We start from the raw sequence: 57,671 nt of genomic DNA, 5'->3' as shown, positions 1-57,671 counted from the left end.
CATCCAGCCATGCAGCAGCATGAAATACAGCGGCGGATGCACATCATGGGCTGCATGTTCCCAGATCCCGGCCAGAGAGTACTGGCTCAGCAACAGGCTGGACCCTTCGTCACCCCAGATCGCCGCCGCCGTCAGGTCGTAAAAACGCACCAGCGCAGCCAATGCCAGGATCGGCAGCAGCCAGTGCTCCCGCGCCCACCGCAATAAGCGACGGGCCGCCGCCCATGAGCCCGGTGTCGCGTGCGGATCCTGAGTGTCACCCAGCGGTGTTTCTCTGCGCGCCTCCATTGCCTCCCCTTGTTTCAACCTGATGTGCCTCGACCTGATGAACTTCGACCAGTGAATATGCAATTTTCTCAAGCACTGTAGGACAGGCTCAGGCCCGTCGTCGATGCTGGCTTTACGACGGACGACGTCCGGCAATCATTCCGATCAGCGTCTACGCTTTGGCGTGGCGTGACCCAGCCACGGAGATGAACGGAGTCGGCTGATCACTGCGATCCGCCCGGATAACCGGGCCTGCGATGTGACATATCAGACACTAACCTGAGGGATGAGGAACTATGGAAGTCTTCATGGGCACTATCCAACCTTTCGCCTTTAACTTCGCCCCCAACGGCTGGGCCCTGTGCTACGGCCAGACGCTGGCGATCTCGCAATACCAAGCGCTGTTCTCACTGCTGGGCACCTACTATGGAGGTAATGGCACCACCAATTTCATGCTGCCCAACCTGCAGGGCCGCATGCCGATGGCCCAAGGCAACGGCCTGGGCCTGACCCCGCGCGTCATCGGCGAAGTTTCCGGGACCGAAAACGTCACCGCGACCATCAATAACCTGCCCAACCACACCCACGCCCTGTCCGGGCTCACGGCCACCACCACCCTGCAACTGGCCAGCCCGGCGAGCAACCCGGTCACCAACCCGACCGCGACCAACTCGTACATCGGTGCCTCGGGCGGCGGGCCAGGCTCGGCGAGCATCTACTCCGATCAGCAAGGTGCTGCGGCGGTACCGCTCAAGGGTGTCACGAGCACGGTGACGGGGGAAATCTCGTCCGCCGGCAATGGTTTGCCCATGACGGTGATGAACCCGTTCCTGGTGCTCAACTTCAGCATCGCCCTGAACGGATTGTTCCCTTCGCGTAACTGAGGGTCTGGCCGGGGGATGCACATCCCCCGGCCACTTTTGCTTGATGGAGGGATGCCATGCTGCAACAGGTCCAAAGCCAACACTTTCAGGCACTGCTGGGCAAGACCGGGACGCTGCGGCTGCCCGATGGCAGTGAATTGCCGATCCATATCGACACCCTTAAAGAAACGCCCCATTCACAGATGCCCAAAAGCGAGCGCATGCCGTTCAGCGTCGAGCTCAACAGCCTGCAACCCACTGACTTTGTCGATGGCTTGTGTGCGCTGGAGTTGCCGGAACTGGGTCAGGTGGAAAATATTTTCGTCTCGCGAGTACCGAACATGGGGCGGGATCCCGACGTGGGTTATTTCTACATCGCCTTCAACTGAAACTTTGTGGGGGCGGGCTTATGTGGTGAGCCCCTCACCACAGCTTTTTGTATTGCTCTTAACCCTGTGGGTACCACACCAACCGCTCCGCCGCCGGGTTGCGCTCTTCAACCTGAAACCCCAGCGCCAGGTAATGCTGGCGCGCATGGGGATTGTTGGCCCAGACCACCGTCGCCACCGGGCAACGGATTTGTTGTGCGGCTTTTTGCACGCCTTGCAGCACCGTCCGCCCGTAACCCCGGCCTCGGGCCTGGGGGATGAACGCCAGGTACAGCACGCGAATTTCATTGGGACCGAAGTCGGTGGTCAGCGCGCCGATGGCTGTGTCGAGTTTCTCGATCACGTAGTGCATGGCGTTGGGAAAGTTTTCCCCCAGTCCTTGTTCTTGCACGGTGAATTGCTGGGCAACCACCTGTTGAACCACTTCCTGCTCGCCGTCGATCCATTGCAGATCCGGCCGCGCCGCCTGGTAAAGGCTGTGAAGAAAAGGTCCATCGCTGGTCCGCGAAGGTCTGACCACCAGGCCGTCCGCCGCCACTGAATTGCTGTTCGCCATCGCTGTTCTCCCTAGAAACCGCTTTCCCTGACCCCCAGGGCTGCCATGCGCCGCCAGACAACGCCCAGCAACGATTCGCCGCTGCCCTGCAACACCACAATGCCGCGCAAAGGTTGCACCGGCGTCGGCGTCTCTTCGAGGACGCTCAACCGCGCGCCATACTGCGCCTGCACCGGCTCGGCGCGCTGATGCTCATCCCGGCGTACGGCAATCGGCCCGTGATGATCGGAAGTCAGCGCCTCTTGATCGACATAAGCCGCGCCGTTGGTATCGATTTCGCTTAATTGCACGGCGATCGCCGGGTGCATCGGGTCATCGGCGATGAACCGCCCGCGAGCACCCGTAGCAACACGCCACAGCTCGGCTTCAGCCAGATAACCGCGCAACCGCGCGCCGTCTTCGACCACCCGCGCCAAAGGATCTTTAGTCGAAAGCCAGCGACCGACCGTTAACTGCGGCAGCAGGTCGCGCACCTTGCCGGCGTGGGGCGCGCGCAATAGCAGTCGCTCACGCTGGGCGACCAGGCCGCGGTATTCAGCCACCGCTTCCGCCAGGCGCTGCTCGACGATTCCGGCGTCGGCCGCGGTTTCGCTACGACCGGCCTGACGACGCATCTGTAATTGCTGAATCTGGATCTCGCGACGGACGATGGCCTGGCGTGAGTCCAGGTCCGGTGATTCCAGCTCGATCAGCACCTCGCCCTGGGCGACAACCTGGCCGTCATGCACATTCACCGTTTTTACCCGCGCCGCCACCGGCGCGTGCAAGGCGCTGGTGTGTCCCGCCTCCAGCATCGTCGGCAACTCCACCGCGCTGCGCCACGGCAGCGCCAGCAGCAACAACAGCCCGAACAATGTCAGGCTGCTGAGCAGTACCCGAGGCGTATGCGCCTGTTCGCGACGACTCCACCATTGCCGCCACTCGCTCAGGATCGGCAGGAAGATGAACCACACCAGCTCCACCAGCATCAGGAAGATCCCCAACACCTTGAAGAACAGGTGATAGACCGCCAGAGCAATCCCGAAAAACAACGCCGCGCGCCATAGCCACGAGCCGTATCCCCAGATCAACAACCGCCGCTGCATCTTTGGCGCCCACGGCTCCGGCGCCGGGGCAGCGTAGCCGAACAGGAACTCGCGCAATCGCCAGCGACACAAGGCAAAGGCGCGCCCCTGAAGGTTGTCCACTTCCCAGAAGTCGCTGAGCAAGAAGTAGCCGTCGAAACGCATGAACGGGTTGAGGTTGATCACCAGCGTAGTGATCCAGGTCGCACTGGCGAGCATGAACGCCGCCGTGCGCCCGGGGCCATCGGGCAGCAGGGACCAGGCGAGCAGCGCGATACAGGCCAACACCAGTTCCGCCAGCACCCCGCCGGCGCCGATCAGCAATCGCGCACGTCTGTCGTTGACCCGCCAGGCGTCGCTGACGTCGGTGTAGAACATCGGCAGCAGCACCATGAACGCCACGCCCATGCTCTGCACCCGACAACCGGCGCGCTTGGCCATGAAGGCGTGGCCGAACTCGTGGCACAGCTTGGCGAAAAACAGCGCCACCGCGAACGCCAGCGCACCACCGAGGCTGAACAGGTGTGGAAAGGTGGCAATGAATCGCTGCCAGTCCCGCGACACCAGAAACACCCCGAGCCCCAGCGTCGCGGGCAATCCGTAGCGCAATGCGCGCGGGCCGAAACGCTCCAGCCACGGCCAGGCGCGATTGAGAAAAGCGTCCGGTCGCCACAGCGGAATCCGGAAAAACAGGTATTGATGCAGCAGGATTTTCCATAGGCTTTGGCGCTGAGCCGCGGCCTTCAGGCTGTAACTGGCACGCTGCGATGGGTCGAGGGCGCTGATCAGGTCGTGGCCGCGCAAAAATTCCAGCAATTGCTCAAGCGCCGCGCCGTCCAGCGGCAGCCCTGGCTCGCGGTTGGCGGCACGCAGCACCTGCTCGGGATCGCCCAGGGACCAATGACGCAGCAAGCGCATCGCCGCCGCGCCGAGTTTGAAATAACGCCCACGCACCGGGTCGGCCAGGGTCCAGCACGGTGACCCGTCGAGGGCCGGCGCCGCCGTCGACAATTGCAGGTCTGCCCGCAGGCTCGGCAGTCTCATCTAAAGGCCCACGCTCTGACGCAACCCGGCCAGCGGTCGACGCAACAGGTACAGCGCCAGCGGCGCACGGTCACCGAAGACTTTCGCGGTGCCACGCAGGCCAATGCGCGGCGGTGCGCCGTCGAATGTCGCATCCAGTCGATAAGCCAGTTGCCCGCCAGCTGTTGGCTGCGCTTCATAGGCCGAACGTTCGAGTCTGGCCTGGTGCCGCTGCAGTGGATCGCTGTCGAGAAACAGTGCGACCTGCGCCCCCGGTTCCAGGGCGATCGCATCGCCAACGGCCAATTCGATGCGCAACTCGGCCTGATTCGGGTCGGCGAGTTCCATCAAGCGCTCGCCGGTCTGCACCGGTTTACCGGTCCAGCGTTCGGCGTCGGCGAACACCGCGATGCCGTCTCGCTCGGCACGCACTTCGCTGCGCTTGAGCAGTTCACGGGCGTAATCCCGTTCGGCGCGTTTCTGCTCGACACGTGCGGCCAGCAGATCGATTTTCGAACTGGATTCGGCATCGGCGAAGGAGCGTTGGGAATTGGCCTTGAGTTCCGCTTCGGCAACGCCCAGAGCGCGCTCGGCCACATCAGCCTGAGCCTTGAGCGTGGTGCTTTCGAAGCGCAGCAGCAGGTCGCCGGTCTTCACCGTCTGATTGGGTTTGACCAGGAACTCGGCGATCACTCCGTCCAGTGGCGCGGCGACCACCCGGCCGCCCAACGGGACGACTTCAGCCGGTGCCAACACCGATTGGCGCACCGGAATCAGTAACCCGAACAACAACACGGCGACCAGTGCCACCTGACGCTTACGCGTCCAGCGCAGTCGCCAGGGTTTGCGCGGTTGCAGCGCCAGCCAGGCATGGCTGTAGGTGTCGCCCAGTTGCGACAACAGCACCTGCTCGGCAGGGTTCCATGGCACATCTCGCGCCAGCCACAGCCCGCCGAAGATCTCGCCCTGATGATCAATCAGTGGCAACCAGAACACCTGAGCGGCCGACAGACTTTGCCAATCGGCCTGAATCGATTCACTGAGCAGATCGGGCGCGATCACCCGCGCCTGTTTCAGCACCTCGAGCTTGAACAGCTGCGCGACCGCTTGCTCGACAAACGCCACGAACGGTGCATTCGGCTCCACCGCACTGACACCGGTCACCGCCTGCACCTTGCCGGCGATCAACAACGCGGCATGGCGAAAACCGAACAGCGCCTGGCCGTCATTGACCAGGCTGTAAGCCAGTTGCGAAGGATTACGAGCCGCGCGGGTCTGGCGTTCGAGGTCGAGAAACCTGGCGAACACCTGCTCGGCGCCGCCCGTTACCGGGGCGTTCACTTGAGCTCCGCGAAACGTGCCGTTCCGCTCATGCCGGCCAACAGACCGCTGGCGTTGGGCAGCGTCGCCACCAGCAGCAAGGTCTGGCTGCCTTCGTCGATCCGCGCGCCGAGGCGCTTGACCGTGGCATCCAGCGGCTGACCGGTTTCATCGGGGACAAAACTGAACGTCTGGCCGGGCTTGAGCTTGCCCATCCAGCGTGATGGCACCAACAGGTGAATTTCCAGGGTGCGATTATCGACCACATCCAGCAACGGCGCGCCGGCGGCAACGCTTTCGTAGCGCTTGACCTTGCGCTCGACGACCTGGCCATCGAACGGCGCGACCACGCTGCAGCGTTTGACCTGAACCTGATAAACCTGAGATTGCGCCTGGGTTTCGCTGACCTTGGCCTCGGCCCGCGCCACTTCAAAGCGCCCCACCGAATTCAGCGCCGCCAGTTGCCGGTTATGGGCCAGCTCTTCACCGGCGCCACGATTGGCGGCCTGAGCCGCGTTGAGCTGAGCCTGATAAGCCGAACAGTCAAACCGCGCCAGGGTGTCGCCCTTTTTGAACGACTCGCCCTCACTGAACGGCAACTCGACAATCCGCCCGGACAACTCGCTGGCGAGCACCGCCTGATCCCGGGCTCGCAGCACGCCACGGGCCTCACTGCTGGTTGACGTGTTACCGCCGACCGCGTTGCTTTCCAGCAACGGATCGTCTGGCGCAGGCGTTTGCGCCTGTACTACGCACGTTACAAAGGTTAATCCCGCAACCCAAACACGAAAACGCCGCATAACCGTAACTCCCTGACGGATGAGCGGAGTCTACGACAGCGGGGAGGCTCGTCAAGCGGATGGCCATCATTGGTTGGAGCGCGCGTTGGCGGATAGGTATTAATTTCCATACAAATCCTCCATATCAACGCTGCGCCATCTCCGCCACCGGATACACCGACTCCCATCCCCCACCCAACGCCTTGTACAACCCCACCATCGCCAACGACACCCCGGTCGAGCTTTCGACCCACTGCTGCTGGGTCGCCAGCAATTCGCCTTGCACGGTCAGGACGTTGACGAAATCCACCACCCCTTCGACGTATTGCTGTTGCGCGGTGCGCAGGGCGATCTGGTTCTGGCGCACGGCTTCGGCGAGGCTGTCGCGGCGCAATTGGCTGGCGTTGTAGGCGGTGAGTTGATTGTCGATTTCATGCCAGGCCCGCAGCACGGTTTGCTGGTAGGCCAGCGCGGCTTCCTGTTGTTGGGCTTCGCGCAGATGCAACACGCCCCGCAGCCGACCGCCGTCGAACAGCGGCAAGCTCAATTGCGGACCGATGCTGAACGAGCGCGAGCCCCAGGAACCGAAATCGCTCAGTTGCAGGGCTTGCGAACCGATGTTGCCCGACAGGGTGATTCGCGGATAGAAGTCACCCTTGGCCACGCCGATGCTGGCGGTCGCGGCATGCAGTCGGGCTTCAGCCTGGCGGATATCCGGGCGGCGCTCGGCCAATTGCGACGGCAAGCCGATGGCGACCTGTCGCGGGGTTTGCGGCACCGGGGCGTCTGTGGATAACTCGGCGGACAACGCTTGCGGCGGTTCGCCCATCAACAGGCTCAGCGCGTTGATCAGTTGCGACTGACGCTGCTCCAGCGCCGGTAAACGTGATTCGATGGCCGCGACTTGCGCGGCGGCTTCGGCGACGTCCAGATCCGTCGCCACACCGTCGGCCAGGCGCAGTTGCGAGAGTTTCAAACTATGCCGGGCGACGTCGAGATTCTGCTCGGTGACGGTCCGGGTGCTTTGCACACCGCGCAGTTGAATGTAGTCCTGAGCCGTTTCGGCGAGCACCGACAGCAGCACCCCACGGCGATCGTTTTCCGCCACCTCCAGGGTGGCATCGGCGGCTTCGGTTTCGCGGCGCACACGCCCCCAGAAATCCAGTTCCCAGGAGGCGGAAAAGCCAGCATCCCACAGGTTGTACGCCGAGTCGCCGTTATTGCCCGACGGATCGTTCAGGCCTTCACCACTGTTGCGTTTGCGCCCGTAGCTACCAGTGGCGGCAGTGTTGGGATAGCGCTCGGCGGTGATTACCTGGCGCGCGGCGCGGCTTTGTTGCAAACGGCTGCTGGCGAGTTTCAGGTCGAGGTTGTCGGTCAGGGCGCGTTGGTTCAGGGCCGAGAGTTTCGGATCGTGGAACACTTCCCACCAGCGTTCGTCCATCTCGTTGGGAACGGCCTGACTGGCGGCGGCTTTGGCCGGTTTCGACCATTGGGCGACTTGCTGTGCCTGAGGGCGCTGGAAGTCCGGGCCGACGGTGCAGGCGTTCAATGAAAACAGACTCAACACCAAAACTACTGAATGAATGCTGACCTTGTGGCGAGGGAGCTTGCTCCCGTTCGAGTGCGCAGCACTCGCAAATTTTGGGTCCGCTTCGCGGCCCAGCGGGAGCAAGCCCCCTCGCCACGGGGATGTGCGATTAGCGAAGTTCATCGTTGTGCGACCTCATGCTCATCGGCCGTAGCGCTGGCAGTATCAATACTCGCCTCCACCGACATCCCCACCCGCAATCGCTCAGCCAATGGCTGGCCTGGATCGAGGATGATTTTCACCGGAATCCGTTGCACAACCTTGGTGAAGTTGCCGGTGGCGTTGTCCGGTTTGACTGACGCGAAGGTCACGCCGGTGGCCGGTGCGATACTCTCGACGCGTCCCTGCAGGGCTTCGCCACCAAGGCTGTCGACATGCACCTGCACGTTCTGCCCCGGCTGTACGTCGATCAGTTGGGTTTCCTGAAAATTGGCAACCACATACGCCCGCTCCAACGGCACCACGGCCAGAATCTTGCTGCCCGGCGTGACATAGGCGCCGACCCGCACCGCGCGCTCGCCGACCATGCCGTCCTGGGGGGCAACGATGCGCGTATAGGACAGTTCATAACTGGCCATTTCCAGCGCCGCTTGTGCGCGTTTCAGTCCACCTTCTGCCGCATCGCGCTGGGCGGTCAGGATCTCCACTTGTTTGCGTTCCGCCGCCAGCACCGCTGTGGCATTGGCCAACCGAGCGGTGGCCTGATCGATGCGCGTGCGCGCCTGCTGGGCATTCTGCACGGTGCCGGCGCCCACCCCGGCGAGGTGGTTGTAGCGGTTCAGTTCATGCTCGGCGAAAGCCATCTCCGCCTTCGCCGAAACCACCGTAGCCTGGGCCTGAGCGATCACCGACGTCTGGCGTTCCAGGGTCGCCCGGGCGTTTTGCAGCTGCGCCCTGGCCACCAGGGTTTGCGCGTCGGCAGCCTCAGCGGCAGCGCGCAGGTCGCGGTCGTCGATCAACGCCAGCAGTTGCCCGGCCTTGACCTGTTGGTTGTCCTCCACCAGCACTTCCTTGATGAATCCCGCCACGCGCGGCGCCACCAGGGTGAAGTCCGCCGAGACGAAGGCATCGTTGGTGCTTTGCTGTGTACGCTTGCCGAACAAGCCCGGCGCCAGCAGGTAAATCAACACGCCGACCGCCATCGCTGCGGCAACGCCGACAGCGACTTTTTGCTTTGATTGAGTCGTCATAAAAACCTTCTGTTCCAGTGAAGCGTTCAAGTTGGCGCGCGCGGTGGATAAATCCGCGTCGGCAGCCAGAAAATCAGCAGGATCAGCGCCACCGCGACGCCGGCCATGCACAGATAAAGATCGGAAGAAGTCAGCACCACAGCCTGCTGATGCAGGCGGTGAGCGAGGTTCGCGCTGGCGCTATCAACCAGAGGCGAGTTACCGAGGTTGTCCACCAGCATGCTCGAGTGGAAATGCAGCCTTGCGGTGGTCAGCGCATCGATCACACCGGTGGCGATCACTGCCGCCAGGCCTTTGACCGTGTTGAACCAGGCCGAGGCGAACGGTCCTTCCATCGGGGTGATGCTGCCGGTGGAGAGCATCAATAGCGGCAGCACGGCCATGGGTTGACCGAAAATCTGCAGCCATTGCAGGACGTAGAAATCGTCACGAATCCACGCCGACGTCAGCTGCGAGCCGCCGATGCAAGACAGCGCCAGCATGCTCAGGCCGATCCCCAGCACCCAGCGGCAATCGACCCAACGCAGGTTGCACAGCGCCGCCACCAACGGCAGCGCGATCAACTGTGGCAACGCCGCCAACAGCATGATTGGCGCCGTCTGCAGCGGGCGATAGCCCTGGACCTGAGCCAGGTAACTGGAGGGAATGATCACCACCGCGAGCAACACCACCAGCACGCCGGCCAGAGTCAACAACGCGAACGACAGGTTGCGGATGCCGAGCATCTGCAACTTGAAGAACGGAATCGGTTGCGACCACTCGTTAATCAGGAACAGCACCAGCAGTAGCAGCCCGCCGCCGAGCAGTGCGCAGATCAGGCTCGACTCGAACCAGTCCAGCCGATTGCCTTGCAGGATGCCGATCACCAACATGCAAATCGCCGGAAACCCCAGTAGCAAGCCACGCCAGTTGAATGACTTGCAGCGTTCCAGGCGCAGCGGATCCTGGGGTAGACCGTAAGCCACCGCCGCCATGGCAATCAGGCACGGCACGACGATTTGCCAGAAGGTCCATTGCCAGCCGACGTACTCGGTCCACAACCCGGCCAGCGGCGTGCCGAGACCAGGGCCGAAGGTTGCCGTCAGGGCATAACCGGCCAAACCATAGAGCTTCACATTGGCCGGCAGGAACCGCAGCGCAACGGTCATCAGCATCGGCGGCAACGCACCACCGGCCAGGCCTTGCAGGGTGCGCATGACCAGCAAGCTTTCATAATTCGGGGCAAACGGGCACAGCACGCCCAACAGGGTGAAAACGCTGATGGCGCACAAGGTGAAGCGCCGCAACGAGAATGTCACCGAACACCAAGGAGCAAACGCCATGGCGGCCACCGAGGTCGCGGTGTAACTGGCGACCAGCCAGGTGCCTTCGTCGTAACCGATGGCCAACGCACCGCGAATGTCGGCGAGGGCGACCTTGGTCACCATCTCGTTCAAGCCCGACACCAGCACCGCCAGCAACACGCCCACCAGGCCGATGATGATTCGCGGGCCGAAGACCGGTGGTGCGACGGCGGTCGCTGGAGTAGTCGCAGCGAGAGACGCCGTGACCGTGAGGGAAGTCATGTACTGCACGCTCCGGAAGGGGGATACCGAAGCATTTTAGGAAGCGCGGGGGCTTACGAAAATTGACTTATTGGCAGCTTATAAGTGCACCACACGCAATGGTTAAAAGCTGCGATCCCTTGATCTTCAAACCGGCTGTGCCGCCAGCCAGGTCTCGTCGCAACAAGCCTTGAGTGTCTCGCGCATCCAGCGGTGCGCCGGGTCTTTGTCGAAGCGCGGGTGCCAGGCTTGGGTCAGCATGAGGGTAGGTAGCGGAATCGGCAGGGTAAACGAGCGCAGCTTCAAGCCCAGGCGCCGCACACTCAGCAATGCTTCTTTGGGCACCGGCAGAATCAGGTCGGAATCCGGCAAGGCGAACATCGCCGCATGAAAACTCGGCGCAATCACCGCCACCCGCCGCTCCAGCCCCAAGGCGTTGAGCGCCGTGTCGATCGGCCCACGGGCGATCCCGCGACGGGACATGCTGATATGGGAAAAGCCGGCGTAACGCTCGGCGGTGATCTCGTCGTCGAACAGCGGATGATCTTCGCGCACCAACCCGACAAAGTGGGTGGAGAACAGGTTTTGCACCTTCACTTCCGGCATCAGCGGTCGATTGTTGCTGACGCTCAGATCGATGCGTCCTTCGCGCAAGGCTTCATCGTCCCCGTCGCCCTCGGGGACAAAGCGCAGTTCGCAATGCGGAGCCTGGCGTTCCATCGTGTCGAACAGCTTGCCGCCATAGACGCCCACAAAGAAATCATTGGCGCGAATGCTGAACCGCCGGCGTAAGCTGCCCAGGTCCACGTCATCGGCAGAACGGAACAGCAAAGCGGCCTGTTCCACCAGGTCCCGCACTTGCTCGCGCAGCTCCAGCGCCTTGGGCGTCGGCACCAGGCCACGGCCGGCGCGTACCAGAATCGGATCGCCGATGGCCTCGCGAATCCGCGTCAGCGTCCGGCTCATCGCCGCCGGGCTGAGGTTCATCCGTCGCGCAGCGCCCACCACACTGCCCTCGTCGAGCAAGGCGTCGAGGGCGACCAACAGGTTCATGTCCGGGAGTTGCATGCTGAGCACTCATGGCTGATCTGGATTGATTCAGACGCAATGCTAGCAGATCAAAGGATCACCGCTGCATCCCCCAACGCTTCACCGTCACCCGCTCCAACGTATCAAACACCAGATTCTCCACCAGCAACCCAATCAGGATCACCACCGCCAACCCGGCAAACACCTTGTCGGTGTACAGCTCATTACGGTTCTGGAAGATGTACCACCCCAACCCACCCTTGCCGCTGGTGGCGCCAAATACCAGTTCAGCGGCAATCAGCGTGCGCCAGGCGAACGCCCAGCCGATTTTCAAACCGGCGAGGATCGACGGCAACGCGGCCGGGATCAGGATGAACAACACGAAACGCATGCCCTTGAGGCCGTAATTGCGCCCCGCCATGCGCAGGGTTTCCGAAACGCCAAGGAACCCGGCATAGGTGTTCAAGGCCAACGCCCAGAGCACCGAATGCACCAGTACAAAAATCAGACTGTTCTGCCCCAGCCCGAACCACAGCAGCGCCAGCGGCAGCAGTGCAATCGCCGGCAACGGGTTGAACATCGAGGTCAGCGTGCTCAGCAGATCGCGACCCAATTGCGTCGACACTGCCAGCGTGGTCAGGGCAAACGCCAGCACAATCCCGATCAGGTAGCCCTTCAACAACACCACCAGCGAAATCCACACCTTGCCCAACAGCTCACCGCTGAGCAGGCCGTCGTACAGCGCGCTGGCGGTTTGCAGAAAACCTGGCAACAGCAGATCGTTATTCTGGTAACGGGCAACGGCTTCCCAGAGCAGCGCGAGCACAATCAGGATCAGGCTTTTACGCAACCAGCCCTGTTGCCAGAGACGCTGACCGAGGGGTAACTCACGCTCCAGCGGGACGCTCGTCAGCGGCTGCAAAACGGTTTCGTACTCTTTACGCGCGGATGATAACGGGCTCATCGGGCACTCCTCTCAATGGCTCAATAAGCGATGCGAATATCGGCGAAGTCCAGCTCACGGGCGGTTTCCGGGGACTGGCCTTCATCGAACAACAGCCGATGAATCCGCCGCGCCGATTCCTGGAACGCCACACCGCCGAGGCTGTGCAAATCGTATTGATGGCTGTGGACTTCGGCTCGTACCCGCCCCGGATGAGGCGACAGCAGCAGAATCCGATTGCCCACCACCAACGCCTCTTCGATGGAGTGAGTAACGAACAGCAGCGTGAAACGCACCTCTTCCCAGAGCAGCAGCAACTCTTCCTGCATCTTGCGCCGGGTCAGCGCGTCGAGGGCGGCGAAGGGTTCATCCATCAACAGGATTTTCGGTTGCATCGCCAACGCCCGGGCAATCGCCACCCGAGCTTTCATGCCGCCAGACAAGGTATGCGGATAGGCATCGGCAAACGCCGCCAGACCAACCTTGTCCAGATAGTGCAGCGCCCGCTCTTCAGCCTCATTACACTTGAGGGTTTTGGAAGCAAGCAGCGGAAACATCACGTTCTGCTTGACGGTTTTCCACGGCGGCAGCTGATCGAACTCCTGGAACACCACGATCCGGTCCGGCCCCGGCGCATCGACCCGCTGGCCTTGCAGGCGAATCTCGCCCTCACAGGGCGGGATGAACCCGGCGACCGCCTTGAGCAACGTCGATTTGCCGCAACCGGACGGACCGAGCAACACAAAGCGGTCCGCCGGATCGACCTCGAAACTGACCTGATGGGTCGCTCGAACCACACGCGCAGGCGTGCGGTATTCCAGGCTGACCTGGTCGACCGACAGCAGTGCTTGCGCGGCCGCGATCGGATTGCTGGCCGTGTGGCCTTGCAAGGGGGCGTTCATGTCGGTCAGCTCCCTTGCAGCGGTTTGGCATCCTGGAAGAAGTAGTCCTTCCACGAATCCGGCTTGTTTTTGATCGCGCCGACGCGGTAGAGGAACTCGGCCAGCGGGTAAGTGTTTTTCGGCGTGACGGTAAATTCGAACTGCGGGTTGTCGATGATTTTCAGCAACGCCGCGCGATCGATTTTTGCCTTGGTGACGCGGATGTAAGTGTCGGCCGCCGCACCTTTATCGTTCTGAGCGAACTCGGCCGCTTCAGTCAGCGCCGCGATGAAGGCTTTATAGGTTTTCGGGTTTTCGTTGCGGAATTTCTCGGTGGCGAACAACACGGTCGGCGAGTTCGGGCCGAGCAGGTCATAGGTGTTCAGCACCACGTGCACGTTGGGGTTTTCCAGCGCCTGATCCTGGAATGGCGGGTTGGAGAAATGCCCGGTCAACTCGGTGCCGCCAGCGATCAGTGCCGCAGTGGCATCCGGGTGCGGAACGGCGATGGTGTACTTGTCGAGGCGATTGAATTCCTTGTCGCCCCATTGCTTGGCTGCTGCGTATTGCAGGAAGCGCGACTGCACCGACACCCCGACCGCCGGCACCGCAATGCGGTCCTTTTCGGTGAAGTCAGCGATGGTTTTGACCTTTGGATTATTACTCACCAGGTAGTAAGGGAAGTTGCCCAGGGAAGCCACGGCCTTGACGTTCTGTTTGCCGTGAGTGCGGTCCCAGATGGTCAGCAGCGGTCCGACGCCGGCACCGGCAATGTCGATGGAGCCGGAGAGCAACGCATCGTTGACCGCCGAGCCGCCGGAGAGCTGGGTCCAGTCGACCTTGATGTCGATGCCTTCCTGCTTGCCGTACTTCTCGATCAGGTTCTGATCGCGCACCACGTTGAGCAGCAGATAAACGATGCCGAATTGTTCGGCGATACGAATTTCACCCTCGGCGTGGGCCACGGTCGGCGCCACCAGGCTGCCGGCGAGCAGGCTGAAACCCAGGCCGATAGCGGCGGCCAACGGTGCAAATGGAAGACGTTTGGACATGAGGGTTCTCCGAAATCAGAAAGGCGCGTCGCCCTGGATGGTGGTGCGATACAACTTGCGGCGCAGATGGCTGGGGCATCCGGCGGCGAGGTGAATCAGCGAGCGGTTGTCCCAGAACACCAGGTCGTGGGCCTGCCATTGATGGCGGTAAATGTTTTGCGGCAACACGCTGTGGGCGTAGAGCTCGTCGAGCAATTGTTTGCTCTCGTCTTCCGGCAAACCGACGATGCGGGTGGTGAAGCCCTCGCTGACGAACAACGCCTTGCGACCGTTTTCCGGGTGGGTGCGGACGATCGGATGAACGACTTCGGCGACCTGAGCCAGTTGCTCTGGCGTCAGGGTCGGACGCCAGTTGCCCTCGAATTTGCTCTCGCTGTAACGCGCCGTGTAGGAGTGCGCGGCCGAACGACCTTCGACGGCTTTACGCAGCGCCTCGGGCAGGCTGTCCCAGGCTTTGTGCATGTCGGCAAACAGCGTGTCGCCGCCTTCGGAGGGCAGCTCCTGGGCATGCAGCATCGAGCCCAGGCTCGGCAGTTCTTTATAAGAGAGATCGGAGTGCCAGAACTTGCCGGCATCACCGAGGCCGATGGATTGGCCATTTTCGATGATGTTGGAAACGATGAGGATTTCCGGATGCCCGGCCAGCAGGAATTGCTTGAGTACATGGATCTGCAACACGCCGAAACGGCGGCTGAAGGCGATCTGCTGTTCGGGGGTTATGCTCTGGTCGCGGAACACCACCACGTGATGATCCAGGTGCGCACGATGGACGCGGGCGAAGTCCTGGTCATTGATTGGGCGGGACAAGTCCAGACCGATGATTTCGGCACCGACGGCGCCACTGAACGGGCGGACTTCGAAGGTTTGCGACGCGAGGGTGGCGGCGCTTGTTGGCTCAGGCTTTGGGGAAAAAGAGACAGCTGACATAAAAATCACTCCCACGCACGGCGCGCTCAAGGGCGCGCGTCGATCAGAAACTCACGGAGGTCCCGTGTTGGTTCGTGTCGTGCGGCGCGCCGATTGGTCGGCAGGTACGCAGGGAAGTGACTTTATAGGTATAAGAATTTAAATTTAAATACCGTTAGCGAATAACGATATGGCTTTATCTACCACCGATTGCTCCCACGCTCCTGCGTGGGAATACATCCCGTGACGCTCTGCGTCACAGTGGACGCGGAGCGTCCATGGCGGCATTCCCACGCAGAGCGTGGGAATGATCAATCAGCCTCACCCGAAAACTACCGCTCGTGCAACGCCTCGGCGCGAGCCCGGATAATCGGCTTGAGCAAATAACTGAGTATGGTCTTCTTGCCAGTAATGATATCCACCGACGCCACCATCCCAGGAATGATCAGCAACGGCTTCTCATCCGTCCCGAGGTGGCTGCGCTCGGTGCGCAGTTTGATGATGTAGTACGTGGTCTTCTTGTCTTCGTCGGTGATGGTGTCGGCACCGATCTGCTCCAGTTTGGCTTTCAGCCCGCCATAAATGGTGTAGTCGTAAGCCGTGAACTTCACGGTGGCGTCTTGCCCCGGATGCAGGAAGGCGATGTCTTGCGGGCGAATCTTGGCTTCCACCAGCAAGGTGTCGTCCAGCGGCACGATTTCCACCAGGTCGCTGCCCGGCTGGATCACGCCACCGATGGTGTTCACCAGCAACTTGTTGACGATACCGCGCACCGGCGATGTCACCAGCGTCCGGCTGACCCGGTCTTCCAGCGCCTTGCCGGTCGCCTGGGCCTTGTTCAGATCAGTGCGCGCTTCGTTGAGTTGAGTGAGGGCTTCGCTGCGGAATTTGCCGCGAGTCTCGTCGATCTTGCGCTGAACTTCCTTGATTGCCGATTCGGCGCGAGGGATCGCCAGGGTGGTGGCGTCCAGTTGACCGCGGGTTTCGACCTCGGCACGCTTGAGTCGCAATACCTCAACCGGGGATACCGCGCCCTGAGCCACCAACGGCTCGGACATGGCGATTTCCTGACGCTGCAAGGACAGACCGCTACGGTACTGGGCCTGTTTGGAGGTGAACTCGCGCAGCTCCTGCTGCTTCTGGATCAACTGCTCCTGCAAGCCACCGATCTCATCGTGCAGTTGCTGACGACGGCTGACGTATAACGATTCTTCGCTGGCAGCTTGGCCGGGCACGGCTTTGAGCACATCCGCGGGGAAATTCAACGGGCGGTCATCGACCTCGGCGCTCAAGCGCTCCACGCGCAACAGCATCGACAGCCGATCGGCCTCGGTTTCGCCAACGTTGGAGGCGAACCGTGTGTCGTCCAGACGTATCAGCGGCGCACCAGCCTCGACGATTTGCCCTTCCTTGACGAACAGTTCGGAAACGATGCCGCCCTCAAGGTTCTGGATTTTCTGGATCTTCGACGACGGAATCGCCTTGCCGTCGCCCTTGGTGACTTCATCGATCACCGCAAAATTGGCCCACAGCATCAGGAACACGAAGAAGCCGATGATCGCCCAGATCGTCAACCGCACCACGCGCGGGGCGTCCTCGATCAGCGCTTTGTTGACCTCGGGAAGGGGCTGGCCTTGCAGCGACGCAGAGCCTTTGAAGTAGCGGCGGATGGATTCTTTGACCCCGGACTTAAGCAACACTGATCTGCCCCTTTTTCAACGCTTCCATCACGGCGGCTTTCGGGCCATCGGCGAGAATCTGCCCGCGGTCGATCACCAGCAGGCGATCCACCAGCGACAACAGCGAAGCCCGGTGTGTCACTAGCACCACGGTCTTGTTTTCCACCACGGCAGCGAGGCGTTGTTTCAGGCGCTCTTCGCCAGTGTTGTCCATGGCGCTGGTGGGTTCGTCCAGCAACAGGATTGGCGGGTTGAGCAGCAGCGCTCGGGCCAGGGCGACGTTCTGGCGCTGACCGCCGGACAGGTTCTGCCCACGCTCACCGACTTGCAGCTCATAACCTTGCGGATGCAGGCGGGCGAACTCGTGGACGCCGGCCAGTTCCGCGGCTTGCAGCACCAGTTCGTCTTCGACATAGCGCGCGCCCGACACCAGGTTGTCGCGCAACGTACCGGCGAGCAACTGGATGTCCTGGGGCACGTAGCCAATGTTGTGGCGCAGCTCGCTGACGTCGATCTGGCGGATATCCACACCATCCACCAGCAGCGCGCCGTCGTCCGGCTGATAAAGGCCCACCAGCAGTTTGGCCAGGGAGCTTTTGCCCGAGCCACTGCGGCCGATGATGCCGATCTTCTCGCCCGGCTTGATGATCAGGTTGATGCCCTTCAGCGCGGGGTTCTGTTGATTCGGATAGGTGAAGGTCAGCTGACGGCATTCAATGGCGCCTTGCAGGACCTTGCGGCTCAGCGGGCGCTCGTCGAAATTGCGCTCCTGGGGCAGCTCCATCATCTGATCGACCGAGGTCATGGTCACCCGCGCCTGCTGGTAACGGGTCAACAGCCCCGACAGCGAAGCCAACGGGCTTAGGGCACGACCGCTGAGCATGTAGCACGCGATCAAACCGCCCATGCTCAAGTTACCGGCGATGATCTGGTACACACCGAAGACGATCATGATCACCCCGGCCAATTGCTGAATCAGCAAGGTGATGTTCATCGCCAGACCGGACAGCATTTTCACCCGCAGCTCAAGACGGCTGAGAGTGCCGATAGTCTGTTCCCACTGATACTGGCGTTCGCTTTCAGCGTTGTTGACCTTGACCGCATCAAGACCGGCGAGGGTTTCGATCAGGCTCGACTGGCGTTCGGCGCCCAGGGCCATGGTACGCTCCATGGTCGCCACCAGCGGCTTCTGCAAGGCATAACCGATCAGTAGCGCAATCGGGAACGCCAGCACCGGAATCCACACCAGATGCCCACCGAGGATCGCGATGACCAGGAAGATCAACAGCGTAAACGGCAGGTCGATCAGGCTGGTGAGGGTCAGCGACGCAAGGAAGTCGCGCAGGCTCTGAAATTCATGGATGTTCTGGGCGAAGCTGCCGACTCGCGCCGGACGGTACTTCATGGCCATGCCGACGATGCGCTCGAACAGCGTGGCCGAGATGATCAGGTCGGTTTTCTTGCCGGCCAGGTCCAGGCACAGACTGCGCAGGCTCTTGAGAATCAGGTCGAACACATAAGCGCCGGTGATGCCGATGGCCAGCACCCAAAGGGTCGATTCGGCCTGGTTCGGCACCACGCGGTCGTAGACATTCATCACGAACAGCGGCGCGGCCATGGCGATGATGTTGATCAGCAAACTGGCAGCGATGGCGTCGACGTACAGCCAGCGCGAACGCTTGAGGGTGTCGCGAAACCACGAACGCGCGCGCGGGATCAGCGTGCCGTGGTTAACGTCGAATTTGTGCTGGGGTTGGGCGAAGAACACTTTGCCGATGTAGTCGTCGGCGAGCAGTTCACGACTGACGCAGACTTCGCCACCATCGCTTTCACTGAGCAGCAAGCGGGCCTGGTCTTCACCGTGCCAGCCGAGCAGCACCGCACTGCGTCCGTCCTTGAGCAGCAACAGCGCCGGCATGGCGATTGCCGGAATCTGCTCCAGTTTGCGTTGCAGCACCCGCCCTTGCAGCCCGGCGCGAGCGGCCGCACGAGGCAGCAGTTCGACGCTCAGGCGCTGTTTGGGCAACGGCAGGCCGGTGGTCAGCATCGCCGCGCTGGCCGGCTTCTGGTGCAAAGAGCAGAGGGCTAGCAGGCCGTCCAGTAACGGATCGTCATGCAGCGCGCGTGGATCATGAATGAGTTGAACTCGACTGACTTCTGATTCCACGCTCGACACTCTTGGCTAACAGTTGAAATGGGGCAGGACTCAATTCATCCCAGGCAGCTGGACCTTGGGCTTCACGTCATTTTGCACAACGGATGCCAACGGTGCGACTACGCCCTGACTTTTGAGCAATTCGCCCATGGTCGCCTTGATTCGGTACTGAGTAAATAACTGAATGTTTTTGATCTCGACCAGCCGACGGGAAGCGGTGAACAGCTCGTTTTCACTGTCGAGCAGGTCAAGCAGTGTCCGCTCGCCGAGGCTGAATTGCTTCTGATACGCGCCGCGCACGCTGGCGCTGCGATCGACATATTGCTGGGCGATCGGCACCTGGGCGTTGGCGTTGTTCAGGGCATTCCAGGCCAGGCCCAGTTCTTCATTCAACACGCGCAGGGCGTTGTTGCGAATATCCAGCGCCTGGTTCGACAGGTAGGACTTGGATTCCAGATCGGCCTTGTTGCTGCCACCGGCGAACAAATTGAAGCGCATGCGCAGCATGGCCTGCCATTCGTTGTTGTGCCCGTTCTGCCCATCAAGGTCGTTGTCGGCGGTGCGGCCCAGCTCGGCATCGAAGCGCGGATAGAAGCTCGACTTGGCGGCTTCGTACTGTTTCTCGGCAGCAGCGATATCCGATTCGGCGGAACGCAGGATCGGGCTGTTTTCCAGCATCTGCGCCCGGGCTTCATTCAAGTTGGCCGGCAACAGCGCCATAAAATCGGCAGGCCGCTCCAGTTGATCGGGCATCTGGCCGACGGCGCTAAGGAAGTTGGTTTCGGCGTCAGCCAGGTTGGTCTGCTCGGTAATCAGGTTGTTGCGGGCCTGGGCCATACGCGCTTCGGCCTGATCGAGGTCGGCGCCGCTGCCCACGCCGCGCTGGGTGCGCAACTTGATCTGATCAAAAATCCGTTCGTGGTTTTTCAGGTTGTCTTCGGCCAGGCGCACGAATTCGCGGCGGGTCAGCACATCGAGATAAACCTGAGCGACGGTCAACGCGGTGCGTTCCGAGGTGCCCAGCAAGGAATAAGCACGGGAATTAACGGTGGCTTGTTGACGCCCTACTTCGCTGGACGTCGCAAAACCGTCAAAAACCATCTGCGACAGACGTAAACTTGACTCGCTACGGTTCAGCGTTTCCCAGTGATTGCTGTTGCCAGCGGCACGGGTGGTAACGCTGTCGGTGCCTTCACGGCCATAACCGCCCAGCAGGTCGACCTTTGGCAGGTATCCACCTTTTGCAGCCTTTAATTGATAATCCGCGGCCAGCCGACTGTTGACCGCTGCCTGAATTTCCGGGTGGACATCCAGTGCCTGTTGCATGGCCTGCGGAAGGGTTTGCGCCTGAACAACGCTGGCGGCAAAGGCGAAGGGTAGAACCTTGAACAGGTGCAAACGCATAGATGGAATTCCCGGGACTTCTTGTCTTGAATCACTGCAGAACATGGCGCTGCATCGCATGATGGCAACCGGAATGACCGTATGTCGGAAAGTTCAAAATCGGAACTGGATCACACGCTGTAGGACAGGTCGCCGCTTAAATATCAATGTGACATTACTTGGACGATTGTTTAGGATGACTCCCATAAGGTCAATAGTTTGGCATAAAGTTAATTTCGAAAGAATATAGCCAAATTATTGACGATTCGAGCGTCAAAGTTATGTATCGAATTTTGTAAGAACGTCCAGCCCCGATCGGCGAACGCGCCCGAGCGGTTCATGGAAGTCAACTGAACGTGACACCCGGAGAGTCTTCAATGAGCAGTGTTGTTGCCATCGTCAAAAGCATTGTTGGTCAGGTTTTCGCGGTGTCCCCAGAGGGCATCCGCCGCGTACTCGTTGAAGGCGACCGGTTGTTTGTGGGCGACCAGGTGGACACGGGTGCCGCCGGCGCCATCACCCTTGAACTGGCTGACGGCCGGACCCTGGACCTGGGCCGCGACACTCAGTGGAGTGGCAGCAATCCGGACTCCAGCACCGACCTTGCACAAGCCACTGCACAAGCGGCGCCATCAGTTGACGAACTGCAGCAAGCCATCGCCGCCGGCGCCGACCCGACCACCGCGCTTGAAGCCACCGCGGCCGGCCCTACTGCCGCGAGCGCGGGCGGCTCTGCCGGTGGCGGCCACAGCTTCGTGGCCCTGGAGGCAACCGCTGCCCGGGTCGACCCGACCATCGGCTTCCCGACCGCAGGCCTCGCCACTGCGGCGTCGGCAACACAAAACACTACCGGCGGCCAGACGGCCGATACCAGCACCAATGCCCTGCGCGAATCAACGCTGAGTCTGAGCGCCACGCCAACTATCACCGAGGCCGGTGGCGTGCTGGTTTACACCGCGACCCTGACCCAGGCGCCGCTGACCGACCTGACCATCACCCTGTCCAACGGCGCGGTGATCGTGATCACAGCCGGCCAGACCACCGGCACCGTCAACGTTCCGCTGGCGCCGAACGACACTGTTTATAACGATCCGACCCAAATCGATGTGACCGTCACTGGCACCACGGGCGGCAGCGGTATCGTGGTCACCCCGCCGACTGCTCCGGCCGTGACCCAGGTCACCGACACCGTCGACACCACTACCGTCACACTGACAGCGGGCGCGAGCGTCACTGAAGGTGGCCAGATCACCTACACCGCCACCCTGACCAACCCGGCGCAAACGCCGGTTACCGTCACCTTGTCCAACGGCTCGACCATCACCATCGCCGCTGGTAACACCACCGGCAGCGTGAACGTTCCGACGCAGGCCAATGACGTCTACAACAACGGCAGCACCGTCAGCACCACGATCACTGGCGCTACCGGCGGTAACTTCGAAAACCTGGTGCCGAACCCGACGCCGGCGGTCACCACCATTACCGACTCGATCGACAGTACCAGCCTGACCCTGACCGCCACCGGCAGCGTCACGGAAGGCGGCCAGATCACCTACACCGCGACATTGACCAACCCGGCGCAGACGCCGGTCACCGTTACCCTGTCCAACGGTTCGACCATCACCATCGAAGCCGGAAAAACCACCGGTTCCGTGAACGTCGAAACCCCGGCCAATGATGTCTACAACAACGGCAGCACCGTCAGCACCACGATCACCGGCGCTACCGGCGGCAACTTCGAGAACCTCGTACCGAGCACCACGCCGGCCGTCACCACCATTACCGACTCGATCGACAACACCGGCCTGAGCCTCAGCGCCACCGGCACCGTCACTGAAGGTGGCCAGATCACCTACACCGCCACATTGACCAACCCGGCGCAGACGCCGGTCACCGTCACCCTGTCCAACGGTTCGATCATCACCATCGAAGCCGGAAAAACCACCGGTTCCGTGAACGTCGAAACCCCGGTCAATGACGTCTACAACAACGGCAGCACCGTCAGCACCACGATCACCGGTGCCACCGGTGGCAACTTCGAGAACCTCGTACCGAGCACCACGCCGGCCGTCACCACCATCACCGACTCGATCGACAACACCGGCCTGAGCCTCAGCGCCACCGGCACCGTCACTGAAGGTGGCCAGATCACCTACACCGCCACCCTGACCAACCCGGCTGGCACGCCGATGACCGTGACCTTGAGCAATGGCTCGGTCATTACCATCGAAGCGGGCAAGACCACCGGCAGCGTGACCGTCGATACCCCGGCCAACGACGTCTATAACAACGGCAGCACCGTCAGCACCACGATCACCGGCACCACCGGCGGTAATTTCGAACAACTGACCCCGAGCACCGAGCCGGCACTCACCACCATCACCGATTCGAAAGACGACACCGGCCTGAGCCTGTCGGCGTCCACCGAAGTGGCCGAAGGTGGTCAGATTCTGTACACCGCGACCCTGACCAATCCGGCGGGCACGCCAGTTACCGTGACCTTGAGCAACGGGGCCGTGATCACCATCGCTGCAGGCGCGACCACTGGCAGCGTGAGCGTCGCCGCCCCTGCCGATGACGTTTATAAAGATGCCGGCCAGGTTGAAGTAACGATCAAGGATGCGACGGGCGGAAATTTCGAGAATCTGGTGCCTAGCACTGCCCCGGCAGTCACCACCGTCACCGATACCATCGATACCAGCACCGTTTCGCTGACTGCGACCGCGAACGTGGCTGAAGGCGGCACCGTGGTGTACACCGCGTCCGTCACTGCTCCGGTGACTGGCTCGCCAGTGGTTGTGACCCTGTCCAACGGCCAGACCATTACCATTCCGGTCGGCGCCAGCAGCGGCTCTGTCAATTTTGTTGCACCCAACGATGCGTTGGCGGGTGGCGGCTCCTTGAGCGTCAAGATCGACGACGCCAAGGGCGGCAACTACGAGAAGCTGGAAGTCGACGGCAAGTCGGCGGATACCTCGGTGACCGACACACCGGACACCACCAACCTCAGCCTGAGCGCGACCGACTCGGTGGCTGAAGGTGGTTCCATCGTTTATACCGCAACCTTGACCAACGCCGCCGGCACACCCGTGACCGTGACGCTGAGCAACGGCGCCGTGATCACCATCGACGCCGGCAAAACCACCGGCACCGTGACCGTCCCGGCTCCATCCGATGACGTTTACAAAGATGCCGGTACGGTCCAGGCCACCATCTCTACCGCCATCGGTGGCAATTTCGAGAACCTGGTGCCGAGCACTGCCCCGGCAGTCACTACCGTCAACGACACCATCGATACCAGCACCGTTTCACTGAGTGCGACCGCGAACGTGGCCGAAGGCGGCACCGTGGTGTACACCGCGTCCGTGTCGGCACCGGTGACTGGTTCGCCAGTGGTTGTGACCCTGTCCAACGGCCAGACCATCACCATCCCGGTTGGGTCGAGCAGCGCCAGCGTCAACTTCACCGCGCCCAACGACGCGTTGGCCGGCGGCAACTCCCTGAGCGTCAAGATCGACGATGCCAAGGGCGGCAACTACGAGAAACTGGAAGTCGACGGCAAGTCGGCGGATACCTCGGTGACCGACACACCGGATACCACCAACCTGTCGCTCACTGCGACCGGCGCTGTAGATGAAGGCGGTCAGATCACCTATACGGCGACCCTGACCAATGCCGCCGGCACGCCAGTGACCGTGACCCTGAGCAACGGTGCGGTGATCACCATTGAAGCAGGCAAAACCACTGGCTCCGTAACCGTCGATGCGCCGAAGGACGACGTCTATAAAGACGCCGGAACCATTGAAACGACCATCAAAGACGCAACCGGCGGCAACTTCGAGAACCTGGTAACCAGCGATACGCCTGCGGTCACTACCGTCAACGATACTATCGACACCAGCACCGTTTCGCTGACTGCGACCGCGAACGTGGCCGAAGGCGGCACCGTGGTGTACACCGCGTCCGTGTCCGCACCAGTCACCGGTTCGCCAGTGGTTGTGACCCTGTCGAATGGCCAGACCATTACCATTCCGGTCGGCGCGAGCAGCGGCTCTGTCAATTTCGTTGCACCCAACGATCCGTTGGCCGGTGGCGGTTCCTTGAGCGTCAAGATCGACGATGCCAAGGGCGGCAACTACGAGAAGCTGGAAGTCGACGGCAAGTCGGCGGATACCTCGGTGACCGACACCCCGGACACCACCACTCTCAGCCTGAGCGCGACCGACTCGGTGGCCGAAGGCGGTTCCATCGTTTACACCGCGACCCTGACCAATGCCGCCGGCACACCGGTCACCGTGACCTTGAGCAACGGCGCCGTGATCACCATCGATGCCGGTAAAACCACCGGCACGGTGACCGTCCCGGCTCCATCTGATGACGTTTACAAAGATGCGGGCACGGTCCAGGCCACCATCTCTACCGCCACCGGTGGCAATTTCGAGAACCTGGTGCCGAGCATTGCCCCGGCAGTCACCACTGTCACCGATACCATCGACACCAGCACCGTTTCGCTGACTGCGACCGCGAACGTGGCCGAAGGCGGCACCGTGGTGTACACCGCGTCCGTGTCCGCACCAGTCACCGGTTCGCCAGTGGTTGTGACCCTGTCGAATGGCCAGACCATTACCATTCCGGTCGGCGCGAGCAGCGGTTCTGTCAATTTCGTTGCACCCAACGATCCGTTGGCCGGTGGGGGTTCCTTGAGCGTCAAGATCGACGATGCCAAGGGCGGCAACTACGAGAAGCTGGAAGTCGACGGCAAGTCGGCGGATACCTCGGTGACCGACACCCCGGACACCACCACCCTCAGCCTGTCGGCAACCGACTCGGTCGCCGAAGGCGGCTCCATCGTTTACACCGCGACCCTGACCAACGCCGCCGGCACACCGGTCACCGTCACCTTGAGCAACGGCGCGGTGATCACCATCGCCGCCGGTGCCACTAGCGGCAGCGTGACTGTCGATGCACCAAAGGACGACGTCTACAAGGACGCTGGCCAAGTCGAAGTCACGATCAAGGATGCCGCAGGCGGCAACTTTGAAAACCTGGTTCCGAGCACTGCCCCGGCAGTCACCACCGTCACCGACACCATCGATACCAGCACCGTTTCACTGACTGCGACCGCGAACGTAGCCGAAGGCGGCACCGTGGTGTACACCGCATCCGTGTCGGCACCGGTCACCGGTTCGCCAGTCGTCGTAACCCTGTCCAACGGCCAGACCATCACCATCCCGGTTGGGTCGAGCAGCGCCAGCGTCAACTTCACCGCACCCAACGACGCGTTGGCCGGCGGCAACTCCCTGAGCGTCAAGATCGACGATGCCAAGGGCGGCAACTACGAGAAGCTGGAAGTCGACGGCAAGTCGGCAGATACCTCGGTGACCGACACACCGGACACCACCAACCTGTCGCTCACTGCGACCGGCGCTGTAGATGAAGGCGGTCAGATCACCTATACGGCGACCCTGACCAATGCCGCCGGCACACCGGTCACCGTCACGCTGAGCAACGGTGCCGTCATTACCATCGAAGCGGGTAAAACCACCGGCTCCGTAACCGTCGATGCACCGAAGGACGACGTCTATAAAGACGCCGGAACCGTTGAAGCGACCATCAAAGACGCCACCGGTGGCAACTTCGAGAACCTGGTAACCAGCAATACGCCTGCGGTCACTACCGTCAACGACACCATCGACACCAGCACCGTTTCGCTGACTGCGACCGCGAACGTGGCCGAAGGCGGCACCGTGGTGTACACGGCTTCCGTGTCGGCGCCGGTCACCGGCTCGCCAGTGGTTGTGACCCTGTCCAATGGCCAGACCATCACCATCCCAGTCGGTGCCAGCAGCGGTTCTGTCAACTTCGTTGCGCCAAACGATGCCTTGGCTGGCGGCGGTTCTTTGAGCGTGAAGATCGACGACGCCAAGGGCGGCAACTACGAGAAACTGGAAGTCGACGGCAAGTCGGCGGATACCTCGGTGACCGACACACCGGACACCACCAACCTCAGCCTGTCGGCAACCGACTCGGTGGCTGAAGGCGGTTCCATCGTCTATACCGCGACCCTGACCAATGCCGCCGGCACGCCAGTGACCGTGACCCTGTCGAACGGCGCAGTGATCACCATCGCCGCTGGTGCCACTAGCGGCAGCGTGACCGTCGATGCGCCGAAGGACGACGTCTACAAGGACGCCGGTCAGGTCGAAGTAACCATCAAAGACGCGGCGGGCGGCAACTTCGAGAACCTGGCCACCAATCCGGCAGCGGCGGTTACAGACGTCACCGATACCATCGACACTACGACGGTCAATCTGACTGCGACCAGCACTGTGGCCGAAGGCGGTACCGTGGTGTACACCGCGTCCGTGTCGGCGCCAGTCACCGGCTCGCCAGTTGTTGTGACCCTGTCCAACGGCCAGACCATCACCATCCCGGTTGGCTCGAGCAGCGCCAGCGTCAACTTCACCGCGCCCAACGATGCCTTGGCCGGTGGCGGTTCCTTGAGCGTCAAGATTGACGATGCCAAGGGCGGTAACTACGAGAAGCTGGAAGTTGACGGCAAGTCGGCCGACACCTCAGTGACTGATACCCCGGACACCACCACACTCAGCCTGTCGGCGACCGATTCGGTCACCGAAGGCGGCTCCATCGTTTACACCGCGACCCTGACCAACGCCGCCGGCACACCCGTCACCGTGACGCTGAGCAATGGCGCCGTGATCACCATCGCGGCGGGTGCCACCTCTGGTTCCGTGACAGTCGATGCGCCGAAGGACGACGTCTACAAGGATGCCGGTCAAGTCGAAGTCACCATCAAGGATGCTGCGGGCGGTAACTTTGAAAATCTGGTGCCTAGCACTGCCCCGGCAGTCACCACCGTCACCGATACCATCGACACCTCGACGGTCAATTTGACCGCGACTTCGACTGTGGCCGAAGGCGGCACTGTGGTGTACACCGCGTCCGTATCGGCACCGGTCACCGGTTCGCCGGTGGTCGTGACCCTGTCCAACGGCCAGACCATCACCATTCCGGTCGGTGCGAGCAGCGGTTCTGTCAATTTCGTTGCACCCAACGATGCCTTGGCCGGTGGCGGTTCCTTGAGCGTCAAGATCGACGATGCCAAGGGCGGTAACTACGAGAAGCTGGAAGTTGACGGCAAGTCGGCCGACACCTCAGTGGCTGATACCCCGGACACCACCACCCTCAGCCTGTCGGCGACCGATTCGGTCGCTGAAGGCGGCTCCATCGTTTACACCGCGACCCTGACCAATGCCGCCGGCACACCGGTCACCGTGACCTTGAGCAACGGCGCCGTGATCACCATCGATGCCGGTAAAACCACCGGCACGGTGACCGTCCCGGCTCCATCTGATGACGTTTACAAAGATGCGGGCACGGTCCAGGCCACCATCTCTACCGCCACCGGTGGCAATTTCGAGAACCTGGTGCCGAGCATTGCCCCGGCAGTCACCACTGTCACCGATACCATCGACACCAGCACCGTTTCGCTGAGTGCCACGGCGAACGTCGCCGAAGGCGGCACCGTGGTGTACACCGCTTCGGTCACTGCTCCGGTGACTGGCTCGCCAGTGGTTGTGACCCTGTCCAATGGCCAGACTATTACCATTCCGGTCGGCGCGAGCAGCGGCTCTGTCAACTTTGTTGCACCCAACGATGCCCTTGCCGGCGGCAACTCCCTGAGCGTCAAGATCGACGACGCCAAGGGCGGCAACTACGAGAAGTTGGAAGTCGACGGCAAGTCGGCGGACACCTCGGTGACCGACACTGCTGACACCACCAACCTCAGCCTGAGCGCCACCAACTCGGTAGCCGAAGGTGGCCAGATCACTTACACCGCGACACTGACCAATGCCGCCGGTACGCCAGTGACCGTCACGCTGAGCAATGGCGCCGTGATCACCATCGACGCCGGTAAAACCACCGGCACCGTCACCGTCCCGGCTCCGTCCGATGACGTTTACAAAGATGCGGGCACGGTCCAGGCGACCATCTCCACCGCCACCGGTGGCAATTTCGAAAACCTGGTGCCGAGCACTGCCCCGGCGGTCACCACCGTTACCGATACCATCGACACCAGCACCGTTTCGCTGACTGCCACGGCGAACGTCGCTGAAGGCGGCACCGTGGTGTACACCGCGTCCGTATCAGCACCGGTCACCGGTTCGCCGGTGGTCGTGACCCTGTCCAACGGCCAGACCATCACCATTCCGGTCGGCGCGAGCAGCGGTTCTGTCAATTTCGTTGCACCCAACGATGCGTTGGCCGGTGGCGGTTCCTTGAGCGTCAAGATCGACGACGCCAAGGGCGGTAACTACGAGAAACTGGAAGTCGACGGCAAGTCGGCGGATACCTCGGTGACCGACACACCGGACACCACCAACCTCAGCCTGAGCGCGACCGACTCGGTGGCTGAAGGTGGTTCCATCGTTTATACCGCAACCTTGACCAACGCCGCCGGCACACCCGTGACCGTGACGCTGAGCAACGGCGCCGTGATCACCATCGACGCCGGTAAAACCACCGGCACCGTGACCGTCCCAGCTCCATCCGATGACGTTTACAAAGATGCCGGTACGGTCCAGGCCACCATCTCCACCGCCACCGGTGGCAATTTCGAAAACCTGGTGCCGAGCACTGCCCCGGCAGTGACCACCGTTACTGACACGATCGACACCACGACCGTGACCCTGAATGCCACCGCTTCGGCAGCCGAAGGCGGCACCGTCACTTACACCGCGACCGTCGGTGCGCCAGTGACCGGCAGCCCGGTCACCGTGTCCCTGGCCAACGGCCAGACGATCACTATCGATATCGGCAAAACCACCGGTACCGTGACCACCGCCGCGCCGAACGACGCGTTGACCGGCCACGCTCCGCTGACCAACTCGATCACCAACGTCAGCGGCGGCAACTACGAGAACCTGGTGGCGGACAAAATGCCGGTCAGCACCACCGTGACCGACACCGTCGACACCACCAACCTCAGCCTGAGTGCCACCAACTCGGTCGCCGAAGGCGGTCAGATCACTTACACCGCGACCCTGACCAACGCCGCCGGCACACCCGTGACCGTGACGCTGAGCAACGGCGCCGTGATCACCATCGACGCCGGCAAAACCACTGGCACGGTGACCGTTCCGGCTCCATCCGATGACGTTTACAACGACGCGGGCACTGTCCAGGCGACCATCTCCACCGCCACCGGTGGCAATTTCGAAAACCTGGTACCGAGCACTGCCCCGGCAGTCACCACCGTCACCGATACCATCGACAAAACCGAAGTCAGCATCAGCGGCAGTACCTCGGTGACCGAAGGCCAGACCGCCAGTTACACCGTCAGCCTGACCCACCCGGCGCAGACCGAAGTGACCCTGAAAATCGTCTACAGTGGCACCGCCGCCGACGGTTCGGACTTCACCGGCGTGTACACCGTGAAAATCCCGGCTGGCGCCAGCAGTGCGAGCTTCAACGTCGCGACGGTGGACGACAAGCTCACCGAGGGCACCGAGAACTTTGTGGTCAAGATCGACTCGGCCACCGGCGGCAACTTCGAAAACCTCGCGGTCAGCTCCACCAACGGCAGCGTCAGCACCTCGATCATCGACAACGATGCCGCGCCGGTTCTCGACCTGGACGCCAACAACTCCAGCGGCGCCACCGGGGCCAACTACAACGTGACCTTCACCGAAGGCACCACCGGCCAGGGCGTCTCGATCGGCGACACCGACCTGAGCATCACCGACCCGGACAGCACGATGCTGACCGGCGCCACCATCGTGCTGACCAACCGTCAGCCGGGCGACGCGCTGAACCTGGGCAACAGTGTCAATGGCATCAGCATCAACGCCAACAGCCAGGACGGTACGGTCACCCTGACCCTGTCGGGCAACGCGACGCTGGCCGACTACATGCAGCAGATCAAAAACATCAGCTTCACCAACAGCAGTGAGGATCCGAGCACCGTGCCGCGGATCATCACCGTGACGGTGACCGATGGCAGCAATTACTCCAACACCGCGACCACCACGGTCAACGTGGTGGCCGTGAATGACGCACCGACCGCCGCGCCGGTTAACGTCACCGGCACCGAAGACACACCGTTGATCCTCGGCTGGTCGACCTTCGGCGTCAGCGATGTCGACAGCCCGACCGCCAACCTGGGGGTGAAAATCACTCAGCTGCCGGGCGACGGCAAATTGCAGTACCTGGACGGTGCGACCTGGAAAGACGTAACGACCAACCAGACCATCAGCAAGGCCGACATCGACGCCGGCAAGTTGCGCTTCACTCCGGATGCCAACGAATCGGGGGTTGATGGCTACAACGGCAGCGGCGTGGGCAATAATCAGGCGGACTACGCGCAGATCAAGTTCCAGCCCACCGACGGTCAACTGTTGGGCAACACCGGCACGGTAAAAATCGACATCACACCGGTTGCCGACGCGCCATCCCTGAGCGTCGCGGACAACAGCGTCAAGTCCACCGGCCTGATCAAGGAAGTCTGGACCGGCCTGTCGGGCCTGGGCACCGATGGTAGTGGCGCGCCGTCCGGCACGCTGAAATCGGTCATCGACGCCGCAGGCACCCCGAACTCCACCGGCACCGTGACCAACGTACAGTCCGACGGCGGCGTCACCGCCGGCACGGCCTCGAAAACATCCGGCCTGATCTACCTGGAAGCCGGCAAGACGTACACCTTCAGCGGTACCGGCGATGACAGCCTGTTGGTGACCATCGGTGGCCAGAACGTGGCCGCGACGACTTGGGGTGCAGGCGGCAAGCTGAATGGTTCGTTCACCCCGACCACCAGCGGTTACTACACCCTGGACATCTACCACCACAACCAGAGTGGCCCCGGCAGCTATGACGTCAACCTGTCGGTCAACGGCGGTACAGCGGTCGACCTGAGCAGCGCCGGCGTGCCGCTGTACACCGGCGTGGCGGATCTGGCCGCCTCTGGCGTGACGGTTTCCGACCTGCACGGCACCAATGGCGAAGGCTACTACAACGGCTACAAACTCAACGAAGGCGCCGAAGGCACCAGCGTTCACCTGTCCGCGATCAAGACCGCACTGACCGACACCGACGGCTCTGAAAGCCTGAGCGTGAAGATCAGCGGCATGCCGGCGGGCTCCGTGCTCAGCGATGGCGCGGGCCACACCTTCACCACCACCAACGGCGAAGCCAACGTTACCGGCTGGAACCTCGGCAGCCTGACCGTCACCCCGCCGCCGTACTACAACGGCCAGTTCACCCTGACCGTGACCTCGACATCCACCGAAGCACTCGGCGGTTCGGCATTGAGCACCGCGCAGATTCCGGTCACGGTATACCCGGCGGTCTACAACGCCGTGACCGCCACGGCGGCCGACGACACGGTCACCGGCACCGACGGCAACGACATCATGGTCGCCGATATCGGCGGGCTGACCGTGGTGCCGGGCACCAATTACAACATCGCGTTCATGGTCGACAGCTCGGGCAGCATGAGCAGCACGTCGATCAACGCCGCCAAGGATTCGCTGACGGCGGTGTTCAACACCCTCAAGCAAAGCCTGGGCGGCAACTCCGGGACCGTGAATATTTTCCTGGTGGACTTCGATACCCAGGTCAACAAATCGGTGTCGGTGAACCTGAACGACCCGAACGCGCTGACCTTGCTCAAATCCGTTCTGGATTCGATGTCGTCGGGCGGCGGCACCAACTACGAGGACGTGTTCAAAACCACGACCAATTGGTTCCAGAGTGCCGACGCCATTGCCAACACCGGTGCGAAGAACCTCACGTACTTCATCACCGATGGCAAGCCGACCTACTACCAGAGCGGCGAGCAGACCAACCCGACCTTGTACGGCAACGTGAAGCTCGATGACGTCATCACCACCTCCAACTACAAGTTGGGGCAGACCTATTCCAACTACTTGGACAGTACTCACTACCTGACCATCGACAGCGCCGGCAACGTCACGCTGCAGACGCTGAAAAATTCGGGGCGCTGGAGCAGTTCTGAACTGGGCACACTGCATGCCGAGGGTAACGGTACGTACGAATTGTCCTATCGCGATGGCACCGGCAGCAGCACCGATTCCACTACCATCGACAACTCCAGCAGCAGCTTCACGTTGCTGAGCAACGTGTCGACGGTGGAGGCCATCGGCCTGAACAAGGACGTCACCCTCACCGACCTCAAGCCGTACGATTCGGATCAAACGCCACAAACCAACATCGACCCCAAGGACCTGGCCAACTCGATCATCGGCCATACCGAAGCGACAATGCCGGGTGCCGACACGGTCAGCGGCGGTGACGGCAACGACCTCCTGTTCGGCGATCTGGTGAGCTTCAATGGCATTGCCGGCGAGGGTTATCAGGCGATGCAGGCGTTCGTCGCTCAGCAGACCGGTGTCGACGTCAGCAAAGTCACCACCAGCAACGTGCACCAGTACATCACCGAGCACTACACCGCGTTCGACGTGTCTGGCGCCCACGATGGGAACGACACGCTGCTGGGTGGCGCGGGCAACGACATTCTCTTCGGCCAGGGCGGCAACGACCTCCTCGACGGCGGCAAGGGCAATGACATCCTGCTCGGCGGCACCGGCAATGACTCGCTGATCGGCGGTCAAGGCAACGACATCCTGATTGGCGGCTCGGGTGCCGACACCTTCATCTGGAAGGCTGGCGACACCGGCAGCGACGTGATCAAGGACTTCAAGGCCAGCGAAGGCGACCGCATCGACCTGCGTGATTTGTTGCAGGGTGAAAGCGGAAGCACCATCGACCACTTTCTGAAGATCACCACTGTGGACGGCGTGTCGTCCCTGCAAGTCAGCTCCGCCGGCAAGTTCAACGGCGCCGATGCCGCAGCGACCACCCCGGACGTGACGATCAAACTGGAAGGTAACAATTGGTCCAGCGCCAGCATCAACTCGCTGATTGCCGGCAGTGACCCGACCATCAAGATCGATCACAACAACAGCTGATACGCAGGCTGACGGCCGCCCCAACCGGGCGGCCGTCATGTGTGCCCATACCTCACGGGTGACGATTTCGTCGTCGCACCGCATACTCGCCTGCGTTGGCCTATGCTGCTGACAGCACGACGCTGGTCCATTTCCGAGGGATGCTTAATGTTTTACGTGCAACGCGATGCGCAAGGTCAGTTAGTGCGCGTGGAAGCCACGGCCTACGCCGAGGCCACGGAAACGCTGCCGGCCGACCACCATGAAATCCAGGCCTGGTTTGCCCACGAAGTGGTGGAAACCAGCCTCAAGCAGCTCAAACAGAGCGACCTGGAGATGATTCGGGTACTCGACGACTTGATTCAGGTGCTGACCCAAAAAGGCGTGATCCGCGTCACCGACCTGCCGCCGGCTGCGCAAGCCAAGCTCATGGACCGGACCCAGGCCCGTGAGGCGTTGGGCGGGTTGAGCCAGTTGATCGATGATGATGAGACGGGGTTGATCTAAGCCTCCCCCACCGATCGTTCCCACGCTCTGCGTGGGAATGCCTCAAGGGACGCTCCGCGTTCCAGCCCCACCGCTAGCGTTGCGCCTGGCATCGTTGTGACGCGGAGCGTCACGGGCTGCATTCCCACGCAGAGCGTGGGAACGATCATGATGACGGTATCAGCCTCACTGCCAAGGCTTCGGCTCACCAAACAACTGCCCCTGAACCCCGTACAACCCCATCTCACGAATCACCGACAACTCCCCTTCGGTCTCGACCCGCTCGGCAATCAACGGCAAATCGATGCTGTGCGCCGCTCGCTGAATCGCCTCGATGAACAGGCGCTTGTCGCTCTCCTGATCAATCGCGCGGATGTAACTGCCGTCGATCTTCAGATACGCCAGCCCCAGCCGCGCCAGGTTGCCGATCATGCTGAAGCGCCCACCAAAACGCTGCAGACTCAGCGAGAACCCAAGCTCGCGCAAACGCCGCGTCAGCTGCTCCAGTACCGCCTGCTCGGGCAGTTGCTCTTCGCCGATTTCCAGGGTCAGTCGTTCGCCAAGATTCGAATGCTGACGCAGGATATCGAACACTGCGTTCAGCGCCTGCGGGTCCGCCAGTGTCGCCGAAGACAGGTTCAGCGCCAGCGACTCCTCATGGTCGACCATCTGCTCGAGCACCAACTCCAGCATCAAACGGTCCAGTCGCGCGGTCCAGCCGAAACGCTCAAGCCATGGCAAGAAACGCCCGGCGGGAATGGTCTGGCCCTGCTCGTCGAGCAGGCGCGACAGCACTTTGTAATGCAGCACCAACTCTGTGTCGTGGCTGGCCACCACCGGCTGGAAATACAGCTCGAAACGCTGCTGGTCCAGCGCCTGATCCAGCAGGGTGTGCCAGGCATGGTGATCGTCGCCAACCCGCGCCAGCGCACCCTGATCGAGGCATGCCCAGCTCGGTTCGCCCTGGCTTTCCGCCTGGGCCAGTGCCTGATCCGCCAACCCGATCACCGCTTGCGGCGAGTCGCCATGGGCAAACGGCGCCAACCCGATCGAAGCCACCGAAGCTACGTCCGTGGCGCCCGTCGCATGCAGGCTCCCCAAGGCGCTTTCGAGATTACTCGCCAGTTGCAGCGCTTCTTCACGCACCAGCCCCGGCGCCAGCACGGCGAATTCCCCGCCGCGAATGCGCGTAACGAGGTTCTGGGTTTCCGGGTATTTGGCGCACTCGCGGGACAACTGCTCGCCGACCGCTTTCAACAATTCATCGGTACGTTGACCGCCCAGTCGCTGGTTCAAACCGGCCAGATCCTTTACCCGCAACAGCAGCAAATAACCGGAGCTGGCCTGCTCCGAGTTGTTCAATCGCGCGTTTAATTGCATTTCGAAATAGCGCCGGTTGGCCAGGCCGGTCAGGTTGTCCTGATAGGACTCGGCGCGCAGCTTTTCACTGCGTTCGGCCTGCTCCTGGAACAGCGCCTTGAGCTTCTCGACCATCTGGTTCATGGCCTGCACCACCCGGCGCAATTCCGGGGTACGCGGCAGCTCCGGCAGGCTTAAGAATTCCCGGCGAGCAATGGCATGGGATTGCTTGACCATGTAGTCCAGCGGCTTCAGTTGCCGACGCAGCAACAACGCGCCCAGCACCGCACTCACCGCGCCACAGAGCAGCAACCAGCCGAGGCTGCCCAACGCGCTCTGCCACAGCTTGGCTAACGCGAACATCGGATGGCTGACCACCTCGACCCGCGCGGCCTGCTCCCAGCCACGGCTGACAATCGCATCGCCACCGGCCGGCTCCAGGCCGATCAGTTTGACGAACCAGTCGGGCACGTTGGTGACCGCCGGGATGCCGCTGCGTTCGACAATCGTCTTGTCGTTGGCCAGATCGACCACGCGGATGCTCGCGTAGTAACCGCTGTCGAAGATCGAGCTGACCAGCAACTCGACCATTGCCGGGTCGTCGATGTTCGGCGTCAGGGACAGCGCCAATGCCGTCGCGGCGTCCTGGGCGTGAGAACGCAACTGGTTGACGTACTGGGTGCGCGAGCTTTCCAGACTGACCATGAAGCTGCCGGTGAAGGCGACCACCAGGAACAGACAAATTGCGATCAACAGCTGTTTGAACAAAGACATCTGAGCGCGTGCTCCTAGTTAATCGTCTCGACCGGGAAACCTTCGGCCTGCATTTTCTTCAACACGTCCTGCCAGCGAGACAGGCGTTTGGTGTCTCCGACCTTCTTGTTGCCCTTGGCACCCGGCAGCCACAACCCTTCGGCATTGAAAGAGTAGACCGGCAGCAAATCGGTTCGCTGGTTGGCGGGCTTGATTGCATCGATCAGGCTGTCGAGCACCAAAGGCATGGCCTCGGGGCTCGCGTAGTAGGTCAGCACCATGTGCGCGCGGTTCAGGCGCAAAGCCTTGACGTAGGTAATGCGCAGCTTGTCACTGGAGACGCCAAGATGACGCAGACTGAAATACTTGGCGATAGCGTAGTCTTCGCAATCGCCGGCGCCCTTCCACAAGGCTTCGATGGGAGTTTCCCAATAATCGACCTCGTGCCACAGGTCGATGTCTTCTTCGTAGCGCATCTGCCTGTTGAAGAACTGGTTGACCACGTTGAGCTGCTCCAGCTCACCGACCTGTTTTTGCGTGGCCAGCAATTGCTGCCAGGCATCAATGCGCTGCCGCCCTTCACCCAAAGGCCCGTACAATGCCTGCGCGCGACGGCTGATCAGCGAAAAATCCCAGTCGGCATGCAGCCCGCCCAGCATGACGCCGGCCAGCAGCAGTGCGCAGCCTAGCCAGCGCAAAGTCCGAGGGATCGCGAAACGTACCGCCAATGCGAGGCATCCAGATCAGGCAGATGGAAATCTGGCTTGATGGTGAAGGTTAGTCTGCTAAAAGACAATGGCACGGTGAGATCACTGCCAACACGCTAAACTTTGCATTACGGGTGCAATAAAAAGATCGCAGCCTTCGGCAACTCCTGTGCCGAAGTCTGCAGGAGCTGCCGAAGACTGCGCCTTTTGACCGTTTGACAACCCGTCAGGCAGTCACTAGTGTCCATTTGGATCCAAATACTTCAGCCAATCAGGGTGCGTTTGTCGTGACACAGAAGCCCAACCCTCTCAGCAGCATCAAGGTCAACGGGCCGATTCCCGCTCATCTGGCACGCTCGGTGATCGAAGAAACCCTGCGCGCGGCCATTCTCGACGGTCGCATTCCTTGCGGCACCGCCCTGCGTCAGCAAGACCTCGCTGACCTGTTCGGCGTTAGCCGCATGCCGGTGCGCGAAGCCTTGCGCCAGCTTGAAGCGCAAGCGCTGCTCAACGTGATCGCCCATAAAGGCGCGGTGGTCGCACCGTTGGTTCAGGGCGATGCGGCAGAGACGTATGAGTTGCGGATCCTGCTGGAGTCCGAAGCCTTGCGTCGGTCAATCCCCCTGCTTGAAGACGCCGATTTCAAACAGGCTGCACACTACATCGACGAGCTGGAAACGGAACACGACTACACCGAGATCGGCCGGCTCAATCGCCTGTTCCACATGGCGCTTTACAACAAAGCCCCCAACCAGCGGCTGCTGAAGCTGGTCGAAGACGGGTTGAACGAAGAGGAACGCTTCCTGCGATTCAACCTGGAAGCCATGGGCCTGGGCAAACTGTCCCAGGAAGATCACCGAGCGCTGTTGCGGGCCGCCGAGGACCGGGATATCGAGCACTCGGTGATGTTGCTCGAAAACCACCTCAACCGGGGTGTCGAAGTCATTACGCACTACCTCGCAAGCCCTGAGGCGCAGCGCAAGAAAACCTCGAAGTAAACCGCGGTGACAACCCCGAGCGAGCCATTGAACGGCTCGCCGCGATTTCTGGCTGATCCGCCCCTGGACTGCTCGACGAACAAATCTGCTTACAAATCCCCCTTTCGCCCACACCGCGCCGGTGTGCAGCGACTTCATGCCCACTCCCAAAGCCCTGTCACCCCCGAGCCCGATAATTGCACCTATCAGATCATGCAGGGGTGATAGCGAGCGCCGTGAATTACGCTCACTCTTGAGCTGCCAACGAATAATGACGGGCGACGCACCGCACCCCGGAGCAGTCACCCGCACCACAAGAACCAACGGAAGGAGTCTTGTCACGGGAAAGGAAGAACCGGCGTCGCTCCCAGCCAACTTCCACCCCCTCAGATCACATCAATGACCCAAGTAGAAAGTTGCTTCGAGTGAGGCATTCACTCTTTATTTGAATTTTGGCTTATATACGCCGAAAGGAGCAACTACGCCCAAATAAAACTTTATATAAAAGTCTTATTGGAACTTGTCGCACTCGAAAAAGTTAAACTTTTAATTAATTAAAAAAACACTTGCCCGACACTTTATTCATGCATTAGTTTTTCTCCGCCGCCCACAAACACCGGGGCCAAGCACTACTCAGCGATTGCACAACCCTAACAAGCATCAATTCAATTGAGGCACCCGCTCGCCAATAGAAAACTTCAAGCAACCGTTACTTATTGATCAACACCCCCTCAACGGTATTCCAGATCACTTATAGGCTCGCTCATGAAACCGACTAAAGATCGTCTTAATCAGAAGAAAGCAGAACTTAGTGCGCACCCGATCTTTTCTGAAATACATTCGTTATCGGTGCTTCAACGCTTCATGGAAACCCATGTGTTCGCAGTGTGGGATTTCATGTCGCTGACCAAACGCCTGCAACAGGAACTGACCTGCGTTCAGCTGCCCTGGCTGCCGCCACGAGATCCGCAGGCCGCGCGTCTGATCAACGAGATCGTGCTCGGTGAAGAGTCCGATGATCGTCCCGCCCAAGGTCACTACAGCCATTTCGAGTTGTACCTGGATGCGATGCGCGAAGTCGGTGCAAGCACGTTCGCCGTCGAGCGCTTCGTGGCGTTGCAAAAAGAAGGCGTGAGCTACGACGTGGCCTTGCAAAGCGTGGACGTCGACCCGGCGGCCGCACAATTCGTACGTCACACCTTGCACACCGCGTTGCATGCGCCGGGGCACAGTGTGGCGGCGGCGTTTCTGCACGGCCGCGAGAGTGTCATCCCGCAGATGTTCCAGCGGATTCTCGACGACTGGGGCATTGGCATCGAACAGGCGCCGACCTTCCGTTACTACCTGGAGCGACACATCGAAGTCGACTCCGAAGACCACGGCCCGGCGGCAGAAAAACTCCTCGCCCGCCTGGTCGATGGCGATCCGCAGCGTGAAGAAGACGTTTATGCCAGCGCCATCGCCGCCGTGGAAAGTCGCATCGCCCTGTGGGACGGCTTGCGCCTGAGCATGAGCGAACCGGTTGCCGAGGTGAACGCATGAACGCCGCCGACTACCAATCCTTCGCCGACGCCTGGGAAAGCCGCGCAACCATTCGCACCCGCCCCCGGCGTGTGCTGGAGAACGACGACAAGCTGATCTATCCACTGAGTCGCCAACCGCTGGTGCTGAGCGAAACCTTCCTGCGCGAATGCCCGGAACAACGGGACTTCGCCCTGGTACAGACGCTCTACAAGTTCATCAATGACGTGGTGATTTTCGAAACCGAGATCGTCGACAAGACCGCCCGCAGCATCGCTAAAAACCGCTTCAGCGTGGCGTTCCCGTTCGCCTGTCGCTACGACGCCATGACCGTGGTGGTGGACGAGGATTACCACGCCCTGGTGGCCATGGACTTCATGCAGCAGACCGTCGCCATGACCGGCATCACCCCCATCGAACTGCCGGATGAAATCGAACTGAGCCGTGCCATCCCGGCGGCCGTGGCCCTCGCACCGGAGCACCTGCGCAGCGCCGTGGAACTGATCTGCGTGGCCATCGCCGAGAACACCGTGACCGGCGATGTAGCGGCGTTCGCCAAGGACGATACGGTCAAGCAATCGATCAAAGGCCTGATGGCAGACCACTTGCTGGACGAGGGCCGTCATTCCGGGTTCTGGTCGCGGTTGGTGCGCATCTACTGGCACACCGCAAGCGAAGACGATCGCCAGTGCATCGCGCACATCCTGCCGGTGTTCATCAGCCATTACCTGACCAACGACATCCAGAAGTCCTTCGACTTCCGCCTGATCGACGCCTTGCAGATCAGCGACGTGGCGCGTCAGGCCCTCAAGAGCGAAGTGTCGGGGCTGGCCTTCCCGATCAATCGCCATCACCCGCTGGTCGCCAACATCGTGCGGTTTTTCCGCAGCAGTTCGCTGCTCGATTCACCGTGCGTGCAAAGCGCCCTGAGCGACTACCTGGTTTAACGAGGAGAACATCATGAGACGTCTCGATATTTTACTCATCGGGCATAGCCAGGCCCTGACCGAACTGGCGATGGAGCTCGAACAACATGGTCATTCATTGGCGCGACTTGCGAATGTGGAAGAACCACCGCCAGGCCTATTTGATTTGCTGATCGACGATGCCAGCCTGCCATTTCGGGACTTCGGCAATGCGCCGCACCTGATGCTGCAAGTGGGTGTCGGGGTGCCGGGAGCTAGCGGGCTGCCACCGCTGGACCTGCTGTGCACGTACAACTCGACGCCGTTGAGTCGCGTGCCGGTCGCCGAAGAGTTGTCCGGCAACGGCCAGGCATTGCGCCTGCGAGCGGTGGCCGATCTGGTCGATCATGTGGCGCTGCTGGTCAGCCGCTTCTCCCGGGATGCCGACTATTTCCTGCAGGCCGAGCCGACGATTTCCGCGCACTTCGAACAGGTGGAAAACCTGCTGTTTTTAGAGCGCCTGGCCTTCGTCCACCGTCTCAACAACACGGCAGAACCACGACTGCTGCAACTTGGGCAGATCCCGATGATCGAGCGGCTTGAACAGCGCTTTATTCAGTCTGCCGAGCGTGCGGCGCTGAATATCGCCGGCACGTCGCTGAGCTATCGAGAACTGCACGCCCACAGCCGCGCCATCCAACAGCGATTGCAACCGTTGCTCGATCAGCATCAAGGGCCTCTGGTGGTCGGAGTCTGCCTGCCAAAATGCAGTGCGTTGTATGCGGGGATTCTGGCGATCCTCGGCAGCGGCGCGGTGTACCTGCCGCTGGAGCCCAGCCACCCGCTGCAACGTCAGCAGTACATTCTGGAAAACGCTGGGGCGGTGTTGTTGCTGCATGACGGAGAGCATCCACTCAGCAAGACGATGCCGGGGCTGGACATCAGCCGTATCGACAGCGGCGATGTGAACCTCGATCAACCCTTGATGCGCCAACGCCCCGATCTCGACGCGCCATGCATGGCGCTCTACACCTCGGGCACCACAGGTCACCCCAAAGGCGTGCTGCTCAGCCAGGCCAACCTCGCGCACTTCACCGCATGGTACGCCGACTACGTGCAGCTGACCGAACAGAGCCGGGCGTTGCAGTTTTCATCGTTGAGTTTCGACTCGTCACTGATCGATATCTTCCCGACCCTGCTGCAGGGCGCAGAGCTGATCGTGCCCAACGAGGACCAACGTCGCGACCCACTGCAACTGGTCGAGCTGATCCGCCACCAACAACTCAGCCATGCCTTTTTGCCGCCAGCCTTGCTGAGCATCCTGCCGCTGGATCAGTTGCAGGTCCTCGATCATGTGATGACCGGCGGCGATGTCTGCGAACCCTACGTAGTCCAGCAACTGACCCGCCAAGGCAATCTCTACAACCTCTATGGCCCGACCGAAGCCACGGTGCTGATCACCGCGCGGCAACTGCGTACCGGCGACAGCAACCGGACCCTCGGTGCACCGATTGCCAACAGTCAGGTGCTGATCCTTGATGAGGATTTGCAACCGGTGACCGAGCAAACCGTCGGTGAGTTGTACATCGTCGGCCCGGGGGTGTGCCTGGGTTACCTGAACAATCCGCAGCAGACTGCCGAACGCTATCTGAACCTGAGCCTGCCGAACGGCCATAGCCTGCGTGCCTACCGCTCCGGCGACATGGCCAAGTGGACCGCCGATGGTATCGAGCTGTGCGGACGACGAGACAATCAGGTGAAGATTCGCGGCTTTCGGGTCGAGCCGGAAGAGATCGAACGCTGCCTGCGCGACAGCCAGCTGTACCGTCAGGTGGCGGTGGTCATCGATTGTCATCGGCGGATTCTGGCCTTTCTCGCGCAACCCCAGGAAGCGCAACCCGGTGCCGCTCGCGAAGCCTTGAAAGCCCATGCGATGCAATTTTTGCCGGACTACATGCAGCCGATCGCCTGGACCGAGCTGGCAAGCATGCCGTTCGCCAGCAACGGCAAGGTCGACCGCAAAGCGCTGCTGGAATTGCCCGTCAACGTGACCGACAACAGCCCACGGTGTTTGCCCGCCAGCGCCGATGAAGCGCTGTTGTTGGAAATCTGGGCTGAGCTGCTGGAGCTGCCCGCCAGCGACATTTCCACCGACGAAAGCTTCTTCAACCTCGGCGGGCACTCGATTCTGCTGTCGCGCATGCTCCTGCGTTTGCGTGAGGAGTTCGGCCGCAGTATCTCGATCAACCGCTTCATCGAACTGCCGACGATTGCGAAGCTGGCGACGTTGGTGCGAGGCTCCGGGACCGAGGAAGTGTTGAGTGAAAAAGCCCTGGCCGATGCCTTCCGTGAACTGGACATCGAGCCGCTGCCGATCAGCCGAATGGGCGATGTGCACAAGGTGATCGTCACCGGCGCCAACAGCTTTGTCGGTGTGCATATCGTCGAAGCGCTGCTTGCCTGGGGCGCCAGCGAAGTAGCGTGCCTGGTGCGCGATGGCGGTGGGCAATCGGCGGCGCAACGCTTTGCAGATGCGTTGCGGGAAAACCGCCTGGAGCATCTGGACCTGAGCCGGGTGCAGGTTTACGCGGCAGACATCACTCGCCCGCAACTGGGGCTCAGCGAAGCGGTTTACGAACGGCTGGATCGAGAGTTCGGCGCACTGGTGCACAACGCCGCCAACGTCAATCACGTCCTCGATTACGAGTCGTTGGCGCGGGATAACGTCGAACCGATTTTCGAGTGTCTACGCCTGTGTGAAGGCCGCAGCAAGAAGATCTTCAACTTCGTCTCGACGCTCTCGGCGTCCAGCACGATTTCCGACGATGGCCGGGTGCTGGAGTTGCCCGCCGCGCAGACACCGCCGATCTACATCAAGAACGGCTACAACCTGTCCAAATGGGTCGGCGAGCGGATCCTCGAACGGGCGCGGGAACGTGGGGTTCGGGTCAATCTTTATCGCCCCGGCAACATCAGTTTCAACAGCCTCACCGGCGTCTGCCAGCCCCACAAGAATCGCCTGATGCTGATGCTCAAGGGCTCGATCCAGCTCGGTCAGGTACCGGAGTTCGCACTGAATTTCGACCTGATGCCGGTGGATTTTCTCGCCCGTTTCATCGCCTTCCATGCCAGCCGTTACCAGGCCGAAAAAGCGGTGTTCAACCTGCACAACCCCGAACCCCTGAGCTGGGACACCTATGTGGCTTCCTTTCGCGAAGCCGGTCGGGAGTTCTCGATGGTCAGCGTCGCCGACTGGCAGCAGCAATTGGGCCGGGTCGACAGTGATAACGCGCTGTTTGGCGTGCTGGGTTTCTACCTCAACGGCTTCGAGGAAGACATCGGCGACATCTCGATGATCGGCCACGACAACGCCCAGGCCGGTGTACGGCAGATGGGCGCGCACTACCCGGAAAAATCCCCGGCGCTGCTGCGACGCGGCTGCGACTACCTCAAAGAAATCAACTTCATCTGATTCACCCTAACCCCGCACGGAGCAAAAACCATGAATACTCTGCAACCCGATACCCTGATCAAAAACCCTCAAGGCTGCCACGTTGTGTCTTCGGTGGAAGTACCGGCCGACGCGGCGCAAGTCTGGACAGTAGTCGGCAATTTTGCCGGCTTCGACCGATTCATTCCGGCGCTGTCGCATATCGAGATGACCGGCGAAGGTGTGTCGTCGCTGCGCAAGAAGTTCTTTAAGGACGGCAACCTGGTGGTCGAGCAGCTCAACTCCCGCAACGACCAGGCGCTGAACATGACCTGGACCACGATCTACAACACCTTGGGCGTGGCCAATTTGTGGGCGTCGATGAGTGTGGAATCCCTGGGTACAGACAAGTCGCGGGCGACCTGGACGATCATCGCCGAACCGGCCCAGGGCGGCGCCGAGGCCCTGCCGGGGTTCAAGCAGTTCGTTCAGGGGTTTGCCGATGATGCGATGGGGAATGTGGTGAAGCTGTTTGTGTAGCGCTCCGGTTCAGCGGTGACTGATCTACCGCTTTCGCAGGCAAGCCTCGCTTCTACAGGTTAGCTCTTGTAGGAGCGAGGCTTGCACGCGAAGAACGATAACGCGATCGTACTGACCTCAATCAGATCTTGAAGCTATCAACCAGTTGCTTCAAACGATTGGCCTGCTGGGACAGTGCATCACAATCCTTCAATGTTTCATTGAGGTTGGCCACGCTCTGCTGGTTCAGCAGGTTGATCTGGTTGACGTCGACGTTGAGGGTTTCTACCACGGCCGTCTGCTCTTCGGTCGCCGCGGCCACCGATTGGTTCATGCCGTCGATTTCGCCGATGCGCTGGGTCACGCTGACCAGTCGCAGGCCGGCCTGGTTCGCCACTTCGACGCTCTGCTCGCTGGACACCTGACTGGCGTTCATCGTAGTCACCGCCTCGCGAGAACCGATCTGCAGCGAGCTGATCATCTTGTGGATTTCTTCCGCCGACTCCTGGGTGCGATGAGCCAGGTTGCGCACCTCATCCGCCACCACCGCAAAACCACGACCGGCCTCACCGGCACGGGCCGCTTCGATAGCCGCGTTGAGCGCCAACAGATTGGTCTGCTGGGAGATGCCTTTGATCACATCCAGAATGTGGCCGATGTTGTCGGTGCTCGCGTTCAGGGTTTCGATCTGCGTGCAGGACAGGCTGATTTTCTGCGACAGCTCGGTCATGGCCTGGATAGTTTGTTCCACCACCTGACGGCCGTCATCGGCCTGCTCGCTCGCGCCGCTGGCGTGTTGCGAAGCATCGGCGGCATTGCGGGCGATTTCCTGGGTGGCGGCGCCCAATTGGTTGATCGCCGCGGCCACGCTGTTGGTGCGGGCGCTTTGTTCGTCGGAGCCGATGATCGAGGCGTTGGACGATGCCATCACCCGTTGCGACAGATCATGAACCTGGCGGGTCGCCGAGGACACTTCGCAAATCGATGCGTGAATCCGCTCTACGAACTGGTTGAAGGAACCACCCAACTCGCCGAACTCGTCTTTGCTTTCTACGACCAGACGACGGGTCAGGTCGCCCTCGCCCTGAGCGATGTCCTGCATCGCACGGCCCATCGTGGTCAGCGGACGCATCAGCACGTTGATCAGCAAGCTCAGCAGCACGGCAATGGCCGTCACGGCGATGAACATCGCGATCAGCGCCGAGGTGCGGAACTGGCTCAGTGGTGCGTAGGCCTTGGCCTTGTCAATCGACAGACCGACGTACCACTCGGCATTCGGCAAACCGCTCACCGGCGTGAACGAAAGGATGCGGTCCTGTTTGTTCAGTACGACTTCCTGGATGCCTTTCTCGATGCGAACACTGGAACCCGGATAGATGTCTTTCAGGTTCTTCATCACTTGGTCTTTGTCCGGACTGACGATCACCTGACCGTCGGCACTGACCAGGAATGCGTGACCGATACCACCGAAGTCCACCGAGTTGATGATCTTCACCAGGGTTTCCAGGCTCAGGTCACCGCCGACCACGCCCAGCAGTTCGCTGTTCTTTTTCACCGGTATGGCAACGGTTACCACCAGCCCGCCGACCGCCGCCATATAAGGCGGGGTCAGCATGGTCTTGTCGGCGACCACGGCTTGTTTGTACCAGGGGCGCTGACGCGGGTCGTAGCCGTCCGGCATCTTCGCGTCAGGGCGCTGGGTGAACAAGCCATTGGCCTGCCCAACGTAGGTGAACTGGAAGTTCGAGGTGAGGGCCGGTTGATCGACCAGCCCCGGCAAGTCAGCATTGGCACCTTGATGGGCGACGTTCTGCGCGAGGTTTTCCAGGACCAGCACGCGGCCGCTCATCCAGTTCTGCACGCTGCTGGCAGTCAGGTCGCCGGCTTGCTCAACGGAGGACTCGATGTTTTGCCGAATGGTGTTTCGTTGCAGGTAGTCGTTGTACAAAGTGAACAACGCAAACGCCAGCACCACGACGCCTGAAGCGGCCAGCAGGATTTTATGGCTGAACTTGAGATTCATTTCATGGGACTTCTTATGCCAAAAGTGGGGATGCGTTCCGGGTTGCAACATTCCATGTAACAGCGCAGACGGCATTCTGAAGCCGCTCTACTTTGGTGCACGCATGTGTCATCAGTCTTTCGGCACGAGCGGGAGAAAACTTAAGGATTTGTACAAAACCCGTCAGATAACCGCCGAACGGCGTGCTAGGAGGGACGGATTATTGGGCTTACCGCACGTCATGATCGCGGTTGGGCGTTTTGGCTGTGGTGTATCGATGAGGGGGGATATATCTGATGCTACTGGCTCGAAGGAATAGCGAGATACGCAGACCTGGATTTGACCCGCTTCAGACTTAGACTTCTATAAGCCCAGAAAGACAAAACCCCTGTCTGCATAAGCAGACAGGGGTTTCGGAATTTAATCTTGACGATGACCTACTCTCACATGGGGAAACCCCACACTACCATCGGCGATGCATCGTTTCACTTCTGAGTTCGGGATGGGATCAGGTGGTTCCAATGCTCTATGGTCGTCAAGAAATTCTGTGACCAGCCCGTTACAGCGGTAACGTGCCAGCAAAATTGGTGACTTCTACTAAAACAAAACCCCTACCTGCGTACGCAGATAGGGGTTTCGGAATTTAATCTTGACGATGACCTACTCTCACATGGGGAAACCCCACACTACCATCGGCGATGCATCGTTTCACTGCTGAGTTCGGGATGGGATCAGGTGGTTCCAATGCTCTATGGTCGTCAAGAAATTCGGGTACCGAACCGTCTTTCGACGCTTCAGCAAATTGGGTATGCGATAGTTTGTGCGGCTTTTGTGAATGGTTGCGAACTTTCGGTTCATTGCGTCTTCACACACCGCAATCTGGTGTCCTTTCGGATCAACAAATTGCTTGGGTGTTATATGGTCAAGCCTCACGGGCAATTAGTATTGGTTAGCTCAACGCCTCACAGCGCTTACACACCCAACCTATCAACGTCGTAGTCTTCGACGGCCCTTCAGGGGACTCAAGGTCCCAGTGAGATCTCATCTTGAGGCTAGTTTCCCGCTTAGATGCTTTCAGCGGTTATCTATTCCGAACATAGCTACCCGGCAATGCCACTGGCGTGACAACCGGAACACCAGAGGTTCGTCCACTCCGGTCCTCTCGTACTAGGAGCAGCCCCTCTCAAATCTCAAACGTCCACGGCAGATAGGGACCGAACTGTCTCACGACGTTCTAAACCCAGCTCGCGTACCACTTTAAATGGCGAACAGCCATACCCTTGGGACCGGCTTCAGCCCCAGGATGTGATGAGCCGACATCGAGGTGCCAAACACCGCCGTCGATATGAACTCTTGGGCGGTATCAGCCTGTTATCCCCGGAGTACCTTTTATCCGTTGAGCGATGGCCCTTCCATACAGAACCACCGGATCACTAAGACCTACTTTCGTACCTGCTCGACGTGTCTGTCTCGCAGTCAAGCGCGCTTTTGCCTTTATACTCTACGACCGATTTCCGACCGGTCTGAGCGCACCTTCGTACTCCTCCGTTACTCTTTAGGAGGAGACCGCCCCAGTCAAACTACCCACCATACACTGTCCTCGATCCGGATAACGGACCTGAGTTAGAACCTCAAAGTTGCCAGGGTGGTATTTCAAGGATGGCTCCACGCGAACTGGCGTCCACGCTTCAAAGCCTCCCACCTATCCTACACAAGCAAATTCAAAGTCCAGTGCAAAGCTATAGTAAAGGTTCACGGGGTCTTTCCGTCTAGCCGCGGATACACTGCATCTTCACAGCGATTTCAATTTCACTGAGTCTCGGGTGGAGACAGCGCCGCCATCGTTACGCCATTCGTGCAGGTCGGAACTTACCCGACAAGGAATTTCGCTACCTTAGGACCGTTATAGTTACGGCCGCCGTTTACCGGGGCTTCGATCAAGAGCTTCGCGTTAGCTAACCCCATCAATTAACCTTCCGGCACCGGGCAGGCGTCACACCCTATACGTCCACTTTCGTGTTTGCAGAGTGCTGTGTTTTTAATAAACAGTCGCAGCGGCCTGGTATCTTCGACCGGCGTGGGCTTACGCAGCAAGTGCTTCACCCTCACCGGCGCACCTTCTCCCGAAGTTACGGTGCCATTTTGCCTAGTTCCTTCACCCGAGTTCTCTCAAGCGCCTTGGTATTCTCTACCCAACCACCTGTGTCGGTTTGGGGTACGGTTCCTGGTTACCTGAAGCTTAGAAGCTTTTCTTGGAAGCATGGCATCAACCACTTCGTGTTCTAAAAGAACACTCGTCATCAGCTCTCGGCCTTAGAATCCCGGATTTACCTAAGATTCCAGCCTACCACCTTAAACTTGGACAACCAACGCCAAGCTGGCCTAGCCTTCTCCGTCCCTCCATCGCAATAACCAGAAGTACAGGAATATTAACCTGTTTTCCATCGACTACGCTTTTCAGCCTCGCCTTAGGGACCGACTAACCCTGCGTCGATTAACGTTGCGCAGGAAACCTTGGTCTTTCGGCGTGGGTGTTTTTCACACCCATTGTCGTTACTCATGTCAGCATTCGCACTTCTGATACCTCCAGCAAGCTTCTCAACTCACCTTCACAGGCTTACAGAACGCTCCTCTACCGCATCACCTAAGTGATACCCGTAGCTTCGGTGTATGGTTTGAGCCCCGTTACATCTTCCGCGCAGGCCGACTCGACTAGTGAGCTATTACGCTTTCTTTAAAGGGTGGCTGCTTCTAAGCCAACCTCCTAGCTGTCTAAGCCTTCCCACATCGTTTCCCACTTAACCATAACTTTGGGACCTTAGCTGACGGTCTGGGTTGTTTCCCTTTTCACGACGGACGTTAGCACCCGCCGTGTGTCTCCCATGCTCGGCACTTGTAGGTATTCGGAGTTTGCATCGGTTTGGTAAGTCGGGATGACCCCCTAGCCGAAACAGTGCTCTACCCCCTACAGTGATACATGAGGCGCTACCTAAATAGCTTTCGAGGAGAACCAGCTATCTCCGAGCTTGATTAGCCTTTCACTCCGATCCACAGGTCATCCGCTAACTTTTCAACGGTAGTCGGTTCGGTCCTCCAGTCAGTGTTACCTAACCTTCAACCTGCCCATGGATAGATCGCCCGGTTTCGGGTCTATTCCCAGCGACTAGACGCCCTATTAAGACTCGCTTTCGCTACGCCTCCCCTATTCGGTTAAGCTCGCCACTGAAAATAAGTCGCTGACCCATTATACAAAAGGTACGCAGTCACCCAACAAAGTGGGCTCCCACTGCTTGTACGCATACGGTTTCAGGATCTATTTCACTCCCCTCTCCGGGGTTCTTTTCGCCTTTCCCTCACGGTACTAGTTCACTATCGGTCAGTCAGTAGTATTTAGCCTTGGAGGATGGTCCCCCCATATTCAGACAAAGTTTCTCGTGCTCCGTCCTACTCGATTTCATGGCCAAGAGATTTTCGCGTACAGGGCTATCACCCACTATGGCCGCACTTTCCAGAGCGTTCCGCTAATCTCAAAGCCACTTAAGGGCTAGTCCCCGTTCGCTCGCCACTACTAAGGGAATCTCGGTTGATTTCTTTTCCTCAGGGTACTTAGATGTTTCAGTTCCCCTGGTTCGCCTCTTGCACCTATGTATTCAGTACAAGATAACCATCTTATGATGGCTGGGTTCCCCCATTCAGACATCTCCGGATCAAAGTCTGTTTGCCGACTCCCCGAAGCTTTTCGCAGGCTACCACGTCTTTCATCGCCTCTGACTGCCAAGGCATCCACCGTATGCGCTTCTTCACTTGACCATATAACCCCAAGCAATCTGGTTATACTGTGAAGACGACATTCGCCGAAAATTCGCATGTGCTCAAAGAGCAACTCACAAATTTTACCTTAGCCTGATCCGTTACCAGTGAAAGTAACGTTCAGTCTATCTTTCTATCACATACCCAAATTTTTAAAGAACGATCTAATCAAAAGACTAGAAATCAATATTCACAGCGGAATATTCATTTCTAAGCTTTAACGATTCAAGGCCACCTCACATGGTCAGCCTATCGTCTTCTTCAATGAATCAAGCAATTCGTGTGGGAACTTATGGAGCAGCTGATGTCGTCGATTAAGGAGGTGATCCAGCCGCAGGTTCCCCTACGGCTACCTTGTTACGACTTCACCCCAGTCATGAATCACACCGTGGTAACCGTCCCCCCGAAGGTTAGACTAGCTACTTCTGGTGCAACCCACTCCCATGGTGTGACGGGCGGTGTGTACAAGGCCCGGGAACGTATTCACCGCGACATTCTGATTCGCGATTACTAGCGATTCCGACTTCACGCAGTCGAGTTGCAGACTGCGATCCGGACTACGATCGGTTTTGTGGGATTAGCTCCACCTCGCGGCTTGGCAACCCTCTGTACCGACCATTGTAGCACGTGTGTAGCCCAGGCCGTAAGGGCCATGATGACTTGACGTCATCCCCACCTTCCTCCGGTTTGTCACCGGCAGTCTCCTTAGAGTGCCCACCATTACGTGCTGGTAACTAAGGACAAGGGTTGCGCTCGTTACGGACTTAACCCAACATCTCACGACACGAGCTGACGACAGCCATGCAGCACCTGTCTCAATGCTCCCGAAGGCACCAATCCATCTCTGGAAAGTTCATTGGATGTCAAGGCCTGGTAAGGTTCTTCGCGTTGCTTCGAATTAAACCACATGCTCCACCGCTTGTGCGGGCCCCCGTCAATTCATTTGAGTTTTAACCTTGCGGCCGTACTCCCCAGGCGGTCAACTTAATGCGTTAGCTGCGCCACTAAGAGCTCAAGGCTCCCAACGGCTAGTTGACATCGTTTACGGCGTGGACTACCAGGGTATCTAATCCTGTTTGCTCCCACGCTTTCGCACCTCAGTGTCAGTATCAGTCCAGGTGGTCGCCTTCGAGGTGTTCCTATCTACGCATTTCACCGCTACACAGGAAATTCCACCACCCTCTACCATACTCGCTCGACAGTTTTGAATGCAGTTCCCAGGTTGAGCCGGGGATTTCACATCCAACTTAACGAACCCTACGCGCGCTTACGCCCAGTAATTCCGATAACGCTGCACCCTGTATTACCGCGGCTGCTGGCACAGAGTTAGCCGGTGCTTATTCTGTCGGTAACGTCAAAACAATTACGTATTAGGTAACTGCCCTTCCTCCCAACTTAAAGTGCTTTACAATCCGAAGACCTTCTTCACACACGCGGCATGGCTGGATCAGGCTTTCGCCCATTGTCCAATATTCCCCACTGCTGCCTCCCGTAGGAGTCTGGACCGTGTCTCAGTTCCAGTGTGACTGATCATCCTCTCAGACCAGTTACGGATCGTCGCCTTGGTGAGCCATTACCTCACCAACTAGCTAATCCGACCTAGGCTCATCTGATAGCGCAAGGCCCGAAGGTCCCCTGCTTTCTCCCGTAGGACGTATGCGGTATTAGCGTTCGTTTCCGAACGTTATCCCCCACTACCAGGCAGATTCCTAGGCATTACTCACCCGTCCGCCGCTCGCCACCAGGTACAAGTACCCGTGCTGCCGCTCGACTTGCATGTGTTAGGCCTGCCGCCAGCGTTCAATCTGAGCCATGATCAAACTCTTCAGTTCAAACATCTTTGGGTTTTTAAGAAACCCTAAACTTGGCTCAGCAATCGTTGGTTACATCTTTGATTTCTCGCGGAGTAACTTGTGATGCTGATAATCTTGTTGACTATCAGTCTGACTCCACAAGCACCCACACGAATTGCTTGATTCAGTTGTTAAAGAGCGGTTGGTTAAGAGCTTTCGTCTCAACCGAGGCGCGCATTCTACAGCAGCCTCTGTTGCTGTCAAGCGGTTATTTTCAGAAGTTTTCAAAGTTTCCCGTAAGAAACATCAGCAACTTCAACCACTTGCGCTTCCGATCTCTCGTTAGCGGGAGGCGAATTCTACAGCGTTAGTCGCTGCTGTCAACACCTCTTTTTCTCCGCTTTCGACCGAGAAGATCGAATCGTTAATAAGGCGACAACATCCTGCCTTACCAACTCCTTCTGGCCTCGATGAACTGAAGCGTAATCGCTGTCGAAAACTACGTAACTCGTTGTTTACCAAGGAGTTTTCCGTTTCGACTGCGCCGGAAGTGGGGCGAATTATAGACGTCCAGAATCTGCCGTCAACCTCTAATTTGGCTTTTCTATCAATAGCTTGCAGAAAGCCGGAAAACCGCCCGCTTTCCTTCTATAGAGGAGAGCAAAACCACTCCCTCTATAATAGAAGAGGACTTCAGAGCACCCCCGCCTCTTTGAAAGCAGCGACTGCACCGGCATCCAGACCCAATACCCGCTGCAAAACCTCCAGCGTGTGCTCACCCAGTAAAGGAGGTGCGCTACGGTACTCCACTGGCGTCTCGGACAGGCGTATCGGGCTCGCAACTTGCGGTACGATCCCGGCCAAAGCATGAGGCAGCTCAATAGCCAACCCACGAGCCTGAACCTGAGGGTCGGCAAACACCTGGGCCAGGTCATTGATCGGCCCACACGGCACGCCTGCCTGCTCCAACTGCGTCACCCATTCAGCAGTGGTCTTGAACACGGTCGCCTGACGGATCAGCGGGATCAGCACCGCCCGATTTACCACCCTTAACTTATTGGTCGCAAAACGCGGATCATCCGCCCACTGAGGCTGCCCGGCCACCTCCGCAAATTTGCGGAACTGCCCATCATTACCCACGGTGAGGATGAAGTCGCCATCGGCTGTAGGAAAGTCCTGATAAGGCACGATGTTCGGATGGGCGTTGCCCAGGCGCTTAGGCGCAATGCCCGTCGTCAGGTAGTTCATCGCCTGGTTCGCCAGACACGCCACCTGAACGTCCAGCAATGCCATATCAATGTGCTGACCGCCACCGCCATGATCCCGATGACCCAGCGCAGCCAGGATCGCTACCGTTGAATAGAGCCCAGTCAGAATGTCTGTCAGCGCCACGCCGACTTTCACCGGGCCCGCACCTTCATCTCCTTCGGGGCGACCGGTCAAACTCATCAGACCGCCCAAGCCCTGGATCATGAAGTCATAACCCGCACGCTTGGCATACGGGCCGGTCTGACCGAACCCGGTGATCGAGCAATAGATCAGCTTCGGATTGGCCACCTTTAGCGACTCGTAGTCCAGCCCATATGCCGCAAGACCACCGACCTTGAAGTTCTCGATGAGGATATCCGACTTCGCCGCCAACTCACGCACCAGCCGCTGCCCCTCTGGTCGCGTGAAGTCGATGGTCACCGATTGCTTGTTGCGGTTGGCGGACAAGTAATAGGCCGCCTCGCTGGTGTTCTCGCCATACGCGTCTTTAAGGAACGGAGGCCCCCAGGCACGCGTGTCATCGCCATTGCCCGGGCGCTCGACCTTGATGACGTCAGCGCCAAGGTCCGCAAGGATCTGCCCGGCCCAAGGCCCGGCGAGCACCCGCGACAAATCCAGTACCCGTAGATGCGAAAGCGCGCCCATGGCCGTTCTCCTATTAATAGAACGCCTGGAGGCCGGTCTGCGCGCGACCGAGGATCAACGCATGGACGTCATGCGTACCTTCATAGGTATTCACCACTTCCAGGTTGACCAGGTGGCGAGCGACACCGAACTCATCGGAGATACCGTTGCCACCCAGCATGTCGCGCGCCATGCGGGCGATGTCGAGGGACTTGCCGCAGGAGTTGCGCTTCATCATCGAAGTGATCTCGACCGCGGCAGTCCCTTCATCTTTCATGCGCCCCAGACGCAGGCAGCCTTGCAGCGCCAAAGTGATTTCGGTCTGCATGTCGGCCAGCTTCTTCTGGATCAACTGAGTGGCCGCCAATGGACGACCAAACTGCTGACGATCCAGGGTGTACTGGCGAGCGGTGTGCCAGCAGAACTCGGCAGCGCCCAGTGCGCCCCAGGAAATGCCGTAACGCGCCGAGTTAAGGCAGGTAAAAGGGCCTTTCAAACCACGGACATCCGGGAAGATGTTCTCTTCAGGAACAAACACGTTGTCCATGACGATCTCGCCGGTGATGGATGCACGCAAGCCGACCTTGCCATGAATCGCCGGAGCGCTCAGACCTTTCCAGCCCTTCTCGAGCACAAAGCCACGAATGTCGCCCGCATCGTCCTTGGCCCAAACCACGAATACATCAGCGATCGGACTGTTGGTAATCCACATCTTGCTGCCGGTGAGGCTGTAGCCACCTTCCACTTTGCGTGCACGAGTAATCATCGCGCCCGGGTCTGAGCCGTGGTTGGGCTCGGTCAGACCGAAGCAACCAATCCATTCACCCGTGGCCAGCTTCGGCAGGTATTTCTGCTTCTGTGCTTCGGTGCCGAATTCATTGATCGGAACCATGACCAGCGAAGACTGCACACTCATCATCGAGCGATAGCCGGAGTCGACACGCTCGACCTCACGGGCAATCAGGCCGTAGCTGACATAGTTCAGGCCGCTGCCACCGTATTGCTCAGGGATGGTCGCACCCAGCAGACCCACCTCACCCATCTCACGGAAGATCGCCGGGTCAGTCTTCTCATGACGGAAAGCTTCGAGAACACGCGGTGCGAGCTTCTGCTGAGCAAACTGCTCGGCCGTGTCGCGAATCATGCGTTCTTCTTCAGTGAGCTGTTGATCCAGCAACAGGGGATCGATCCAGTTGAAGCTAACTTTACCGCCCATGAGTGAGTCCTCTCGAATCGGGTCAAATAACGTGGATTGATCCTAGGCCGGGTTCGGCGTCCCGGCAAACGAGGTTTTCGCATACTGTTGTGCTAATTTCTCACTTCGAAACGTTGCAAAATCGCCTTTATGCAATGCATTAGTGAGGTTGACGTACATGCGCAGGAAGATCCCCAGCACAACAGCCCTGATCAGCTTTGAAGCGGCAGCGCGCCACGAGAGCTTTACCAAGGCTGCCCAGGAGCTTTCTCTCACTCAGGGAGCGATTTGCCGACAGATAGCCAGTCTCGAGGAGTTCCTCAATGTCGAGCTTTTCCGGCGTTCACGGCGTGGAGTGAAGCTGACAGAAGCCGGGCTTTCCTACAGCCGCAGGGTGGCCACCCAACTCGACGCGGTTGAACGGGACACTTTGTCAGTGATGGGCCAGCAAGGCGCCAACTCGATCGAACTGGCGGTAGTTCCGACCTTCGGCACTCAATGGCTGCTGCCACGACTCAAGGATTTCCAACACAAACACCCGGAGGTGACGGTCAACCTCACCAACCGTACGCGCCCCTTCCTGTTTGCCGACACCGACTTCGATGCCGCCATTTATTTCGGCGACGCCGACTGGCCAGGTACCGAATCCCACAGGTTAATGGGCGAGAACCCGATGCCGGTGTGCAGCCCCATGCTGCTGGGCCAAAAAACCAACCTGAGCCCCGGTGAAATCGCCGAGTTGCCCTTGCTGCAACAGACCACTCGCCCTTATGCCTGGCGCCAATGGTTCAACTCCCAGAACCTGAATATCCCGCGAGACATGACAGGACCGCGTTACGAGCTATTCTCCATGCTCGCCCAGGCAGCGATGCATGACATGGGGATCGCGCTGATTCCGCCATTCCTGATTCAACGCGAATTGGCGGAGAAGCGTCTGGTCATTGCCAATACCCAAGCACTATCGAGCATCAAGGCCTACTACCTGATGATTCCTGATCGAAAGGTCGAATCAGCCTCTTTGAAAGCTTTTCGCGATTGGCTGGTGAATCAGGCACACAGCTACAACCTAGAAGGATAAAGGCTCACACCCATTAGTTGACCGCGTAGTCAGCAAAACAAAAGCACTACAGATATAAGTATTTGTCGCATATTGACAGACTGTACCGACAAACAGCACAAACGTCCCACAAGCGTTTGAGTACGTGGCTTTGAGCCTCTATTGGCAGGCAATGACAACCTATTCACCGTGCGGATGTATAAATTCTTGAATTTTGGCAAAAATCCTTAGAAGCCACGGCCTGCAAAGGGTTTAACGGAAAGGTGCGACATTCGGTCACGGGGTGACTTGTAGTTAATTTTCCGTCACCCGTCATAATCCCTTGAAGGGCACAAAGTTCGCCTGCAAAATGCCGCGCCCCGCCCTGATTTGGTGGGGTCGTGCTGATCGGCCGCCCCAGCCGCACCATCCGAAGTGCCTGGGTTTACTCAATAAGATCACGCAGGAGATTTGACGTGCACATTGGTGTTCCTCTCGAAACCCAGACGGGTGAAACGCGGGTTGCTGCAACCCCGGAAACCATCAAGAAGCTGATCGGCCAGGGTCATAAGGTCACTGTACAAAGCGGCGCCGGCATTAACGCCAGCGTCGTCGACAGTGCTTATGAAGCGGCAGGCGCAACCATTGGCAGCGCCAACGATGCGTTTGGTGCCGAGCTGATTCTCAAGGTGGTCGCCCCCAGCGACAGCGAACTGACGCTGATCAAGAGCGGCACCGTAGTGGTCGGCATGCTCAACCCGTTCAGCAATGAAACCATCGCCAAACTGGCCGAATGCGGCATTACCGCGTTTGCGCTGGAAGCTGCGCCACGCACCTCCCGCGCCCAGAGCCTGGATGTGCTGTCCTCCCAAGCGAACATCGCCGGCTATAAATCGGTGCTGCTGGCCGCTCACTACTACCCACGCTTCATGCCGATGCTGATGACCGCAGCGGGCACTGTGAAAGCGGCGCGCGTGCTGATTCTTGGTGCCGGTGTGGCCGGTTTGCAGGCGATTGCCACGGCAAAACGTCTGGGTGCCGTGATCGAAGCGTCCGATGTGCGTCCTGCGGTGAAGGAGCAAATTGAATCCTTGGGTGCGAAATTCGTCGACGTGCCGTACGAAACCGATGAAGAACGCGAATGCGCCGTCGGCGTCGGCGGCTATGCGCGCCCCATGCCGGCCAGCTGGATGCAGCGTCAGGCCTTGGCCGTACACGAACGCGCCAAGCAGGCTGACATCATCATCACCACGGCACTGATCCCGGGTCGCAAGGCGCCGACGCTGCTCAGCGCCGAAACCGTGGCGCAGATGAAGCCAGGCTCGGTGGTTGTCGACCTCGCTGCAGCCCAGGGCGGCAACTGCCCGCTGACCGTGGCGGACCAGGTCGTGGTCTCGAATGGCGTGACCATTGTCGGTCCGACCAATCTGGCCGGTGGGGTGGCGGCAGACGCTTCGGCGCTGTACGCACGCAACCTGCTGGACTTCCTGAAGCTGGTCTTCAACAAGGAAGGCCAGTTCGAAGTGAACCTAGAAGACGACATCGTCGCCGCGTGCCTAATGTGCCGCGACGGCCAAGTCATCCGCAAAAACGCCTAAGCAGGGATTCAGACGATGGAAGAGCTTATCTCCCCCGGTATCTACAACCTGATCATCTTCGTGCTGGCGATTTATGTCGGTTATCAC

At 59.9% G+C, this 57,671-nt stretch carries 33 protein-coding genes and 4 rRNA genes (2 of these 37 only partly in view); 12 read left to right on the top strand and 25 right to left on the bottom strand.

What is annotated here, in order from left to right; all coding sequences use genetic code 11:
* Positions 1–288: the beginning of a glycosyltransferase family 39 protein gene (locus PSH69_RS00735; RefSeq protein WP_305410733.1), read on the bottom strand. Its footprint begins 1,284 nt before the window's first position; the window shows 288 of its 1,572 coding nt (coding positions 1–288); the start codon lies at positions 286–288; its stop codon lies beyond the left edge, outside the window.
* 275 nt (positions 289–563) lie between these two features.
* On the opposite strand from PSH69_RS00735, the gene PSH69_RS00730 reads away from it, so the two are divergent.
* Together PSH69_RS00730 and PSH69_RS00725 are read left to right on the top strand one after the other, a co-directional pair.
* Positions 564–1,151: a phage tail protein gene (locus tag PSH69_RS00730; protein ID WP_305410731.1), complete on the top strand. Its 588-nt coding sequence runs from the start codon at positions 564–566 to the stop codon at positions 1,149–1,151.
* 56 nt (positions 1,152–1,207) lie between these two features.
* On the top strand, positions 1,208–1,519 hold the full coding sequence (locus tag PSH69_RS00725) for a hypothetical protein (protein ID WP_019651576.1): 312 nt from the start codon (positions 1,208–1,210) through the stop codon (positions 1,517–1,519).
* Between the two features lie 58 nt (positions 1,520–1,577).
* Here the strand turns inward: PSH69_RS00725 and PSH69_RS00720 are convergent, their stop codons facing one another.
* The 15 genes from PSH69_RS00720 to PSH69_RS00650 all read right to left on the bottom strand — a co-directional run bounded on the left by PSH69_RS00720 (position 1,578) and on the right by PSH69_RS00650 (position 20,635).
* Positions 1,578–2,075 carry a GNAT family N-acetyltransferase gene (locus PSH69_RS00720; RefSeq protein ID WP_305410730.1) on the bottom strand — a complete coding sequence of 166 codons (498 nt, stop codon included), beginning with the start codon at positions 2,073–2,075 and terminating at the stop codon, positions 1,578–1,580.
* Between the two features lie 11 nt (positions 2,076–2,086).
* On the bottom strand, positions 2,087–4,183 hold the full coding sequence (locus PSH69_RS00715) for a biotin/lipoyl-binding protein (protein ID WP_305410729.1): 2,097 nt from the start codon (positions 4,181–4,183) through the stop codon (positions 2,087–2,089).
* Complete coding sequence (locus tag PSH69_RS00710) at positions 4,184–5,503, bottom strand: efflux RND transporter periplasmic adaptor subunit (protein WP_305410728.1); 1,320 nt, start codon at positions 5,501–5,503, stop codon at positions 4,184–4,186. It abuts the gene before it with no gap.
* Positions 5,500–6,282: an efflux RND transporter periplasmic adaptor subunit gene (locus PSH69_RS00705; protein WP_305410727.1), complete on the bottom strand. Its 783-nt coding sequence runs from the start codon at positions 6,280–6,282 to the stop codon at positions 5,500–5,502. Before PSH69_RS00705 ends, PSH69_RS00710 begins: the two co-directional genes overlap by 4 nt.
* Before the next feature lie 124 nt (positions 6,283–6,406).
* Positions 6,407–7,975: an efflux transporter outer membrane subunit gene (locus PSH69_RS00700; RefSeq protein ID WP_305410726.1), complete on the bottom strand. Its 1,569-nt coding sequence runs from the start codon at positions 7,973–7,975 to the stop codon at positions 6,407–6,409.
* Positions 7,972–9,042: an HlyD family secretion protein gene (locus PSH69_RS00695; protein ID WP_305410725.1), complete on the bottom strand. Its 1,071-nt coding sequence runs from the start codon at positions 9,040–9,042 to the stop codon at positions 7,972–7,974. The genes PSH69_RS00700 and PSH69_RS00695 overlap by 4 nt, the downstream gene beginning before the upstream one ends.
* Before the next feature lie 26 nt (positions 9,043–9,068).
* Complete coding sequence (locus PSH69_RS00690) at positions 9,069–10,607, bottom strand: MFS transporter (RefSeq protein WP_258612921.1); 1,539 nt, start codon at positions 10,605–10,607, stop codon at positions 9,069–9,071.
* Between the two features lie 126 nt (positions 10,608–10,733).
* Entirely contained in the window at positions 10,734–11,654 is a 921-nt protein-coding gene (locus PSH69_RS00685) for a LysR family transcriptional regulator (RefSeq protein ID WP_019651583.1), read from the bottom strand.
* A gap of 58 nt (positions 11,655–11,712) precedes the next feature.
* Positions 11,713–12,579 (bottom strand): ABC transporter permease, encoded by an 867-nt coding sequence (locus tag PSH69_RS00680; RefSeq protein ID WP_018929405.1) that lies wholly within the window; start codon positions 12,577–12,579, stop codon positions 11,713–11,715.
* 20 nt (positions 12,580–12,599) lie between these two features.
* Positions 12,600–13,460, bottom strand: coding sequence for an ABC transporter ATP-binding protein (locus PSH69_RS00675; protein ID WP_305410724.1), 861 nt, complete (start codon positions 13,458–13,460; stop codon positions 12,600–12,602).
* Positions 13,461–13,465: 5 nt separating this feature from the next.
* Positions 13,466–14,491, bottom strand: coding sequence for an ABC transporter substrate-binding protein (locus tag PSH69_RS00670; protein ID WP_305410723.1), 1,026 nt, complete (start codon positions 14,489–14,491; stop codon positions 13,466–13,468).
* A gap of 15 nt (positions 14,492–14,506) precedes the next feature.
* A complete protein-coding gene (locus PSH69_RS00665) occupies positions 14,507–15,418 on the bottom strand; it encodes a TauD/TfdA family dioxygenase (RefSeq protein WP_305410722.1) in 912 nt (303 codons plus the stop codon).
* 311 nt (positions 15,419–15,729) lie between these two features.
* Positions 15,730–17,097 carry an HlyD family type I secretion periplasmic adaptor subunit gene (locus PSH69_RS00660; RefSeq protein WP_019651587.1) on the bottom strand — a complete coding sequence of 456 codons (1,368 nt, stop codon included), beginning with the start codon at positions 17,095–17,097 and terminating at the stop codon, positions 15,730–15,732.
* A complete protein-coding gene (locus tag PSH69_RS00655) occupies positions 17,087–19,243 on the bottom strand; it encodes a type I secretion system permease/ATPase (RefSeq protein ID WP_305410721.1) in 2,157 nt (718 codons plus the stop codon). The genes PSH69_RS00660 and PSH69_RS00655 overlap by 11 nt, the downstream gene beginning before the upstream one ends.
* Positions 19,244–19,282: 39 nt before the next feature.
* Positions 19,283–20,635: a TolC family outer membrane protein gene (locus PSH69_RS00650; RefSeq protein WP_105347515.1), complete on the bottom strand. Its 1,353-nt coding sequence runs from the start codon at positions 20,633–20,635 to the stop codon at positions 19,283–19,285.
* A 356-nt stretch (positions 20,636–20,991) separates the two neighbouring features.
* On the opposite strand from PSH69_RS00650, the gene PSH69_RS00645 reads away from it, so the two are divergent.
* Together PSH69_RS00645 and PSH69_RS00640 are read left to right on the top strand one after the other, a co-directional pair.
* Positions 20,992–33,621, top strand: coding sequence for a retention module-containing protein (locus PSH69_RS00645; protein WP_305410720.1), 12,630 nt, complete (start codon positions 20,992–20,994; stop codon positions 33,619–33,621).
* A 147-nt stretch (positions 33,622–33,768) separates the two neighbouring features.
* A complete protein-coding gene (locus PSH69_RS00640; protein WP_018930300.1) occupies positions 33,769–34,107 on the top strand; it encodes a hypothetical protein in 339 nt (112 codons plus the stop codon).
* Positions 34,108–34,272: 165 nt separating this feature from the next.
* On the opposite strand, the gene lapD is transcribed toward PSH69_RS00640, so the two are convergent.
* Both lapD and lapG read right to left on the bottom strand, forming a co-directional pair.
* Positions 34,273–36,219 (bottom strand): cyclic di-GMP receptor LapD, encoded by a 1,947-nt coding sequence (gene lapD, locus PSH69_RS00635; protein ID WP_305410719.1) that lies wholly within the window; start codon positions 36,217–36,219, stop codon positions 34,273–34,275.
* A gap of 14 nt (positions 36,220–36,233) precedes the next feature.
* Positions 36,234–36,926: a cysteine protease LapG gene (gene lapG, locus PSH69_RS00630; RefSeq protein ID WP_018930302.1), complete on the bottom strand. Its 693-nt coding sequence runs from the start codon at positions 36,924–36,926 to the stop codon at positions 36,234–36,236.
* 266 nt (positions 36,927–37,192) lie between these two features.
* Here lapG and PSH69_RS00625 point away from each other — a divergent pair, with 266 nt between their 5' ends.
* The 5 genes from PSH69_RS00625 to PSH69_RS00605 all read left to right on the top strand — a co-directional run bounded on the left by PSH69_RS00625 (position 37,193) and on the right by PSH69_RS00605 (position 44,278).
* On the top strand, positions 37,193–37,903 hold the full coding sequence (locus PSH69_RS00625) for a GntR family transcriptional regulator (protein ID WP_305410718.1): 711 nt from the start codon (positions 37,193–37,195) through the stop codon (positions 37,901–37,903).
* Positions 37,904–38,647: 744 nt separating this feature from the next.
* On the top strand, positions 38,648–39,424 hold the full coding sequence (locus PSH69_RS00620; RefSeq protein ID WP_305410717.1) for a DUF3050 domain-containing protein: 777 nt from the start codon (positions 38,648–38,650) through the stop codon (positions 39,422–39,424).
* On the top strand, positions 39,421–40,350 hold the full coding sequence (locus PSH69_RS00615) for a diiron oxygenase (protein WP_305410716.1): 930 nt from the start codon (positions 39,421–39,423) through the stop codon (positions 40,348–40,350). Before PSH69_RS00620 ends, PSH69_RS00615 begins: the two co-directional genes overlap by 4 nt.
* A gap of 13 nt (positions 40,351–40,363) precedes the next feature.
* Positions 40,364–43,780, top strand: a complete 3,417-nt coding sequence (locus PSH69_RS00610) for a non-ribosomal peptide synthetase (RefSeq protein WP_305410715.1) — start codon at positions 40,364–40,366, stop codon at positions 43,778–43,780.
* Positions 43,781–43,810: 30 nt separating this feature from the next.
* Positions 43,811–44,278, top strand: a complete 468-nt coding sequence (locus tag PSH69_RS00605) for an SRPBCC family protein (RefSeq protein ID WP_305410714.1) — start codon at positions 43,811–43,813, stop codon at positions 44,276–44,278.
* Positions 44,279–44,399: 121 nt separating this feature from the next.
* On the opposite strand, the gene PSH69_RS00600 is transcribed toward PSH69_RS00605, so the two are convergent.
* From PSH69_RS00600 to PSH69_RS00570, 7 genes are all read right to left on the bottom strand, one after another.
* Positions 44,400–46,280, bottom strand: a complete 1,881-nt coding sequence (locus tag PSH69_RS00600; RefSeq protein ID WP_064615719.1) for a methyl-accepting chemotaxis protein — start codon at positions 46,278–46,280, stop codon at positions 44,400–44,402.
* A gap of 403 nt (positions 46,281–46,683) precedes the next feature.
* Positions 46,684–46,799, bottom strand: a 5S ribosomal RNA gene (rrf, locus tag PSH69_RS00595).
* A 107-nt stretch (positions 46,800–46,906) separates the two neighbouring features.
* A 5S ribosomal RNA gene (gene rrf / locus PSH69_RS00590) occupies positions 46,907–47,022 on the bottom strand.
* Positions 47,023–47,177: 155 nt separating this feature from the next.
* Positions 47,178–50,069, bottom strand: a 23S ribosomal RNA gene (locus PSH69_RS00585).
* 315 nt (positions 50,070–50,384) lie between these two features.
* Positions 50,385–51,901, bottom strand: a 16S ribosomal RNA gene (locus PSH69_RS00580).
* Together the 16S, 23S and 5S rRNA genes form the textbook arrangement of a ribosomal RNA operon.
* A 654-nt stretch (positions 51,902–52,555) precedes the next feature.
* Positions 52,556–53,776 (bottom strand): CaiB/BaiF CoA-transferase family protein, encoded by a 1,221-nt coding sequence (locus PSH69_RS00575; protein WP_305410713.1) that lies wholly within the window; start codon positions 53,774–53,776, stop codon positions 52,556–52,558.
* 13 nt (positions 53,777–53,789) lie between these two features.
* Positions 53,790–54,971 carry an acyl-CoA dehydrogenase gene (locus tag PSH69_RS00570; protein WP_305410712.1) on the bottom strand — a complete coding sequence of 394 codons (1,182 nt, stop codon included), beginning with the start codon at positions 54,969–54,971 and terminating at the stop codon, positions 53,790–53,792.
* Positions 54,972–55,128: 157 nt separating this feature from the next.
* On the opposite strand from PSH69_RS00570, the gene PSH69_RS00565 reads away from it, so the two are divergent.
* The 3 genes from PSH69_RS00565 to PSH69_RS00555 form a co-directional block, all read left to right on the top strand.
* Positions 55,129–56,028, top strand: a complete 900-nt coding sequence (locus tag PSH69_RS00565; RefSeq protein ID WP_305410711.1) for a LysR family transcriptional regulator — start codon at positions 55,129–55,131, stop codon at positions 56,026–56,028.
* A 434-nt stretch (positions 56,029–56,462) separates the two neighbouring features.
* Positions 56,463–57,584: a Re/Si-specific NAD(P)(+) transhydrogenase subunit alpha gene (locus PSH69_RS00560; protein WP_305410710.1), complete on the top strand. Its 1,122-nt coding sequence runs from the start codon at positions 56,463–56,465 to the stop codon at positions 57,582–57,584.
* Positions 57,585–57,599: 15 nt separating this feature from the next.
* Positions 57,600–57,671, top strand: the 5' portion of a protein-coding gene (locus PSH69_RS00555) for an NAD(P) transhydrogenase subunit alpha (RefSeq protein ID WP_003187010.1). Its footprint extends 252 nt past the window's final position; only the first 72 of its 324 coding nucleotides appear in the window; the start codon lies at positions 57,600–57,602; its stop codon lies beyond the right edge, outside the window.

It is taken from the genome of Pseudomonas sp. FP1740 (assembly GCF_030687165.1).
In the GTDB taxonomy this organism is placed as follows: domain Bacteria; phylum Pseudomonadota; class Gammaproteobacteria; order Pseudomonadales; family Pseudomonadaceae; genus Aquipseudomonas.
Note: the sequence above shows the minus strand (reverse complement) of the source record. Positions and strands in the feature narration are given on the sequence as shown.

Bases quoted from the DNA above. Each gene is read 5' to 3' on its own strand.
- PSH69_RS00730 (WP_305410731.1), top strand. From the start codon at position 564: ATGGAAGTCTTCATGGGCACTATCCAACCTTTCGCCTTTAACTTCGCC.
- PSH69_RS00725 (WP_019651576.1), top strand. From the start codon at position 1,208: ATGCTGCAACAGGTCCAAAGCCAACACTTTCAGGCACTGCTGGGCAAG.
- PSH69_RS00720 (WP_305410730.1), bottom strand. From the start codon at position 2,075: ATGGCGAACAGCAATTCAGTGGCGGCGGACGGCCTGGTGGTCAGACCT.
- PSH69_RS00715 (WP_305410729.1), bottom strand. From the start codon at position 4,183: ATGAGACTGCCGAGCCTGCGGGCAGACCTGCAATTGTCGACGGCGGCG.
- PSH69_RS00705 (WP_305410727.1), bottom strand. From the start codon at position 6,282: ATGCGGCGTTTTCGTGTTTGGGTTGCGGGATTAACCTTTGTAACGTGC.
- PSH69_RS00700 (WP_305410726.1), bottom strand. From the start codon at position 7,975: ATGAACTTCGCTAATCGCACATCCCCGTGGCGAGGGGGCTTGCTCCCG.
- PSH69_RS00695 (WP_305410725.1), bottom strand. From the start codon at position 9,042: ATGACGACTCAATCAAAGCAAAAAGTCGCTGTCGGCGTTGCCGCAGCG.
- PSH69_RS00690 (WP_258612921.1), bottom strand. From the start codon at position 10,607: ATGACTTCCCTCACGGTCACGGCGTCTCTCGCTGCGACTACTCCAGCG.
- PSH69_RS00685 (WP_019651583.1), bottom strand. From the start codon at position 11,654: ATGCAACTCCCGGACATGAACCTGTTGGTCGCCCTCGACGCCTTGCTC.
- PSH69_RS00680 (WP_018929405.1), bottom strand. From the start codon at position 12,579: ATGAGCCCGTTATCATCCGCGCGTAAAGAGTACGAAACCGTTTTGCAG.
- PSH69_RS00675 (WP_305410724.1), bottom strand. From the start codon at position 13,460: ATGAACGCCCCCTTGCAAGGCCACACGGCCAGCAATCCGATCGCGGCC.
- PSH69_RS00670 (WP_305410723.1), bottom strand. From the start codon at position 14,491: ATGTCCAAACGTCTTCCATTTGCACCGTTGGCCGCCGCTATCGGCCTG.
- PSH69_RS00665 (WP_305410722.1), bottom strand. From the start codon at position 15,418: ATGTCAGCTGTCTCTTTTTCCCCAAAGCCTGAGCCAACAAGCGCCGCC.
- PSH69_RS00650 (WP_105347515.1), bottom strand. From the start codon at position 20,635: ATGCGTTTGCACCTGTTCAAGGTTCTACCCTTCGCCTTTGCCGCCAGC.
- PSH69_RS00645 (WP_305410720.1), top strand. From the start codon at position 20,992: ATGAGCAGTGTTGTTGCCATCGTCAAAAGCATTGTTGGTCAGGTTTTC.
- PSH69_RS00640 (WP_018930300.1), top strand. From the start codon at position 33,769: ATGTTTTACGTGCAACGCGATGCGCAAGGTCAGTTAGTGCGCGTGGAA.
- lapD (WP_305410719.1), bottom strand. From the start codon at position 36,219: ATGTCTTTGTTCAAACAGCTGTTGATCGCAATTTGTCTGTTCCTGGTG.
- PSH69_RS00620 (WP_305410717.1), top strand. From the start codon at position 38,648: ATGAAACCGACTAAAGATCGTCTTAATCAGAAGAAAGCAGAACTTAGT.
- PSH69_RS00615 (WP_305410716.1), top strand. From the start codon at position 39,421: ATGAACGCCGCCGACTACCAATCCTTCGCCGACGCCTGGGAAAGCCGC.
- PSH69_RS00610 (WP_305410715.1), top strand. From the start codon at position 40,364: ATGAGACGTCTCGATATTTTACTCATCGGGCATAGCCAGGCCCTGACC.
- PSH69_RS00605 (WP_305410714.1), top strand. From the start codon at position 43,811: ATGAATACTCTGCAACCCGATACCCTGATCAAAAACCCTCAAGGCTGC.
- PSH69_RS00600 (WP_064615719.1), bottom strand. From the start codon at position 46,280: ATGAATCTCAAGTTCAGCCATAAAATCCTGCTGGCCGCTTCAGGCGTC.
- PSH69_RS00575 (WP_305410713.1), bottom strand. From the start codon at position 53,776: ATGGGCGCGCTTTCGCATCTACGGGTACTGGATTTGTCGCGGGTGCTC.
- PSH69_RS00570 (WP_305410712.1), bottom strand. From the start codon at position 54,971: ATGGGCGGTAAAGTTAGCTTCAACTGGATCGATCCCCTGTTGCTGGAT.
- PSH69_RS00565 (WP_305410711.1), top strand. From the start codon at position 55,129: ATGCGCAGGAAGATCCCCAGCACAACAGCCCTGATCAGCTTTGAAGCG.